This is a genomic window from Streptomyces sp. NRRL S-1022, from assembly GCF_000720135.1.
Classification (GTDB): domain Bacteria; phylum Actinomycetota; class Actinomycetes; order Streptomycetales; family Streptomycetaceae; genus Streptomyces.
This window is the reverse complement of record NZ_JOIU01000007.1, coordinates 1-56,988: the sequence shown is the minus strand read 5'-3', so window position 1 is coordinate 56,988 and position 56,988 is coordinate 1. Positions and strand designations below refer to the sequence as shown.

Annotated in this window: 49 protein-coding genes and 3 pseudogenes (1 of these 52 only partly in view); 22 read left to right on the top strand and 30 right to left on the bottom strand. The window is 72.8% G+C overall.

The genetic code is table 11. From position 1 onward, the window contains the following. Window positions 1–1,317: the 5' portion of a type I glutamate--ammonia ligase gene (glnA, locus tag IG05_RS0109415; RefSeq protein ID WP_030340978.1), read on the bottom strand. Its footprint begins 93 nt before the window's first position; the window shows 1,317 of its 1,410 coding nt (coding positions 1–1,317); its start codon is at window positions 1,315–1,317; its stop codon lies beyond the left edge, outside the window. Between the two features lie 210 nt (window positions 1,318–1,527). Here glnA and IG05_RS0109410 point away from each other — a divergent pair, with 210 nt between their 5' ends. Beyond that, complete coding sequence (locus IG05_RS0109410; protein WP_030340977.1) at window positions 1,528–1,995, top strand: RDD family protein; 468 nt, start codon at window positions 1,528–1,530, stop codon at window positions 1,993–1,995. A gap of 58 nt (window positions 1,996–2,053) precedes the next feature. Here IG05_RS0109410 and IG05_RS0109405 read toward each other — a convergent pair whose 3' ends face one another. After that, on the bottom strand, window positions 2,054–3,712 hold the full coding sequence (locus IG05_RS0109405) for an FAD-dependent oxidoreductase (protein WP_030340975.1): 1,659 nt from the start codon (window positions 3,710–3,712) through the stop codon (window positions 2,054–2,056). Window positions 3,713–3,911: 199 nt separating this feature from the next. Between IG05_RS0109405 and IG05_RS0109400 the strand changes: the two genes are divergently transcribed. Genes IG05_RS0109400 through IG05_RS0109370 form a run of 7 tightly spaced genes read left to right on the top strand, consistent with a single transcriptional unit; the run spans window position 3,912 to window position 9,077 of the window. Then, on the top strand, window positions 3,912–4,994 hold the full coding sequence (locus IG05_RS0109400) for a SchA/CurD-like domain-containing protein (RefSeq protein ID WP_030340974.1): 1,083 nt from the start codon (window positions 3,912–3,914) through the stop codon (window positions 4,992–4,994). A 58-nt stretch (window positions 4,995–5,052) separates the two neighbouring features. Further along, window positions 5,053–5,460 carry a cupin domain-containing protein gene (locus IG05_RS0109395; RefSeq protein ID WP_107051326.1) on the top strand — a complete coding sequence of 136 codons (408 nt, stop codon included), beginning with the start codon at window positions 5,053–5,055 and terminating at the stop codon, window positions 5,458–5,460. After that, window positions 5,457–6,716: a beta-ketoacyl-[acyl-carrier-protein] synthase family protein gene (locus IG05_RS0109390; RefSeq protein ID WP_030340971.1), complete on the top strand. Its 1,260-nt coding sequence runs from the start codon at window positions 5,457–5,459 to the stop codon at window positions 6,714–6,716. Before IG05_RS0109395 ends, IG05_RS0109390 begins: the two co-directional genes overlap by 4 nt. A gap of 7 nt (window positions 6,717–6,723) precedes the next feature. Further along, the gene (locus IG05_RS0109385; RefSeq protein WP_030340969.1) at window positions 6,724–7,968 is read left to right on the top strand and encodes a ketosynthase chain-length factor; all 1,245 of its coding nucleotides are present in this window, start codon (window positions 6,724–6,726) and stop codon (window positions 7,966–7,968) included. A gap of 19 nt (window positions 7,969–7,987) precedes the next feature. Then, a complete protein-coding gene (locus IG05_RS0109380; protein WP_030340967.1) occupies window positions 7,988–8,242 on the top strand; it encodes an acyl carrier protein in 255 nt (84 codons plus the stop codon). Window position 8,243: 1 nt separating this feature from the next. Continuing rightward, complete coding sequence (locus IG05_RS0109375) at window positions 8,244–8,723, top strand: SRPBCC family protein (RefSeq protein ID WP_030340965.1); 480 nt, start codon at window positions 8,244–8,246, stop codon at window positions 8,721–8,723. A 21-nt stretch (window positions 8,724–8,744) separates the two neighbouring features. Then, window positions 8,745–9,077 carry a TcmI family type II polyketide cyclase gene (locus tag IG05_RS0109370; RefSeq protein WP_030340963.1) on the top strand — a complete coding sequence of 111 codons (333 nt, stop codon included), beginning with the start codon at window positions 8,745–8,747 and terminating at the stop codon, window positions 9,075–9,077. 73 nt (window positions 9,078–9,150) lie between these two features. On the opposite strand, the gene IG05_RS0109365 is transcribed toward IG05_RS0109370, so the two are convergent. The 6 genes from IG05_RS0109365 to lipB form a co-directional block, all read right to left on the bottom strand. Then, on the bottom strand, window positions 9,151–10,215 hold the full coding sequence (locus tag IG05_RS0109365; RefSeq protein WP_234335813.1) for a methyltransferase: 1,065 nt from the start codon (window positions 10,213–10,215) through the stop codon (window positions 9,151–9,153). Between the two features lie 43 nt (window positions 10,216–10,258). Continuing rightward, the gene (locus IG05_RS0109360) at window positions 10,259–11,347 is read right to left on the bottom strand and encodes a right-handed parallel beta-helix repeat-containing protein (RefSeq protein ID WP_030340959.1); all 1,089 of its coding nucleotides are present in this window, start codon (window positions 11,345–11,347) and stop codon (window positions 10,259–10,261) included. Between the two features lie 66 nt (window positions 11,348–11,413). Then, a complete protein-coding gene (locus IG05_RS0109355) occupies window positions 11,414–12,115 on the bottom strand; it encodes a DUF4191 domain-containing protein (RefSeq protein ID WP_030340958.1) in 702 nt (233 codons plus the stop codon). Between the two features lie 58 nt (window positions 12,116–12,173). Beyond that, entirely contained in the window at window positions 12,174–12,374 is a 201-nt protein-coding gene (locus IG05_RS0109350; RefSeq protein ID WP_030340956.1) for a hypothetical protein, read from the bottom strand. A gap of 230 nt (window positions 12,375–12,604) precedes the next feature. Continuing rightward, window positions 12,605–13,588, bottom strand: coding sequence for a lipoyl synthase (gene lipA, locus IG05_RS0109345; RefSeq protein WP_030340954.1), 984 nt, complete (start codon window positions 13,586–13,588; stop codon window positions 12,605–12,607). Window positions 13,589–13,733: 145 nt separating this feature from the next. After that, window positions 13,734–14,555, bottom strand: a complete 822-nt coding sequence (lipB, locus tag IG05_RS0109340; protein ID WP_030340952.1) for a lipoyl(octanoyl) transferase LipB — start codon at window positions 14,553–14,555, stop codon at window positions 13,734–13,736. A gap of 239 nt (window positions 14,556–14,794) precedes the next feature. Between lipB and IG05_RS0109335 the strand changes: the two genes are divergently transcribed. Then, on the top strand, window positions 14,795–16,252 hold the full coding sequence (locus tag IG05_RS0109335) for a hypothetical protein (RefSeq protein WP_030340949.1): 1,458 nt from the start codon (window positions 14,795–14,797) through the stop codon (window positions 16,250–16,252). A gap of 7 nt (window positions 16,253–16,259) precedes the next feature. Here the strand turns inward: IG05_RS0109335 and IG05_RS0109330 are convergent, their stop codons facing one another. Then, window positions 16,260–17,624, bottom strand: a complete 1,365-nt coding sequence (locus IG05_RS0109330; RefSeq protein ID WP_030340946.1) for an NAD(P)/FAD-dependent oxidoreductase — start codon at window positions 17,622–17,624, stop codon at window positions 16,260–16,262. A 180-nt stretch (window positions 17,625–17,804) separates the two neighbouring features. Beyond that, entirely contained in the window at window positions 17,805–18,701 is an 897-nt protein-coding gene (locus IG05_RS0109325; RefSeq protein WP_030340943.1) for a TIGR01777 family oxidoreductase, read from the bottom strand. A 74-nt stretch (window positions 18,702–18,775) separates the two neighbouring features. Here IG05_RS0109325 and IG05_RS0109320 point away from each other — a divergent pair, with 74 nt between their 5' ends. After that, on the top strand, window positions 18,776–19,264 hold the full coding sequence (locus IG05_RS0109320; RefSeq protein WP_030340940.1) for a GNAT family N-acetyltransferase: 489 nt from the start codon (window positions 18,776–18,778) through the stop codon (window positions 19,262–19,264). 33 nt (window positions 19,265–19,297) lie between these two features. On the opposite strand, the gene IG05_RS0109315 is transcribed toward IG05_RS0109320, so the two are convergent. The 9 genes and pseudogenes from IG05_RS0109315 to IG05_RS0109275 all read right to left on the bottom strand — a co-directional run bounded on the left by IG05_RS0109315 (window position 19,298) and on the right by IG05_RS0109275 (window position 32,017). After that, window positions 19,298–20,482, bottom strand: a complete 1,185-nt coding sequence (locus IG05_RS0109315; protein WP_030340938.1) for a MarP family serine protease — start codon at window positions 20,480–20,482, stop codon at window positions 19,298–19,300. Window positions 20,483–20,850: 368 nt separating this feature from the next. Next, entirely contained in the window at window positions 20,851–21,369 is a 519-nt protein-coding gene (locus tag IG05_RS0109310) for a DUF4240 domain-containing protein (protein WP_030340935.1), read from the bottom strand. 66 nt (window positions 21,370–21,435) lie between these two features. Continuing rightward, window positions 21,436–22,422: a helix-turn-helix transcriptional regulator gene (locus IG05_RS0109305; RefSeq protein WP_030340927.1), complete on the bottom strand. Its 987-nt coding sequence runs from the start codon at window positions 22,420–22,422 to the stop codon at window positions 21,436–21,438. Between the two features lie 59 nt (window positions 22,423–22,481). Further along, complete coding sequence (aceE, locus tag IG05_RS0109300; protein ID WP_030340924.1) at window positions 22,482–25,184, bottom strand: pyruvate dehydrogenase (acetyl-transferring), homodimeric type; 2,703 nt, start codon at window positions 25,182–25,184, stop codon at window positions 22,482–22,484. Between the two features lie 280 nt (window positions 25,185–25,464). After that, window positions 25,465–26,088, bottom strand: coding sequence for a GntR family transcriptional regulator (locus IG05_RS0109295; protein WP_030340923.1), 624 nt, complete (start codon window positions 26,086–26,088; stop codon window positions 25,465–25,467). A gap of 183 nt (window positions 26,089–26,271) precedes the next feature. Next, window positions 26,272–27,760: pseudogene (locus tag IG05_RS42045) on the bottom strand (2-oxo acid dehydrogenase subunit E2). 61 nt (window positions 27,761–27,821) lie between these two features. Then, a complete protein-coding gene (gene lpdA, locus IG05_RS0109285) occupies window positions 27,822–29,210 on the bottom strand; it encodes a dihydrolipoyl dehydrogenase (RefSeq protein WP_030340921.1) in 1,389 nt (462 codons plus the stop codon). 282 nt (window positions 29,211–29,492) lie between these two features. Next, window positions 29,493–31,031: a leucyl aminopeptidase gene (locus IG05_RS0109280; RefSeq protein ID WP_030340919.1), complete on the bottom strand. Its 1,539-nt coding sequence runs from the start codon at window positions 31,029–31,031 to the stop codon at window positions 29,493–29,495. 224 nt (window positions 31,032–31,255) lie between these two features. Next, window positions 31,256–32,017, bottom strand: coding sequence for an adenosylcobinamide-GDP ribazoletransferase (locus tag IG05_RS0109275; RefSeq protein WP_030340917.1), 762 nt, complete (start codon window positions 32,015–32,017; stop codon window positions 31,256–31,258). Window positions 32,018–32,077: 60 nt separating this feature from the next. Here IG05_RS0109275 and IG05_RS0109270 point away from each other — a divergent pair, with 60 nt between their 5' ends. Then, window positions 32,078–32,842, top strand: a complete 765-nt coding sequence (locus IG05_RS0109270) for a hypothetical protein (RefSeq protein ID WP_030340915.1) — start codon at window positions 32,078–32,080, stop codon at window positions 32,840–32,842. On the opposite strand, the gene IG05_RS47740 is transcribed toward IG05_RS0109270, so the two are convergent. The 3 genes from IG05_RS47740 to cobT form a co-directional block, all read right to left on the bottom strand. After that, on the bottom strand, window positions 32,782–33,561 hold the full coding sequence (locus tag IG05_RS47740; protein WP_051789678.1) for a hypothetical protein: 780 nt from the start codon (window positions 33,559–33,561) through the stop codon (window positions 32,782–32,784). The two genes, IG05_RS0109270 and IG05_RS47740, sit on opposite strands and share 61 nt — an antisense overlap. Window positions 33,562–33,586: 25 nt before the next feature. Beyond that, window positions 33,587–35,392, bottom strand: coding sequence for a phosphatidylglycerol lysyltransferase domain-containing protein (locus tag IG05_RS0109260; RefSeq protein WP_234335812.1), 1,806 nt, complete (start codon window positions 35,390–35,392; stop codon window positions 33,587–33,589). A gap of 499 nt (window positions 35,393–35,891) precedes the next feature. Further along, complete coding sequence (gene cobT, locus IG05_RS0109255) at window positions 35,892–37,001, bottom strand: nicotinate-nucleotide--dimethylbenzimidazole phosphoribosyltransferase (RefSeq protein ID WP_030340908.1); 1,110 nt, start codon at window positions 36,999–37,001, stop codon at window positions 35,892–35,894. 133 nt (window positions 37,002–37,134) lie between these two features. On the opposite strand from cobT, the gene IG05_RS0109250 reads away from it, so the two are divergent. Beyond that, entirely contained in the window at window positions 37,135–38,121 is a 987-nt protein-coding gene (locus IG05_RS0109250; protein WP_030340906.1) for a class I SAM-dependent methyltransferase, read from the top strand. Here IG05_RS0109250 and IG05_RS0109245 read toward each other — a convergent pair. Next, window positions 38,111–39,313 carry a bifunctional adenosylcobinamide kinase/adenosylcobinamide-phosphate guanylyltransferase gene (locus IG05_RS0109245; RefSeq protein WP_030340904.1) on the bottom strand — a complete coding sequence of 401 codons (1,203 nt, stop codon included), beginning with the start codon at window positions 39,311–39,313 and terminating at the stop codon, window positions 38,111–38,113. The two genes, IG05_RS0109250 and IG05_RS0109245, sit on opposite strands and share 11 nt — an antisense overlap. 79 nt (window positions 39,314–39,392) lie before the next feature. Between IG05_RS0109245 and IG05_RS0109240 the strand changes: the two genes are divergently transcribed. After that, window positions 39,393–39,602 carry a hypothetical protein gene (locus IG05_RS0109240; RefSeq protein ID WP_030340902.1) on the top strand — a complete coding sequence of 70 codons (210 nt, stop codon included), beginning with the start codon at window positions 39,393–39,395 and terminating at the stop codon, window positions 39,600–39,602. Window positions 39,603–39,666: 64 nt separating this feature from the next. On the opposite strand, the gene IG05_RS0109235 is transcribed toward IG05_RS0109240, so the two are convergent. The 3 genes from IG05_RS0109235 to IG05_RS0109225 form a co-directional block, all read right to left on the bottom strand. Beyond that, window positions 39,667–40,761 (bottom strand): S1C family serine protease, encoded by a 1,095-nt coding sequence (locus IG05_RS0109235; RefSeq protein ID WP_030340900.1) that lies wholly within the window; start codon window positions 40,759–40,761, stop codon window positions 39,667–39,669. Window positions 40,762–40,817: 56 nt separating this feature from the next. Beyond that, window positions 40,818–41,519 (bottom strand): class I SAM-dependent methyltransferase, encoded by a 702-nt coding sequence (locus IG05_RS0109230; protein WP_030340898.1) that lies wholly within the window; start codon window positions 41,517–41,519, stop codon window positions 40,818–40,820. An 83-nt stretch (window positions 41,520–41,602) separates the two neighbouring features. Beyond that, window positions 41,603–42,229: a DUF3043 domain-containing protein gene (locus IG05_RS0109225; RefSeq protein WP_199808277.1), complete on the bottom strand. Its 627-nt coding sequence runs from the start codon at window positions 42,227–42,229 to the stop codon at window positions 41,603–41,605. A 225-nt stretch (window positions 42,230–42,454) separates the two neighbouring features. Here IG05_RS0109225 and IG05_RS0109220 point away from each other — a divergent pair, with 225 nt between their 5' ends. The 5 genes and pseudogenes from IG05_RS0109220 (at window position 42,455) to IG05_RS0109200 (ending at window position 48,739) form a co-directional block, all read left to right on the top strand. Continuing rightward, window positions 42,455–43,234, top strand: coding sequence for a PspA/IM30 family protein (locus tag IG05_RS0109220; RefSeq protein ID WP_078894006.1), 780 nt, complete (start codon window positions 42,455–42,457; stop codon window positions 43,232–43,234). Between the two features lie 33 nt (window positions 43,235–43,267). Further along, window positions 43,268–43,486, top strand: a pseudogene (pspAA, locus tag IG05_RS42040) (PspA-associated protein PspAA). Between the two features lie 88 nt (window positions 43,487–43,574). Further along, a complete protein-coding gene (locus tag IG05_RS0109210) occupies window positions 43,575–44,792 on the top strand; it encodes a sensor histidine kinase (protein WP_030340892.1) in 1,218 nt (405 codons plus the stop codon). Continuing rightward, window positions 44,789–45,466: a response regulator gene (locus tag IG05_RS0109205; protein ID WP_030340890.1), complete on the top strand. Its 678-nt coding sequence runs from the start codon at window positions 44,789–44,791 to the stop codon at window positions 45,464–45,466. Before IG05_RS0109210 ends, IG05_RS0109205 begins: the two co-directional genes overlap by 4 nt. 156 nt (window positions 45,467–45,622) lie before the next feature. Then, entirely contained in the window at window positions 45,623–48,739 is a 3,117-nt protein-coding gene (locus tag IG05_RS0109200; RefSeq protein WP_030340889.1) for an efflux RND transporter permease subunit, read from the top strand. Window positions 48,740–49,049: 310 nt separating this feature from the next. Here the strand turns inward: IG05_RS0109200 and nadA are convergent, their stop codons facing one another. Continuing rightward, window positions 49,050–50,234, bottom strand: coding sequence for a quinolinate synthase NadA (gene nadA / locus IG05_RS0109195; RefSeq protein WP_030340887.1), 1,185 nt, complete (start codon window positions 50,232–50,234; stop codon window positions 49,050–49,052). A 262-nt stretch (window positions 50,235–50,496) separates the two neighbouring features. Here nadA and IG05_RS0109190 point away from each other — a divergent pair, with 262 nt between their 5' ends. Beyond that, window positions 50,497–50,853: an iron-sulfur cluster assembly accessory protein gene (locus tag IG05_RS0109190; RefSeq protein ID WP_030340884.1), complete on the top strand. Its 357-nt coding sequence runs from the start codon at window positions 50,497–50,499 to the stop codon at window positions 50,851–50,853. Window positions 50,854–50,957: 104 nt separating this feature from the next. Here IG05_RS0109190 and IG05_RS0109185 read toward each other — a convergent pair whose 3' ends face one another. Together IG05_RS0109185 and IG05_RS0109180 are read right to left on the bottom strand one after the other, a co-directional pair. After that, window positions 50,958–52,481 carry a hypothetical protein gene (locus IG05_RS0109185; RefSeq protein ID WP_030340882.1) on the bottom strand — a complete coding sequence of 508 codons (1,524 nt, stop codon included), beginning with the start codon at window positions 52,479–52,481 and terminating at the stop codon, window positions 50,958–50,960. 100 nt (window positions 52,482–52,581) lie between these two features. Next, the gene (locus IG05_RS0109180) at window positions 52,582–52,791 is read right to left on the bottom strand and encodes a hypothetical protein (RefSeq protein WP_030340880.1); all 210 of its coding nucleotides are present in this window, start codon (window positions 52,789–52,791) and stop codon (window positions 52,582–52,584) included. Between the two features lie 129 nt (window positions 52,792–52,920). On the opposite strand from IG05_RS0109180, the gene IG05_RS0109175 reads away from it, so the two are divergent. Beyond that, window positions 52,921–53,895 carry a carbohydrate kinase family protein gene (locus IG05_RS0109175; protein ID WP_030340875.1) on the top strand — a complete coding sequence of 325 codons (975 nt, stop codon included), beginning with the start codon at window positions 52,921–52,923 and terminating at the stop codon, window positions 53,893–53,895. A 45-nt stretch (window positions 53,896–53,940) separates the two neighbouring features. Here IG05_RS0109175 and IG05_RS0109170 read toward each other — a convergent pair whose 3' ends face one another. Next, complete coding sequence (locus IG05_RS0109170) at window positions 53,941–55,317, bottom strand: cysteine desulfurase/sulfurtransferase TusA family protein (protein ID WP_030340873.1); 1,377 nt, start codon at window positions 55,315–55,317, stop codon at window positions 53,941–53,943. 281 nt (window positions 55,318–55,598) lie between these two features. Between IG05_RS0109170 and coxB the strand changes: the two genes are divergently transcribed. After that, entirely contained in the window at window positions 55,599–56,561 is a 963-nt protein-coding gene (coxB, locus tag IG05_RS0109165) for a cytochrome c oxidase subunit II (RefSeq protein ID WP_030340870.1), read from the top strand. After that, window positions 56,558–56,988, top strand: a pseudogene (locus IG05_RS0109160) (cbb3-type cytochrome c oxidase subunit I); the annotation flags it as partial. The gene coxB and the pseudogene IG05_RS0109160, both read left to right, overlap by 4 nt.

The window sequence follows — 56,988 nt, the reverse complement described above, 5'->3', positions numbered from 1 at the left end:
GATCAGGTCGGACGTGAACACGTCGCCCTGGAGGAGGAACTCGTGGTCGGCCTCAAGGGCGTCGAGGACGGCGCCGAGGGAGGTCGGGACCTGGGCGACGTTCGCGTGCTCCTCGGGAGCCAGCTCGTACAGGTCCTTGTCGATCGGCTCGGCCGGCTCGATCTTGTTCTTGACGCCGTCCAGGCCCGCGAGCAGCAGGGCCGAGAAGGCCAGGTACGGGTTGCCGGAGGAGTCGGGCGCGCGGAACTCGACGCGCTTGGCCTTCGGGTTGGAGCCCGTGATCGGGATACGCATCGCGGCGGAGCGGTTGCGCTGCGAGTACACCAGGTTGATCGGCGCCTCGAAGCCCGGCACCAGACGGTGGTACGAGTTCACCGTCGGGTTGGTGAAGGCAAGCAGGGCCGGGGCGTGCTTGAGGATGCCGCCGATGTAGTAGCGGGCGGTGTCCGACAGGCCCGCGTAACCGGCCTCGTCGTAGAACAGCGGGTCGCCGTTGCTCCACAGCGACTGGTGCACGTGCATGCCCGAGCCGTTGTCGCCGAAGATCGGCTTCGGCATGAAGGTCGCGGTCTTGCCGTTGCGCCAGGCGACGTTCTTCACGATGTACTTGAAGAGCTGGAGGTCGTCGGCGGCGGCGAGCAGGGTGTTGAACTTGTAGTTGATCTCCGCCTGGCCGGCCGTGCCCACCTCGTGGTGCTGGCGCTCGACCTTCAGGCCGGACCGCTCCAGCTCCAGGGAGATCTCGGCGCGCAGGTCGGCGAAGTGGTCGACCGGGGCGACCGGGAAGTAGCCGCCCTTGTAGCGGACCTTGTACCCACGGTTGTTCTCCAGGGCGCCGGTGTTCCAGGCACCCGCCTCGGAGTCGATGTGGTAGAAGGACTCGTTCGCCGAGGTGGCGAAGCGCACGCTGTCGAAGACGTAGAACTCGGCCTCGGGGCCGAAGTACGCGGTGTCGGCGATACCCGTCGACGCCAGGTACGCCTCCGCCTTCTTGGCCACGTTCCGCGGGTCACGGGAGTACTGCTCGCCCGTGATCGGGTCGTGGATGAAGAAGTTGATGTTGAGGGTCTTGTCCCGGCGGAACGGGTCCACCCGCGCGGTGGACAGGTCGGCACGCAGAGCCATGTCGGACTCGTGGATGGCCTGGAAACCACGGATCGACGACCCGTCGAAGGCCAGCTCCTCGTCCGGGTCGAACGCCTCAACGGGCACCGTGAAGTGCTGCATGACGCCCGGCAGGTCGCAGAAGCGGACGTCGACGAACTTGACGTCCTCGTCCGCGATGAACTTCTTGGCCTCGTCGGCGTTCTGGAACATCCAGCTCCTCCTACTCCCGACCGTCCTCGCCGGGGTGGTAGATCGTTCGTGCGGCCAGTGCGGTGGCACACGCTGGTCTCGACCCTAGGGACGGGTGATTTCTCGGGCGTGACCCGTTTGTTTCGCAGAAGTTAACCAGCCACTCGTCCACGGTAGCGCCGGCCCACCCCTGTGCGTAGTGCCCGAAACCGGGCGCAGTACCGTGGACGGGTGGACAACAGGCAGGCAATCGGATCGTGGCTCTCCGGGCCGCGCGCGGCCATGGAAGAGGCGGGCGCCGACTTCGGTTACCGGGGCGAGCAGCTCGGTCTCCCGGAGCACGGACCGAACTCGATCGCACGGCCCGGCAGGCGGCTCGGCGCCCTCGCCGTGGACTGGGCGCTGTGCGTCCTGATCGCATACGGCCTGATCACCCACGGCTACGGCCCGGCCACGAGCAACTGGGCACTCGGCGTCTTCTTCGTCCTGAGCGCCCTGACCGTCGGCACGGTCGGCTTCACCCCGGGCAAGCGCCTCTTCGGCATCCGGGTCGTGGCCCTGGAGACCGGCACGGTCAGCCCGGGGCGCTCCCTGGTGCGCACGGTCCTGCTCTGCCTCGCGATCCCCGCCCTGGTCTGGGACCGCGACGGCCGCGGCCTGCACGACCGGCTGGCGAAGACGGTCGAGGTACGGATCTGACCGGGGCCTGAATCCCGGATCCCGGTGAGCCCGGCGGCCGCCGGGCTCACCGGTGTGCTCAGCCCCTGCGCAGGACCGCCGCCAGCACCCCCCGCAGCTCCGCCTCCGGGTCCGCCGCCGCGCCGGCCGCGCGCCAGGCGACGAACCCGTCCGGCCGTACCAGCACCGCCCCGTCGGCCGTCGTGCCGTGCGCCGCGGCCCAGTCCGTGCCGCCGCCGGGTCCCTCTCCGTCGTACGTCAGGTCGGCGTCCGCACCCGCGCCGATCCGGTACGCCTCCAGCCGTACGCCGTCCGTGCCGGCGATGCGGCGGGCGGCCGCGTGCCAGGCGGCGCCCGCCGCCGACCCGGCGTCGCAGAGCAGCACCATGGACCGCTCGTACAGGTCGACCGTGGAGAGCCGGGCGCCCGCCCGGCGCAGCCACAGGTGCGGGGACCGGCTGCCCGGGTCCGCGGTCAGCCGCACCGCGTCGGGTACGACCGGATGGGTGGGGTCGGCGTCCAGGACGGCGCCCTCCAGGTAGCGGTAGCACAGGACCACCGGGAGGATGCCGCTGCGCGGGCCGCCGCCGACGCCGGGCGTGGGCGCGAAACCGGGGTGGCTGTGCTCCACCGACCGGGCCGAGGCGCGGGCGCTGGTGGCCAGGGCGACGGGCCGGCGTTCGGTGTCGTAGGTCTCCAGCAGACCCGGTCCGGCCCAGCCGTCGAGGACGGCGGACAGCTTCCAGGCCAGGTTGTGGGCGTCCTGGATGCCGGTGTTGGAGCCGAAGGCGCCGGTCGGGGACATCTCGTGGGCGGAGTCGCCGGCGAGCAGGACCCGGCCGGCCGAGTACCGCTCGGCGACGCGTTCCGCGGCGCGCCAGGACGCCTTGCCGGTGATCTCGACGTCGAGGTCGGGGACGCCGACGGCCAGCCGGATGTGCCGCTGGAGCCGCTCCTCGGTGAACTCCTCCAGGGTCTCGCCGTGCTCCGGGTGCCAGGGGGCGTGGAAGACCCAGTGCTCCGTGTTGTCGACGGGCAGCAGGGCGCCGTCGGCCTCGGGGTTCGTGAGATAGCAGCAGATGAAGTGCCGGTCGCCGACCGTCTCGGCGAGCAGCTTGGAGCGGAAGGTGACACTCACGTTGGCGAAGAGGTCGCCCGGCCCGCTCTGTCCGATGCCGAGCCGGTTGCGGACCGGGCTGCGCGGGCCGTCGCACGCGACCAGATAGTCCGCCCGGACGGTGTACAGCGCGTCGCTGTCACGGTCCCGGACGAACGCCGTCACCCCTTCGGGGTCCTGCTCGACCGCCTCCAGTTCGTGGAAGTAGCGCAGGTCGCCGCCGAGGGCGCGGGCCCCCTTCAGCAGCACCGGTTCGAGGTCGTTCTGGCTGCACAGGCACCACGTCGTGGGGCTGAACTTCGCCAGTCCGCCGCCCGGGTCGATCTCTCTGAACAGCCATTCGCCGGCGTCGCCGACCAGCGTCGGAGTCTGGAGGATGCCGTGGTTGGCCGCGAGGAGCGAGGCCGCCGCCTTGATGTCCGGCTCGATGCCGGCCACCCGGAACAGCTCCATCGTGCGCAGGTTGTTGCCGCGGCCACGCGGGTGGATCGACGTTCCGGAGTGCCGCTCGACGAGCATGTGCGGTACGCCGAGACGGCCCAGGAACAGGGAGAGGGACAGGCCCACCAGAGAGCCGCCCACGACGAGGACGGGCACCTGGTGATCGGCTTTGTGCTGCATCGAGTCTCCAGAGGCAGGGTCGGGATGTGAGGCGCGTCGCTGTTTCTGTGCCCGCTGAGACGGCTTTCGCGTACTTCATCACCCACGTGGTTCACGCGAGTCGCGCGCACCGCGGGAAGCGGCACAGGATCAAGGAGCGCTGACGTCGCGTCATCGGCGGCCGGCGTTCGCCTCTGCCCCCGTGAAGGAGATGCGCAGCATGACCACCCTGTCGGAAAAGATCTCGGACCAGTCGACGCGCGAGGTGTCGAAGAGGGTCTCCCAGTCCGTGTTCGACGGCTCCCGTCTCCGGGTCGTCCTGCTCGTGGACGTCCACGACGGTGCCCAGCAGCAGTTCCTGGAGGCCTACGAACAACTGTGCAACCAGGTGGCGCAGGTGCCCGGCCACGTCAGCGACCAGCTGTGCCAGTCGATCGAGAACCCCTCCCAATGGCTCATCACCAGCGAGTGGGAGAGCGCCCCGCCGTTCCTCACCTGGGTGAACAGCGAGGAGCACGTGCGGATGGTGGAACCGCTGCACAGCTGCGTCCGGGACACCCGGTCGCTGCGGTTCCACATCGTCCGCGAGACCGGCGGCGAGCCGGCCGGGGCCGCGTCGCGGCGCCGGCTCCAGGCCTCCCCGCGGATCGGCGACGGCGTGATCCGGCACGCGCTGACCTTCACGGTCAAGCCGGGCAGCGAGCGGGAGGTCAAGCGGATCCTCTCCGACTACGCCTCGCCCGAGGCGCAGGTCGACGAGACGACCCGGCTGTGCCGTACCTCCCTGTTCATGCACGGCAACCGGGTCGTGCGGGCCATCGAGGTGCGCGGCGACCTGCTCGCGGCGCTGCGCCACGTCGCCCGGCAGCCCGAGGTGCGGGCCGTCGAGGAGGCCATCAACCCCTACCTGGAGCAGGAGCGCGACCTCGACGACCAGGAGTCCGCGCGGGTGTTCTTCACCCGGGCGGCGCTGCCCGCCGTGCACCACGTCACCGCGGACGAACTCACCGAGGGCGAGCGGCAGGCGCTGTACTACCCGGCCCGGCCGGACCGCGGCATGCGGCTGGCGGAGCTGCTCGCCCAGCAGGACGAGGCGGCGGCGGAGGACCCGGACGACCCGATCCTGCGCAGCACGATCTTCCAGCGCGACGACGTCGTCGTCCGGCTGGTCGACGTACGCCCCGGCCCGGGCGCCCGGGTCCTGCTACCGGAGCCCGGACGGCAGGACGCGCTCGGCAGCCTGCTGGACGGGGAGCCCGTCGGCATGGACCTCGTCACCGACCGCCGCTCGCCCGACGCCTGACCCGGCAGGCCCAGCACACCAACGGAGGAATGCCGTGATCAAACCCCTTCCGAAGATCGTGGACCTCAGCGAGGTCGACCCCAACACCCGGCGCGGCGGCGATCTGCGCGCCATGCTCACCCCGGCGACGGTGGGCTCCACCAGCGGTTTCATGGGCGTGGCCATCGTGCAGCCCGGCGACCGCATCGGGGAGCACTACCACCCCTACTCCGAGGAGTTCGTCTACGTCGTCTGCGGCCGGCTGGAGGTGGACCTGGACGGGGAACCGCACCCGCTGCGGCCCGAGCAGGGGCTGATGATCCCCATGAACATGCGCCACCGCTTCCGCAACGTCGGCGACGTGGAGGCGCGGATCGTCTTCCACCTGGGCCCGCTGGCCCCCCGGCCGGCCCTCGGTCACGTCGACACCGAGGGGACGGAAACCGTCGCCGCCGCGCCGGCCGACCGGGCGCAGGTCCGCTCATGAGCCGGCGCGTGGCGGTCACCGGCATAGGCGTCGTGGCACCGGGCGGGATCGGCGTACCGGCGTTCTGGGGGCTGCTCGCCGAAGGCCGTACCGCGACGCGGGGCATCACGTTCTTCGACCCGACCGGGCTGAGGTCCCGGATCGCCGCCGAGTGCGACTTCGATCCCGCCGCACACGGCCTGGACGCCGACCAGGTCCAGCGGGCGGACCGGTACATACAGTTCGCCCTGGTCGCCGGCGAGGAGGCGGTACGGGACTCCGGTCTCGACCTCGCCCGGGAGGACCCCTGGCGGGTCGGTGTCTCCCTGGGCACCGCCGTCGGCGGCACCACCCGGCTGGAGCACGACTACGTCCTGGTCAGCCACCGTGGCCGGCGCTGGGACGTCGACCACACCGAGGCGGAGCCGCAGCTGCACCGGGCGTTCTCCCCGAGCACCGTGGCCTCCGCGGTGGCGGAACGCTTCGGCGCACAGGGCCCGGTACAGACCGTCTCCACCGGCTGCACCTCCGGCCTGGACGCCGTCGGGTACGCCTTCCACACCGTCCAGGAGGGCCGGGCCGACATATGCATCGCCGGGGCGTCGGACTCGCCGATCTCCCCGATCACCATGGCCTGCTTCGACGCGATCAAGGCCACGTCCCCGAACAACGACGACCCCGCGCACGCCTCCCGGCCCTTCGACAACAACCGTGACGGCTTCGTCATGGGCGAGGGCGGCGCGGTGCTCGTCCTGGAGGAACTGGAGCACGCCCGGGCCCGCGGTGCCCACGTGTACTGCGAGTTCGGCGGCTACGCCACCTTCGGCAACGCCTACCACATGACCGGCCTGACCAAGGAGGGACTGGAGATGGCGCGTGCCATCGACACCGCCCTCGACCAGGCGCGGCTCGACCCCACGGCGATCGACTACGTCAACGCGCACGGCTCCGGCACCCGGCAGAACGACCGCCACGAGACGGCGGCCGTGAAGCGGGCGCTCGGCCACCACGCGTACGACACCCCGATGAGCTCCATCAAATCCATGGTGGGGCACTCCCTCGGGGCGATCGGTGCCATCGAGCTGGTCGCCTGCGTACTGGCCCTCGTCAAGCAGGTCGTACCGCCGACCGCGAACTACGAGATCCCCGACCCCGAGTGCGACCTGGACTACGTCCCGCGTGTCGCCCGCGAACGGAAGCTGACCAGCGTGCTGTCCGTGGGCAGCGGGTTCGGCGGCTTCCAGTCCGCGGTGATCCTGACCCGGCCGAGGGAGTGAGGACACGATGAGCGAACCGCAGGACCGGCACGCGGCCATCACCGGCATCGGTGTGGTCGCGCCCAACGGCACCACCACCGGCACCTTCTGGAAGTCCACCCAGGAGGGCCTGAGCGTCCTCGACCGGATCACCCGCGAGGGCTGCGAGCACCTTCCCCTCAGGGTGGCCGGTGAGGTCCGCGCCTTCGACCCGGCGGCGACGATCGAGGAGCGCTTCCTCGTCCAGACCGACCGGTTCACGCACTACGCCATGGCCGCGGCCGACTTCGCGCTGGACGACGCCCGGCTCGGGCCGGGCAGCGTGCCCGACGCGCCCTACTCCATCGGCGTGGTCACCGCGGCCGGATCCGGCGGCGGCGAGTTCGGCCAGCGCGAACTGCAGCAGCTGTGGGGCAAGGGCAGCCGGTTCGTCGGGCCGTACCAGTCCATCGCCTGGTTCTACGCCGCGAGCACCGGCCAGGTGTCCATCCGCCGCGGCTTCAAGGGACCCTGCTCGGTCGTCGCCTCCGACGAGGCCGGCGGCCTGGACGCCCTCGCCCACGCGGCACGGGCGGTACGGCGCGGCACCGACGTGATCGTGGCCGGCTCCACCGAGGCACCCCTCGCGCCGTACTCGATGGTCTGCCAGCTCGGCTACGACGAACTGAGCCGCGAGCCGGACCCGTCCCGGGCCTACCGCCCGTTTACGGACGGGGCCTGCGGGTTCGTGCCCGCCGAGGGCGGCGCCATGCTCGTGGTGGAGGCGTCGGGCACCGCCCGCGCCCGCGGCGCCCGGATCCAGGCCTTCGTGGCGGGCCACGGGGCGACCTTCACCGGCGCCTCCCGCTGGGAGGCGTCCCGGGAGGGCCTCGCGCAGGCCGCCCGGCAGGCCCTGCGGGAGGCCTGCTGCGCCCCCGAGGAGGTCGACGTCGTCTTCGCCGACGCCCTCGGGGTCCCGGCGGCGGACCGGGCCGAGGCGCTGGCCATCGCCGACGTCCTCGGTGAGCGCGGCACCCGGGTACCGGTCACCGCGCCGAAGGCCGGGATCGGCCGGGGGTACTGCGCGGCCCCCGTGCTGGACACCGCGGCGGCCGTGCTCGCGATGGAACACGGCCTGATCCCGCCGACGCCGAACGTCTTCGACGTCTGCCACGACCTCGACCTCGTGACGGGCCGCGCCCGTGTCGCAGAACTGCGGACGGCGCTGGTCCTCAGCCGCGGACTCATGGGGTCGAACTCGGCGCTGGTGCTGCGACGCGGCACCGCGCAGTGAGGAAGCAAAGGAGGAGAACATGCCCCAGATCACCGTGGAAGAACTCGCCGCGCTGATGAAGAAGGCCGCCGGGGTCACCGTCAGCCCGGAGCAGCTGAAGGAGCAGCCGGAGACCGGTTTCGACGTCCTCGGCGTCGACTCGCTCGGCCTGCTCGGCATCGTCGGCGAACTGGAGAACACGCACGGCACCCCGATGCCGGTCGACGCGGAGCGCTGCAAGACGCCGCAGCAGTTCCTCAACCTCGTCAACAGCACCCTGATGGCAGGAGCCTGACATGGCAGGACACACCCGGAACGAGATCACCATCGCCGCCCCGCTGGACCTGGTCTGGGACATGACCAACGACCTGGAGCGCTGGCCGCAGCTGTTCAGCGAGTACGCGTCGGTGGAGGTCCTCAAGCGGGAGGGCGAGAAGACCACCTTCCGGCTCACCATGCACCCGGACGAGAACGGCACCGTCTGGAGCTGGGTCTCCGAGCGCGAGCCGGACCGCGCCTCCCGGACCGTCAAGGCGCGCCGGGTGGAGACCGGCCCCTTCGCCCACATGAACATCCACTGGCGGTACGAGGAGGTCCCCGCCGGCACCCGGATGGTCTGGACGCAGGACTTCGCGATGAAGCCGGACGCGCCGGTCGACGACGACTGGATGACCGACAACATCAACCGGAACTCCAAGATCCAGCTGGAGCTGATCCGGGAGAAGATCGAGAAGGCGGCCGCCGGCGAGCGGCCCGCCCCGGCCCTGGCCGACTGAGCCGGACGACAGGAGACGACCGTGCACCAGGCCCTGATCGTCGCCCGTATGGCCCCGGGCTCCGCCCCCGGCATCGCCAAGGTGTTCGAGGAGTCCGACCGCGGAGAGCTGCCGCACCTCGTCGGTGTCGTCCGGCGCAGCCTCTTCCAGTTCGGTGATGTGTACATGCACCTCATCGAATCCGACCGCGAGCCCGGGCCGGCCATCGCCAAGATCACCTCGCACCCCGAGTTCAAGGAGGTCAGCGAGCGGCTCACGGCGTACGTCAGCGCGTACGACCCGGAGACCTGGCGCTCCCCGAAGGACGCCATGGCCCAGCGCTTCTACCTCTGGGAGCGCGACGCCGGCGCCTGACCCTCCGGCCGGACCACCGGTGCCGGGCCCGCGTCCGACGCGGACCCGGCACCGGTGTGCTGGGGTGAGTCGCTCACGCGGGGACCATGCAGTCGAACGCGTGCAGGAACGGGTTGACCGGGCGGATGTCCCCGACGGCCAGGCCCGCCGCCTCAAGCCGGCCGACCATGCTGTCCGTGGTGTGCTTGGCCCCGCCCACGTTCAGCAGGAGCAGCAGGTCCATGGCGGTGCTGAAGCGCATCGAGGGGGTGTCGTCCACCAGGTTCTCGATGACGACGACGCGGGTGCCGGGCCCGCCCGCCTCGACGACGTTGCGCAGCAGCCGGGTCGTGCTCTCGTCGTCCCACTCCAGGATGTTCTTGATGATGTAGACGTCGGCCTCGACCGGGACGGCGTCCCGGACGTCGCCCGGCACGATCCGCACGCGGTCGGCGAGGTCACCGCCCTCGCGCAGCCGCGGCAGGGCCTTCTCGACCACCCGGGGCAGGTCGAGCAGGCTGCCGTGCATCGCCGGGTACTTGTCCAGCAGGCAGGCCACCACGTGCCCCTGGCCGCCGCCGATGTCCGCCACCGAGCGGCTGCCGGACAGGTCCAGCAGGGCCGCCACCTCGCGCGCCGACTGCTCGCTGGAGCGGGTCATCGCGCGGTTGAAGACGTCCGCCGACTCGGGGGCGTCCTCGTTGAGGTAGGTGAAGAACTCCTTGCCGTACAGGTCCTCCACGACGTTGCGGCCGGTGCGCACCGCCTGGTCCAGGAGCGGCCAGGCGTCCCAGGTCCACGGCTCGGTGCACCACATCGCGATGGCCCGCAGGCTGTTCGGGTCGTCCTCGCGCAGCAGCCGGGACATCTCGGTGTGGGCGAACGTCCCGTCCGGCCGCTCGGCGAAGACGCCGTAGCAGGACAGGGCGCGCAGCAGCCGGCGCAGCGGCCCCGGCTCGGTGTGCAGCGCCGCCGCCAGGGTGTCCACGGTCATGGGGGCGTCGCCGAGCGCGTCGGCGACGCCCAGCCGGGCGGCGGCGCGGACCGCGGCGGCGCAGGCCGCCCCGAACGCGAGCTCGCGCAGCCGCATCGACGGGGGAGGGGAGGGGGGTGCCCCGGGCTCCGGGGGAGCCGAGGGCGCGCGGGATGGTGCGGTCATGTGCCGCCTTCCTTCCTTGCGTGGATCGGGTACGGCCGTCCGGTCAGCACAGGCCCGCGGGCCGGGAGGCCCGGCAGGAGTTGCCGGTGAAGGCGTTGCCGCTCTTGACGGTCTCCTGGTTGACGAGGTCCGCCGGGGAGTTGTCCGCCAGCCGGTTGCCGGTGATCCGGTTCTTCTCGCTGGGGGCGCCCACGAAGCTCTTGAACAGGACGATGCCGCCGGACAGCGGGGACTTGCCCTGGTGGCCGGTGACCCGGTTCCGCGTCACCAGGGCCTTCTCGGTGCCGGTCAGCACGATGCCGGAGCCCTTCAGGTAGGGCAGCCGGGCGGTCTTCGGGCAGTACTTGTTGTTCTGCACGACCAGGTTGTCGCTGACGGTGAGGGCGCCGGCCCGCGGCTTGTTCTCGTCGCCGACGACGAACACGCCCGCGCAGTTGCCGGTGACGTAGTTGTTCGTGACGGCGAGGTTGCGCAGCCGGCGGACGGTGATGCCGATCCGGTTGCCCTGCAGCCGGTTGTGGTCGGCCACCGCGCCCTTGCTGTCCGTGGCGCCCTGCTCGGCCTTGACGTTGTTGGCGAGGAACAGCCCCGCGTCCCCGTTGGCCAGGGCGGTGTTGTTGCGGAACAGCCCGCGGGTGGAGTGCTCCTGGGCGATGCCCCACTGGCCGTTGTGCTCGGCGATCACACGCTTCACGGTCAGCCGGTCGGTGCCCATGGAGAACAGGCCGCTCCGGGCGAAGCCCGTCACCTTCAGATCGGAGACGGTGACGCCGGTGAGGGGCTTGGTCTTGCCCCCCACCACACAGATGCCGTTGCCGTCCGAGAGGCAGGTGACGGCGGCCTTCTTGCCGTGCGGGGCGGGCTTGGTCTTCTTGGCGGGGGGCTGGATCACGGTGCCGGGGCCCGCACCGCGCAGGGTCAGGCCGGCCGTCTTGACCGTGACGCTCTCACGGTAGGTGCCGGCGAGCACGAACACGGTGTCGCCGGCCTTGGCGGCGTTGACCGCCTTCTGGATCGACTCACCCGCATGCACCACGAGGACTCGGTGGGCGGCCGACGCCGGGGTGGCGCCGACGACTGCCCCGACGAGGGTCGTGGCGCATGCCAGGTACGCAATGTGTCGTTTTGTCACACCCCGAAGGCTAGGAGCGGACGACCCGATTACCGGCCGGATGCTCCGTTCGGCGGCGTGTCAGCGCTAGCGGCCCCGCGGGCCGCCCTTCGGGAGCTTCATGCCCTTGGGCATCGGGCCCTTCGGCAGGGGCATGTTGCTCATCAGGTCGCCCAGGGCGCGCAGCCGGTCGTTGGTGGCCGTGACCTGGGGGCCGGTGAGCACGCGCGGGAGCTTCAGCATGGTGGTGCGGAGCTTCTTCAGCTCGACCTGGCCCTCGCCGTCGCCGACGATCAGGTCGTGCACCGGGACGTCCGCGACGATGCGGTTCATCTTCTTCTTCTCGGCGGCCAGCAGGGTCTTCACCCGGTTCGGGTTGCCCTCGGCGACCAGCACGATGCCGGCCTTGCCGACGGCCCGGTGCACCACGTCCTGGCTGCGGTTCATCGCCACCGCCGGAGTCGTCGTCCAGCCCCGGCCGATGTTGTCCAGCACGGCCGCGGCGGCGCCCGGCTGGCCCTCCATCTGGCCGAAGGCGGCCCGCTCGGCCCGGCGGCCGAACACGATCGCCGTCGCCAGCAGAGCGATCAGCAGGCCGAAGATGCCCAGATAGACCGGGTGGCCGATCAGAAAGCCGATCGCGAGGAAGACACCGAGGGTGCCGATGCCGACGGCCGCGAGTACAAGGCCGATCGTCTTGTCGGCCTTGCGGGTCATCTTGTACGTGAGGGCGATCTGCTTCAGTCGCCCTGCGTTCGCGGCGTCCGCCGCGGTTTCCTTCCTCGCCATGCCACGAAGTCTACGTGCCCCCAGGAGCGCGGACGACGGCAGTGCCCGGCGGGGAGGATCAGGGGCGGCCGGCGGCGGCCTGGTCCAGGACCCGCTGGGCCTCGACCCGGTCCTTGGCCCGGCGGCGGTCCTCCAGGACGGACGTCCACGCGTTGCGGCGGGCGGTGCGCTGACCGCCGCTCATGAGCAGGGACTCGACGGCCCGCAGGGCGTCGGTGAAGGTCGGGATGGCGGTGGCGCGTACGGGTGCGGCCTGCATGATCGAGGTCCCCCCTCGGAGCGGTGGAGATACGGGGCGTGATACCAGAGTCACTGATTGGTGTTACCAGGGCGTGTCCGGCCGGTCAAACGCCCATGAAGGTCTGATAGGGGGCTCGGAAACGCCGACGCGGCCCTGACGGACGTCCTCATCAGCGAGGACGGTCAGGACCGCGTCGTCCTGGCCATTACTGGCCGGTAATACCTTGTGCGCGAATTCACACGCTCGGCTCACACCGCCTGGCCGGCGACGAACGCGCCGCCCCGCTGCGGAGCAGCTGAATGACGCTGTTCGACGGCCATCTGGTACAGGCGCCCGGCACGGTACGACGACCGCACCAGCGGGCCGGACATCACACCGGAGAAGCCGATCTGCTCGGCCTCCTCCTTCAGCTCCACGAACTCCTGCGGCTTCACCCAGCGCTCCACCGGGTGGTGCCGGACGGAGGGGCGCAGGTACTGGGTGATGGTGATCAGCTCGCAGCCCGCGTCGTGCAGCTGACGCAGCGCCTCGCCGACCTCCTCGCGGGTCTCGCCCATGCCGAGGATCAGGTTCGACTTGGTGACCAGGCCGAAGTCGCGGGCCTCGGTGATGACCTTCAGGGAGCGCTCGTAGCGGAAGCCGGGGCGGATCCGCTTGAAGATCCGCGGGACCGTCTCGACGTTGTGCGCGAAGACCTCGGGCCGGGAGGAGAAGACCTCGGCCAGCTGCTCGGGCACCGCGTTGAAGTCGGGGGCCAGCAGCTCCACCTTGGTGCGGCCGCCCTCGCGGTCCGCGGTCTGCTGGTGGATCTGGCGCACGGTCTCGGCGTACAGCCAGGCGCCGCCGTCCGCCAGGTCGTCGCGGGCGACGCCGGTGATGGTCGCGTAGTTCAGGTCCATGGTGACCACGGACTCGCCCACGCGGCGCGGCTCGTCGCGGTCGAGCGCCTCGGGCTTGCCGGTGTCGATCTGGCAGAAGTCACAGCGCCGGGTGCACTGGTCGCCGCCGATGAGGAAGGTCGCCTCGCGGTCCTCCCAGCACTCGTAGATGTTCGGGCAGCCGGCTTCCTGGCAGACCGTGTGCAGGCCCTCGCTCTTCACGAGCTTCTGCATCGCGGTGTACTCGGGGCCCATTTTCGCCCGGGTCTTGATCCACTCGGGCTTGCGCTCGATGGGGGTCTGGCTGTTGCGGACCTCAAGGCGCAGCAATCGCCGCCCGTCAGGGCTTGGCACTTGCTTCCCGTCGGGTGCGACTGCGGACACGACCGGCTCCCTGTGACTTCGATTCTTCGGCGTACACCAGGGTACGCCCGTGCTCTGTGCGCCCTGCCGTCGAGGCCAACCCCGCTGTCGCAGGGCGCATTCCCCGGACGGACGATCAGGCGGAGGCCTTCTCGACGACCCGGGGCTTCAGGTCCGCTTGCTCCAGGACGTCCTTCAGGTGCTTCTCCACCATCGGCAGGACCTCCTCGATGGTGACGTCCCGGCCCAGCTCGCCCGCGAGGGAGGCCACCCCCGCGTCCCGGATCCCGCACGGGATGATCCGGTCGAACGCCTTCATGTCGGGGTTCACGTTGAACGAGAAGCCGTGCATGGTGACGCCCTTGGCCACCCGGATGCCGATCTGCGCGATCTTGCGGTCCTCGCGCCGCTGGCCCGCGTTGGACGGGGCGTACTCGGGGCCGTTGAGGCGCGGGTCGAACTCCTCGTCGTGCAGCCGGGGGTCGAAGTCCAGGGACAGGCCTCCCCCAGCCTCCGGCCGGGGGGACCCCCAGGCCGGCCGCTGCTCGACCGGGTCGCCGAGCACCCAGACGCCGCTGCGGCCCTCCACCCGCGTGGTCTCCAGGCCGAACTCGGCGCAGGCGCGGATGATCGCCTCCTCCAGCCGCCGTACGTGCGCGACCACGTCCACCGGACGGGGCAGCTTCTGGATCGGGTAGCCGACCAGCTGGCCCGGGCCGTGCCAGGTGATCTTGCCGCCGCGGTCCACGTCGACGACCGGGGTGCCGTCCAGCGGACGCTCGCTGTCCTCGGTGCGCCGGCCCGCCGTGTAGACCGGGGGGTGCTCCAGCAGGATCACGGTGTCCGGGACCTCGTCGGCGAACCGGGCCGCGTGCACCCGGCGCTGCTCGTCCCAGGCCTCCTGGTAGTCGACGGCATCGGCACCGAACCCCATGCGGACGAACCGCAACTCACTCACGGCAAGCGCCTCCCTCGGCGAAGGATGTGTCAGGCACGTATCGCGCCCACGCCACTGTACGTCCGACCGGAGTACGTCAGCCCTGGGGGCGTTCCTCACACGATCGGATGAATGCCCCGCGAAGTATGCGACCGTCTGCTCACTCTCCGCTACATTCGCGCCGTTCGTGAGGCCATAAGGGCTGCTCAACGGCAATCCGGGCACATCGAGGGCCCGGAAGGCAGGAGACCGCACCGCAGATGACGGACCGACCCGCGCAGCGCACCCCCAACCGCCAGCTCGCCGCGCTCATCGCAGAGGCGGGGTTCTCCAACGCGGGTCTGGCTCGTCGCGTCGACCAGCTCGGCCTTGAGCACGGGCTGGACCTGAGATACGACAAGACCTCCGTCACCCGCTGGCTGCGCGGACAGCAGCCGCGGGGGACCACCCCCGCCCTCATCGCCGAGGTGTTCACCCGCCGCCTCGGGCGCCGGCTCACCGCCCAGGACCTCGGCCTGGACGCCTGCGCCCCGGTCTACGCCGGGCTGGAGTTCGCGGCCACCCCGGAGGAGGCCGTCGACATCGTCAGCGGGCTGTGGCGCAAGGACTCCGGCAGCCACGCCGAGCTGCGCAAGATCGCCTTCACCCCGGCGGGGCTCGTGGTGCCCAGCCGGGACTGGCTGATCGGCAAGGCCGACGACCGGGTGGCCCGGGAACCGGGGCCCCGGGTGCCGCCGCAGGGCCGGCCCGGTGCGGCCAGACTCCAGCTGCCGGCCCCGCCGCGGTCGCGCGGCCAGGCCGAGCGCGGCTCCGGACACCGCGTCGGCAGCGGTGACATCGCCGCCCTGCACTCGGTCGGCGAGCTGTTCCGCACCCTCGACGACCGGTTCGGCGGCGGCCACGCCCGGCAGGCCCTGGTGCGCTACCTGGAGCACGAGTGCGAGCCGATGCTCCGCGGCAGCTACGACGAGCAGACCGGTCGCCGGCTGTTCGGCGCCGCCGCCGACCTGACCCGGCTCGCGGGCTGGACCTCGTACGACATCGCCGCGCACGGGCTCGCCCAGCGGTACTTCGTGCAGGCCCTGCGGCTCGCCCAGGCGGCCGGCGACCGGGCCTACGGCTCGTACGTCCTGGTCACCATGAGCCGCCAGGCCGTCTACCTCGGCCACGGCCGGGAGGCGGTGCAGCTGGCGCGGGTCGCCCAGCAGGGCGTCGGCACGGGCGCGCCGCCGGTCGTCCAGGCGCTGCTGCACGCCTCCGAGGCGCGGGCGCACGGGGTCCTCGGCGAGGTGCGGGCGTGCACCGCGGCGCTGGTGCGGGCCGAGCGCGCCCTGGAGGCGGCCCGGCCCGGGGACGACGTGCCGTACTGGGCGGCGTTCTTCGACGAGGCGCAGCTCGCCGACGAGTTCGGGCACTGCCACCGCGACCTGCAGCAGTTCCGGGCGGCCGCGCAGCACGCCGAGCGGTCCCTGCAGCTGCGGGCGCCCACCTACGCCCGCAGCCGCCTGTTCTGCCGGGTCGTGCTCGCCACCGCGCGCCTCGGCCTCGGCGAGCTGGACCAGGCGTGCGCGATCGCCGCGGAGGCGGCGGGGCAGGCCGCGGAGATGCGCTCGGCCCGCGCCGTGGAGTACGTGAGGGAGTTCGAGCGCCGGCTGGAGCCCTATCGGGACGCGGCGCCGGTGCGGGTGTACCGGGAGAAGGTGGCGGCACTGGGGTGAGGGCCGCCTACGCCGCCCTCGGCAGCGTCGGGGCCGGGTCCGCGCTGTGCATCGAACCCGCGGCGCCCAGATCGGCCAGGATGGCCGACGCGGCGCGGTGGGCCGAATGCAGGGCGCCCTGGACGGTGCTGGTGTCGCGGTGGTCGCCGCAGACGTAGAGGCCCGCCAGCAGGCGTACCGGGCGGCGCAGGTCGTGCGGGGGGCGCATGGCGGGGACCGCCTCGGGGGTGTGGTGCACGGCCAGCGTCTCCCAGCGGCGGGTCGAGGTGCCGTACAGGCGGGAGAGGTGGATGCGGACCGCAGTGTCCACCCCTTCCGGCGGGGTGCCCAGCACCGTCGACGAGATGAGCACGCGGCCGGCCGGTGCCCGGCTCGGGTCCACGTTGCTGAGCACCGCCGTGTGCGCCACCGGCCCGCCCCGGTCGGCGTCCAGCAGCAGCGAGCTGCCCGTCGGGAAGGCCGCCGCCGGGTCGTCCGCCGTGTGGTGGACGACCGTCACCGGGTGGAAGTCCGGCACCCTGAGCCCCGGCAGCAGTTCGGCCGCGGCCCGCGCGTCCGTCGCCAGCAGCACCGCCCGGCAGCGGACCTCCCCGTGCTCGGCGGTGGCCACCGAGGTCGTCGCCACCGAGGTGACCCGCACGCCGGTGTGCACGGTGCCCGGCGGCAGCGCCCTGGCCAGCAGCTCGGGCAGCATCTCGGCGCCGCCCTCCGGCACGCACAGCCGCCCGCTCGCGAAGGCGTGCAGCGCCAGGTCGGCGCACCGGCTGGAGGTGGTCAGCCCCGGGTCGCACAGCAGCGCGGCGAGCAGCGGGCGCAGGAAGCCGTCGACGGTGCGCGCCGGCACCCCGCGCTGGGCGAGCGCCTGCGCGGCCGGCATCTCGGGGCGGGCCAGGAGGCGTTCGACGGGGGTCGCCGCGATCCGGCCGAGCGCGGCGCCCAGCCGGGCCTGGTCCACCGCGCCGCCCACCGGCGCGCCGGGCGTGGCCGCCGTACCCCGGGGTGCGCTGGCGAGGGCGCGCACCACATGGAGTGCGCCCCGTGCGCCCCGTGCGCTCCCGGCGGCCGCCGGCTCGCCCGCGCGCTGGGTGCGGCCGTCGTGGTGCAGCAGGACGCCCGGCGCGAAGCGGCGCAGGGTCAGGGCGTCCAGGCCCGGGGTCAGGCCGAGTTCGGGATGGGACGTGGACAGCAGCTGTCCGATGCGGTCGAGCCGGAAGCCGTCGACCTTCTCGGTCGACATGCGGCCCCCGACGCAGGGGGCCGCCTCCAGGACCGCGGTGGTGATTCCTGCACTGGTCAGCCGATGAGCCGCCGAGAGGCCGGCGATTCCGGCTCCCACGATGACGACGTCCACCTGGTACGCGGGCTCAAGCACGAGGCCCCTCCTGTGGTTGCGCGACCGGTGGAGACGTGATGCCCCCAACAGGCGCAAGGGATACCCGGGTTCGGGTCGAGGGTAGGGGCGCGATCGGTCATAAGGAGTCGCGCATCAACAGGGCACGGTCGCATGGAGGTCGCATACGGTCACTTTCGTTCGCCGGTGTTGTCAGCCGGCTCAGAGGGCCGCACGGATCGCTTCGTCGATGCCCGGAAACGCGAACCGGAACCCCGACTCCAGCAACCGTCTCGGCACCACGCGCTGGCTGCCCAGCACATCCCCGGCCATCTCCCCGAGCGCCGTCCGCAGCACCGGGGCGGGCACCGCGAACAGCGCCGGCCGGTGCAGCGCGCGGGCCATCGCCGCGGTGATCTCACCGTTCGTCAGCGGCTGCGGAGCCGTCAGGTTGACCGGACCCGACAGGTCGTCGTGGTCGATGAGGTGCCGGATCGCCGCGACCTCGTCGTGCAGCGCGATGTACGACCAGTACTGCCGCCCGTCGCCCAGCCGCCCCCCGAGCCCCGCCCGGAACAGCGGGAACAAGCGCCCCCAGGCCCCGCCCTCCCGGGCCACCACCAGCCCCGTCCGCGCGCACACCGTCCGCACCCCCGCCTCCCGCGCGGGCGCCGCCGCCTCCTCCCACTCCACGCACAGCGAGGCCAGGAAGCCGTCGCCGGGCGGCGCGTCCTCGTCCACCACCCGGTCGCCCGTGTCGCCGTAGAAGCCGATCGCGCTGCCGTTCACGAACACCCGCGGCGGGCGGGGCAGCGCGGCCACCGCCTCGGCCAGCGCCGTCGTGCCCAGCACCCGGCTGTCCCGGAGCAGCCGCTTGTACTCCGGGCTCCAGCGCCGGTCGCCCACCCCGGCCGCCGCCAGGTTGACCACCGCGTCGCACCCGGCCAGCCCGGCCGCGTCGACGTGACCCCGCCCGGGGTCCCAGCGGATCTCGTCCGCCCCCCGGGGGGCCCGCCGCACCAGCCGGACCACCTCGTGCCCGTCCGCGGTCAGGGACCGCACCAGAGCGCTGCCGATGAGACCGGACGCGCCGGCCACCGCGATACGTGAACGTTCCATGACCCCAGCATGACCGCCCAGCCCCCCCGGTAACCCGGTGGGACGCCCGGGCCGCCCGCCGTAGGGTGACCGTCATGCCCGAGCCGCACATACGCACCGCCCGGCCCGCCGACGAGGAGGAACTCGCCGTCCTCGACCGGGCGACCTGGTCCACCCTGCACGCGGTGGCCCCCCGGCCGCAGCCGCCCTACCCGCCGTTCTTCGACGAGCGGCACCGCCCCGACGACTACCTCGTCGCCGAGGCCGGCCGACGCCTCCTCGGCTACATCCGCCTCGTCCCCGCCACCCCGCTGCCCTCCAACGCGCACGTCCTGGCCGTCCAGGGCTTCGCCGTCGCCGTGGAGGCGCGCGGACGCGGCGTCGGGCGCGCCCTGGTCCGGGCCGCCGTCGCGGAGGCCCGCCGGCGCGGCGCGCGCCGCCTCACCCTGCGCGTCCTCGGGCACAACACCCCCGCCCGGGCGCTGTACGCGTCCGAGGGGTTCGCCGTCGAGGGCGTGCTGCCGCAGGAGTTCCTCATCGACGGCCGGTACGTCGACGACGTGTGCATGGGCCGCGCCCTGTAGGCCCCGCGCACCCGCCGGCCCCCGCGCCGGGGCCTACGAGTCGGCCAGCCGGCCCGTGTCCACCCGCGCCGTCGCCGTGGCCGCACGCCGGGCGTCGCCCGCCACCTCGGCCGCCGTCAGCGCGTACCCCGTCTCGGCGTCCGAGGTGGACCGGGCGAAGACCACCCCGAACACCCTGCCGTCCGTGGTCAGCAGCGGGCCGCCGGAGTTGCCCGGCCGGACCGTGGAGCGGACCGAGTAGATCTCCCGGGTGACCGTGCGGTCGTTGTAGATGTTCTGGCCGGTCGCCCGCACCCGGTTCGCCACCGTCGCCGCCTGCAGGTCCAGCGCCCCGTCCTGCGGATAGCCCGCCACCACCGCCGCGTCCCCGCGCGCGGCACCCGGGTCGAACCGCAGCACCGGCGCGCGCAGCCCCGGCACGTACAGCACCGCCACGTCCCGGTCCGGGTCGAACAGCACCACCCGCGCCCGGTACGACGGCCCCACCCCGCCGACCCGCACGCCCGGGTCGTCGATGCCCGCCACCACGTGCGCGTTGGTCATCACCCGCTGCGGTGCGTACACGAACCCGCTGCCCTCACGGCCCTCCACGCCCGCGGCGCCCTCGATCTTCACCGAGCTCCGCTTGGCGGCGCTCGCCGCGGCCGGCGTGACGCTGTCCCCGGTCGGCCGGGCCACCCGGGCCGTCGACTCGTTCTCGAACGGGTTGAAGACCTGCGGGAAGCCCGCCTCGGTCAGCGCGGACGTGGCCCGCGCGAACCAGGCCGGCGTGGTCTGCGGCATCGCCTCCTGCACCGCGCCCAGCAGCGCCGAGTTCCGTATCGCCGTCGTCAGGGGCTGCGCCGGGGCCGCGCTCAGCACGCTCGCCGCCACCCAGGCCACGATCAGCACCGCGACCGAGTTCGCCGCGGCACCCCCCAGTCCGTCCGCCACCCGCAGCGGACCCCGGTCCAGCTCCCCGCGCAGCCGCAGCGCCAGCCGGCCCGCCAGCTCGTGCCCCACCACCGCCGGTACCAGCACCGTCAGCACCGCGAGCACCGTCGCCGCCGACGTGCCCCGCTCCACCTGACCCGTCACCCAGGGCAGCAGCCACACGCCGACGACCGCACCGCCCACGAACCCGGCCAGCGAGACGCAGCCGGCCACCAGGCCGCGCCGGTACCCGGACACCGCGTAGACGGCGATCACCAGCACAAGCACCAGGTCGAGCAGATCCACGGAGCCGCCTTTCTCTCGGACCCCTCAGTACGGACCGGGCCGGTCCGCTGATCAGCACACGCACCGGAGACGGTCACCGGGCGGCGGAACCGGTCAGGTACGCGTGCACCCCCAGGAACGACCCGGACCAGGACGATGGTTCCATCCGGTGGCACAGCGCACATCACGGGCACCCCGCGGCGCCCGCGGTACCGAGCCCCCCGGCCCCCGGTCCGCAGGGACGCCAAAGACGGCACGCAGCCCGCCGCGAGCCCCGCGCCCCACGGCCGGACGCGGCCGTAAGCCGCCCGGGTGCGGGACAGGTGAGGACCAGGCCGACGCGGCCCCGACGCGCCACGCCGTCACGGCCGGCCGCGCCGGAGCCGGCGTCACTCCCTGAACCGCTCCCACAGGCGGGGGTACCGCTCGGCGAGCACCCGGTCGCTCTCCAGGTCCAGCGGCGTGCCCTGCGGCTCCGCGGGCGCCGGGGCGATACCCAGATCGGGCGCGACCGCGCCGGTGAGCTGCTCGTACGCCTCGTCCGCCGCGTACCCCAGCTCCTCGCCGTCGCCGTCGATCTCCTCGTCGAACTCGCCCAGCAGCTCGGCCAGCGCGTCCGGATCGTGCAGCGCGCCCTCGAACACCTCCCGGCCCTGGCCGATCAGCCAGCACCGGAAGAAGTCGAACGCGTCGTCGCTGCACCCGTCCAGCAGCAGCCAGGCCGCGCCCCACAGATCCCAGCGGTAGGCGCGGTTGTAGCGGGCCTCGAAGTGACGGGCGAAGTCCAAAACCAGCTCGGGATCCAGCCGGAGCAGCCGGTCCACGAGCAGGTCGGCCTGGTCCTCGGGGTCGCCCTCGGCGGCCTCCCGGGTGGAGTCGATCAGCTCCCAGAACTCCGTCTCGTCCATCACGGTCACCAGCATCGGGCCTCGGCCGGTGAGCCGCACGCGGAGTACCGCGCCGCGCGCGGGCCGTCAGCCGGCGTCCCCGCGGGCGTACCGCGCCGCCAGCCGGGCCGCGTCCGCCGCGCACCGCTCCCGCAGGCTCGCCGGAGCCAGCACCTCCGCCTCCGCCCCGAGCGCGGTCAGCTGGCCGTGCGCGACCTCCTCCGACTCCACGGCCAGCGTCAGCGTCACCCAGCCCTCGGCGTCCGGCGCGCCCGCACCGGCCAGCGCCTCCCGAGCGGCGAGCGGATCGACCGCGTACGGCAGCCGGCGCACACCGTCCGCGGAGAGCCGTACGACCACCTCGGCGCGCAGGATCGACCGGGCGAACCGCTCGGCGTGCCCCGCCCAGTGCGCGGGCAGGTCGAAGTCGGCGGCCCGCTGGAAACGCCCGTCCAGGGCGTCGACGGCCTCGAACCGGTCGATCCGGTACGTCCGGAAGGAACCGCCGCCGGCCACCCGCGCGCACAGGTACCAGACACCCGCCTTCAGCACGAGCCCGTACGGCTCCAGCGTCCGCTCGACCTCGGCATCCCCCCGCCGGTAGCGGGCCCGGAGGCAGCGGTCGTCCCACACCGCCTCCGCGATCACCGGCAGCAGCGCGGGCGTCCCGGGCTCCCGGAACCAGGCCGGGGCGTCCAGGTGGAAGCGCTGCGCGGCGGTGTCCGGGGCGTCCCGCAGCGAGGGCAGCAGCGCGGCCGACACCTTCAGCCGGGCCGCCGAGGCGACGTCCTGCAGACCCATCTCCCGCAGCGCGCCCGGCACCCCGCTCAGGAACAGCGCCTCGGCCTCGCTCCGGGCCAGCCCGGTCAGCCGCGTCCGGTACCCGCCGACCAGCCGGTACCCGCCGGCCCGCCCCCGGTCGGCGTACACCGGCACCCCCGCCTCCGACAGCGCCTGCGCGTCCCGTGTCACGGTCCGCTCCGACACCTCCAGCTCCCGCGCCAGCTCGGCGGCGGTCATGACGGGCCGGGACTGGAGCAGGAGGACCATCTTGATGAGGCGGGCCGCACGCATGCACACATCATGCAGGCGGCCCCCGCCTGAGCGGGGGCCGCCTGCCGGTAAGCGGTGCTCTACAGCCCGTACTTCTCCCGGGCCTCCTTGACCGCCGTGGCCTTCACCTCGCCGCGCCGGGCGAGCTGGGCCAGGGCCGCGACGACGATCGACTCGGCGTCGACGCCGAAGTGGCGGCGGGCGGCCTCACGGGTGTCCGACAGGCCGAAGCCGTCGGCGCCCAGCGAGGACCAGTCCTGCTCCACCCACTGCGCGATCTGGTCCGGGACCTGGCGCATGTAGTCCGACACGGCCAGCACCGGGCCCTCGGCGCCCTGCAGCGCCTGGCGGACGTACGGCACCCGCTCCTCGCCGCGCAGCAGCGCCGCGTCGGCCTCCATCGCGTCCCGGCGCAGCTCCGACCAGGAGGTCGCGGACCACACGTCGGCGGCCACACCCCACTCCTCGGCGAGCAGCCGCTGCGCCTGAAGCGCCCAGTGGATCGCCGTGCCCGAGCCGAGCAGCTGGATGCGCGGGGCGTCGGCGACGACGGTGATGCCCGCCGACTCGGCCGTGTTGAAGCGGTACAGGCCCTTGACGATGCCCTCGTCGATGCCGAGGCCCTGCGGCTTCGCCGGCTGCGGCAGCGGCTCGTTGTAGACCGTCAGGTAGTAGAAGACGTTCTGGTCCTCGCCCGGCTTGGCCTCGCCGTACATCCGGCGCAGACCCTCACGGACGATCACCGCGATCTCGTAGGCGAACGCGGGGTCGTACGTCAGCGCGGCCGGGTTGGTCGCGGCGATCACCGGGGAGTGGCCGTCGGCGTGCTGCAGGCCCTCGCCGGTGAGGGTCGTACGGCCGGCCGTCGCGCCGACGAGGAAGCCGCGGCCGAGCTGGTCGCCGAGCTGCCACATCTGGTCGGCGGTGCGCTGCCAGCCGAACATCGAGTAGAAGATGTAGAACGGGATCATCGCCTCGCCGTGCGTCGCGTACGCGGTGGACGCGGCGATGAAGTCGGCCATCGAACCGGCCTCGGTGATCCCCTCGTTGAGGATCTGGCCGTTCTCGGCCTCCTTGTAGTACATCAGCTGGTCGCGGTCGACCGGCTCGTACGTCTGGCCCTTGGGGGAGTAGATGCCCAGGGACGGGAAGAGGCTCTCCATGCCGAAGGTGCGCGCCTCGTCCGGGACGATCGGCACCCAGCGCCTGCCCGTCTCCTTGTCGCGGACCAGGTCCTTGACCAGGCGGACGAAGGCCATGGTGGTGGCCACGTTCTGCGAGCCGGAGCCCTTGTCGAAGGAGGCGAACGCCTTCTCCGCCGGGGCGGGCAGCGCGGGCAGCGCGTGGGTACGGCGGGCCGGGGCCGGGCCGCCGAGGGCCGCGCGGCGCTCCTGGAGGTAGCGGACCTCGGGGGAGTCGGCGCCCGGGTGGCCGTAGGGCACCACGCCGTCGGTGAAGTCGCTGTCCTTGATCGGCAGCTCCAGCAGGTCGCGCATCGCCTTGAACTCGTCCACCGTCAGCTTCTTCATCTGGTGGTTGGCGTTCTTCGACGCGAAGCCCTCGCCGAGGGTGTGGCCCTTGACCGTCTGGGCCAGGATCACGGTCGGCGCGCCCTTGTGCTCGACGGCCGCCTTGTACGCCGCGTAGACCTTGCGGGACTCGTGACCGCCGCGGGAGAGGTGGAAGCACTCCAGGATCTTGTCGTCGCTCAGCAGCTTCGCCATCTCGGCGAGCGCCGGGTCCTTGCCGAAGAAGTCCTGGCGGATGTAGGCGGCGTCGCGGGTCTGGTACGTCTGGACCTGGGCATCCGGTACCTCGCGCAGGCGGCGGACCAGCGCGCCGGTGGTGTCGAGCTGGAACAGCTCGTCCCAGGCGGTGCCCCACAGCGTCTTGATCACGTTCCAGCCGGCGCCGCGGAACTGGGCCTCCAGCTCCTGCACGATCTTGAAGTTGGCGCGGACCGGGCCGTCGAGACGCTGCAGGTTGCAGTTGATGACGAAGGTGAGGTTGTCCAGCTCCTCACGCGCGGCGAGCGCGAGGGCCGCCGTCGACTCCGGCTCGTCCATCTCGCCGTCGCCCAGGAAGGCCCAGACGTGGGAGGCGGAGACGTCCTTGATGGCGCGGTTGGTCAGGTAGCGGTTGAAACGCGCCTGGTAGATCGCGGAGAGCGGGCCGAGGCCCATCGACACCGTCGGGAACTCCCACAGCCAGGGCAGGCGGCGCGGGTGCGGGTAGGAGGGCAGGCCGTTGCCGCCCGACTCCTGGCGGAAGTTGTCGAGGTGGTGCTCGGTCAGCCGGCCGTCGAGGAAGGCGCGGGCGTAGATGCCGGGGGAGGCGTGGCCCTGGATGTAGAGCTGGTCACCCGAGCCGTCGCCCTCCTTGCCCTTGAAGAAGTGGTTGAAGCCGGTCTCGTAGAGCCAGGCCGCGGAGGCGAAGGTGGCGATGTGGCCGCCGACGCCGTACTTCGAGCCGCGGGTCACCATGGCGGCCGCGTTCCAGCGGTTCCAGGCGGTGATCCGGGCTTCCATCTCCGGGTCGCCGGGCACGGCCGGCTCGGCGGCGGTCGGGATGGTGTTGACGTAGTCGGTTTCGAGGAGCTTCGGCAGCGCGATGCCGCCCGCCTCGGCGCGCTCCAGCGTGCGGCGCATCAGGTACGCGGCGCGGTGCGGCCCGGCCTCCCTGGCGACGGCGTCCAGGGAGGCCTGCCACTCGGCGGTCTCCTCCGGGTCGCGGTCCGGGAGCTGGTCGAGCGCGCTCGGCTGGATGGCGTTGGGGTCGGTCATGTCGCCGCCTTCCTCAGTCGAAGGGGGTTCCCTCATCGGTAAGGGTTCGGGGGTGCCCTTGGTCTTTGGCAGGACAGGGCAGTGGACCTCGGTGGAAGTCCGTCGGCGACTGTAACTCGCTGATCGATGATCGATCAAAGGGTTGAGGGCGAAAAAGTCTTGATTCCGAGAAAGTAGGCACCCGGTGCCTTCAGTGATGGCACCGGGTGACGCGAAAACGCCTTGTTTTCGCAGGTGAGGCGGCGTTTGAGCGCGGGCTCGCTCGGCTGAACCGGGGCCGTCAGGCCCGCGGCGCGCAGCCGAGGACGTGCGCCTTCACCAGCTCGGCGATACGCGGATCCCGCCGCTTGAACGCCTGCACCAGCTCCTCGTGCTCCTCCGCGTACGACTGCTGGACCGTGCCCAGCCAGCGGATCGACAGCGCCGTGAACACCTCGATGCCCAGGCCCTCCCAGGTGTGCAGCAGCACCGAGTTGCGCGCCGCGCGGACCAGCTCGCGGTGGAAGCCGACCGTGTGGCGCACCTGACCGGTGCCGTCCGCCTGCCGGTCGGCCTCGTACAGGGCCAGGACGTGCGGCTCCAGCGCCGAGCAGTCCTCCGCCAGGCGCTCCGCCGCCAGCTCCGCCGCGATGGCCTCCAGGCCGGCCCGCACCGGGTAGCTCTCCTCCAGGTCGGCCGCGGTCAGGTTGCGCACGCGGACGCCCTTGTTGGGGGCCGACTCGATCAGGCGCAGCGACTCCAGCTCGCGCAGGGCCTCCCGGACCGGGGTCTGGCTGACCTCCAGCTCGGTGGCGATCCGGCGCTCAACGATGCGCTCGCCCGGCTGCCAGCGCCCGCTGACGATCCCCTCCACGATGTGCTCGCGGATCTGCTCGCGCAGCGAGTGGACGACGGGCGCGGTCATGAGGGCTCCTTAGGGAGGGCTGACGTTTAGACAATAAGGCCGGTCCGCTCCGCGGGTAGGGCGCGTGGGGGTGCTTTTGCGCAGGTGAGACAAGGCTTACACGCCCGGCATGCGAACAAACGCGAACACCCCGCCCGGAAGGTTCCGGGCGGGGTGCCGTACGGCCTGATCGGGGACCGGGGGTCAGAGACCGAGCTCGACCTCGAACTCGCCCGCCTCCAGGATCGCCTTGACCGCCGTCAGGTAACGGGCCGCGTCGGCGCCGTCGACCAGGCGGTGGTCGTAGGAGAGGGTCAGGTAGGTCATGTCGCGGACGCCGATGACCGTGCCCTCCTCCGTCTCGATGACGGCCGGACGCTTGACCGTGGCACCGATGCCGAGGATCGCGACCTGGCCCGGCGGCACGATGATCGTGTCGAAGAGCGCGCCGCGCGAACCGGTGTTGGAGATGGTGAAGGTCGCGCCGGACAGCTCGTCCGGGGTGATCTTGTTGGCGCGGACCTTGCCGGCCAGCTCCGCCGTGGCCTTGGCGATGCCCGCGATGTTGAGGTCGCCGGCGTGCTTGATGACCGGGGTCATCAGGCCCTTCTCGGAGTCCACCGCGATACCGATGTTCTCGGAGTCGAAGTAGGTGATCGTGCCCTCGGCCTCGTTGATCTTGGCGTTGATGACCGGGTGGGCCTTCAGCGCCTGCGCGGCGGCCTTGACGAAGAACGGCATCGGGGAGAGCTTGACGCCCTCGCGTGCCGCGAAGGAGTCCTTCGCCCGGGCGCGCAGCTTCATCAGGCGGGTGACGTCGACCTCGACGACCGACGACAGCTGGGCCTGCTCGTGCAGCGCCTTGACCATGGGCCGGGGCAGCGGCGACGGGCGCCGGAGCCGGGGCCGGAGCGGCGGGGGCCGGAGCCGGCGCGGGAGCCGGAGCCGGAGCCGGGGCCGGGGCGGGAGCCGGGGCCGGGGCGGGAGCCGGAGCGGCGGCGGGGGCCGGGGCGGCCGGAGCCGGAGCGGCGGCCGGGGCGGCACCCGGGGCGCCGATGACGGCGAGCTTGGCGCCGACCTCGGCGGTCTCGTCCTCGCCGACCGTGATCTCCAGCAGCACACCCGAGGTGGGCGCCGGGATCTCGGTGTCGACCTTGTCCGTGGAGACTTCGAGCAGCGGCTCGTCGGCCTCGACGGAGTCGCCCACCGACTTCAGCCAGCGGGTGACGGTGCCCTCGGTGACGGACTCGCCGAGCGCGGGCAGGACCACGTCCGTGCCCTCGGCGGAGCCGCCGCCGGAAGCCGCCTCGGCGGTCGGGGCGGGGGCGGGGGCGGCCTGCTCGGTGGACGGAGCGGCCTGCGGGGCCGGCTCGGGCTCGGCGGCCGGAGCCGGGGCGGGCTCGGCGGCCGGAGCGGCCTCGGCGGCGGGGGCCGGGGCGGCGGCGGGCGCGCCCGTGCCGTCGTCGATCAGGGCCAGCTCGGCGCCGACCTCGACCGTCTCGTCCTCGGCGACCTTGATGGAGGCCAGCACACCGGAGGCGGGGGCCGGGATCTCGGTGTCGACCTTGTCGGTCGAGACTTCGAGCAGCGGCTCGTCGGCCTCGACGCGTTCGCCCTCGGCCTTCAGCCAGCGGGTGACAGTGCCCTCGGTGACGCTCTCACCGAGCGCCGGAAGGGTTACGGAAACCGCCATGGTTTCGGTTGCTCCTAACGAATTGCGGAAGTCTGTGTCGTCGCGCCCGTGGACCGAAGGCTCAGTCGTGGGAGTGCAGCGGCTTGCCGGCCAGGGCCAGGTGGGCCTCGCCGAGCGCCTCGCTCTGCGTCGGGTGGGCGTGGATGAGCTGGGCGACCTCGGCCGGCAGCGCCTCCCAGTTGTAGATCAGCTGGGCCTCGCCGACCTGCTCACCCATGCGGTCGCCGACCATGTGGACGCCGACCACGGCACCGTCCTTGACCTGGACGAGCTTGATCTCGCCCGCGGTCTTGAGGATCTTGCTCTTCCCGTTGCCCGCCAGGTTGTACTTCAGAGCGACGACCTTGTCCGCGCCGTAGATCTCCTTGGCCTTGGCCTCGGTGATGCCGACGGAGGCGACCTCCGGGTGGCAGTACGTCACCCGCGGGACACCGTCGTAGTCGATCGGAACGACCTTCAGACCGGCCAGACGCTCCGCCACCAGGATGCCCTCGGCGAAGCCGACGTGCGCGAGCTGGAGCGTCGGGACGAGGTCGCCGACGGCGGAGATGGTCGGAACGTTGGTGCGCATGTACTCGTCCACGAGGACGTAACCGCGGTCCATGGCGACCCCGGCCTCCTCGTAGCCCAGGCCCTGCGAGACCGGGCCGCGGCCGACGGCGACGAGGAGGACCTCGGCCTCGAACTCCTTGCCGTCGGCGAGGGTGACCTTCACGCCGTCCTGGGTGTACTCGGCCTTCTGGAAGAAGGTGCCGAGGTTGAACTTGATGCCGCGCTTGCGGAACGCACGCTCAAGAAGCTTCGAGGAGTTCTCGTCCTCGACCGGGACGAGGTGCTTCAGGCCCTCGATGACCGTGACGTCCGAGCCGAAGGACTTCCACGCCGAGGCGAACTCGACACCGATGACACCGCCGCCGAGGATGATCGCGGACTTGGGCACGCGGTCCAGGACGAGGGCGTGGTCGGAGGAGATGATGCGGTTGCCGTCGATCTCCAGGCCCGGCAGCGACTTCGGCACGGAGCCGGTCGCCAGCAGCACGTGGCGGCCCTGGACGCGCTGGCCGTTCACGTCCACGGAGGTGGGGGAGGACAGCCGGCCCTCACCCTCGATGTACGTCACCTTCCGGGACGCGATGAGCCCCTGCAGACCCTTGTACAGGCCCGAGATCACGTCGTCCTTGTACTTGTGGACGGCCGGGACGTCGATGCCCTCGAAGGTGGCCTTCACACCGAACTGCTCGCTCTCGCGGGCCTGGTCGGCGATCTCGCCCGCGTGCAGCAGGGCCTTGGTGGGGATGCAACCCCGGTGCAGGCAGGTGCCGCCGACCTTGTCCTTCTCGATCAGGGCGACGTCCAGGCCCAGCTGCGCCCCGCGCAGGGCCGCGGCGTAACCACCGCTACCACCGCCGAGGATCACTAGGTCGAAAACGGTGCTGGCGTCGTTCGCCACGTCACGTCCTCCATGCATGTGCGCCGTAGGCCGGTCTTCGCTGACCGGCAGGCGGCTGGTGTCCGGCCGCTTGATGCTTCGGCCCTTCGGTGGGGGCCCTGTCCTGCCGGGCTCCATCTTTGCACTTGTCGGACGGGATCGAGACGCCGGGCCGGTGTGTGAGACGTCCCACGTTCCCTGGAAAACGAAGGCGCGCGGGGGCAGGGGCGCGGGGAACTGCGCGAACAGCCCCCACGCCCCTGCGGACGCCGTAGTGCCGGCCGGACCGGGCCGGCAGGCGACTCAGCCCAGGTCACCCGCGGCGGTGAGCTCCGCGAGCCGCACCAGCGTGCGCACGGCCGACCCGGTGCCGCCCTTGGGCGTGTAGCCGAACGGGCCGCCCTCGTTGAACGCCGGCCCGGCGATGTCGAGGTGCGCCCACGTGATGCCCTCGCCCACGAACTCGCGGAGGAAGAGGCCGGCGACCAGCCCGCCGCCCATCCGCTCGCCCATGTTCGCGATGTCGGCCACGGTCGAGTCCATGCCCTTGCGCAGGTGCTCCGGCAGCGGCATCGGCCAGGCCGGCTCGCCGACCTCCTCCGCCGCCTCGTACACCGTGGAGCGGAACGCGTCGTCGTTGGCCATGACACCGAACGTCCGGCTGCCCAGCGCCAGCATCATCGCGCCGGTCAGCGTGGCCACGTCCACGATCGCGTCCGGGCTCTCCTGCGAGGCCGCCCACAGCGCGTCGGCGAGCACCAGCCGGCCCTCGGCGTCGGTGTTGAGCACCTCCACCGTCTTGCCGCTGTACATGCGCAGCACGTCACCCGGGCGCACCGCGGAGCCGGACGGCATGTTCTCGGCCAGCGCCAGCCAGCCGGTGACGTTGACCTCGAGCCCGAGGCGCGCGGCGGCGACGACCGCGGCGAACACGGCGGCGGCACCGCTCATGTCGCACTTCATCGTCTCGTTGTGCCCGGCCGGCTTCAGCGAGATGCCGCCCGAGTCGTAGGTGATGCCCTTGCCGACGAAGGCCAGGTGCTTCTCCGCCTTCGGGTGCCGGTACGACAGCTTCACCAGGCGCGGGGTGGCCGCCGAGCCGCCGCCGACGCCGAGGATGCCGCCGTAGCCGCCCTTGACCAGGGCCTTGTCGTCGAGCACCTGCACCTTGAGGCCGTGCTCCTTGGCCGCGGTCTGCGTGATGCCGGCGAAGGCGGCGGGGGTGAGGTCGTTCGGCGGCATGTTGATCAGGTCGCGGGCGCGGTTCAGCTCCTCGCAGACCGCGACCGCGCGGGCGAGCGCACCCTTGTGGGCGGCGTCGCGCGGCTTGCCGCCGAGCAGCGCGGCCTCGGCCAGCGGCGCCTTGCCGTTCCTGGCCTTGGCGGTGCCGGCGTCCTGGCCGCTCCGGTAGGCGTCGAAGGAGTAGGCGCCGAGCAGGATGCCCTCGCCGATCGCGCCGATGGCGCCGGGGCCGTCGATCGGCAGCGCGAACGCGGCCTTGCGGGTCCCGGTGAGCGCGCGGGCGGCCACACCGGCGGCCCGGCGCAGGGCCTCGGCGTCGTAGCCGGCGTCCTCGTCGTCGCCGGGCTCCGCGCCGAGGCCCACCGCCACCACGAGCGGGGCCTTGAAGCCGGCCGGTGCGGGCAGCTTCGTCAGCTCGCCCTCGGCACCCGAGGCACCGAGGGTCTCCAGAACGCCGGCCAGCTTGCCGTCGTACGCCTTGTCCACGGCCTCGGCGCCCGGCGCGACGACGGGCCCCTGGGCGCCCTTGGCGACACCGATCACGATCGCGTCGGCCCGCAGGCCGGGCGCCGCGGCGGTGCTGAGAGTCAGAGCAGTCACGGTGGTGAAATCTCGCTTCCGATGTGAAGTTGCAGTGGCCGAAATGGGGTGGGTCGACCGGGCCCGAGAGCCGACCCTAGGTCCAGGCCTGGGGACAGGTGGCAACCGGGGCCTTCACCCTGTCGGCGAACACCCGGGACGAGACTACGCGCGTGGGTGCGTCCGCTCATTCCCTCGGGTGGCGGAACGGGCGGCGGAACACGGACGTGCCGGGCCGGGAACGGCTAGCGGCCGAGGGCCAGCACCACGAGAGCGACGGTCGCGGCCGTCTCGGCGACCGCGCCGAACACGTCCCCGGTCACCCCGCCGAACCTGCGGACGCACAGCCGCAGCAGCACCTCGGCCCCGCCGGCCCCCGCCGACACCGCCGCGGCGGCCCGCGGGCCCGCCACCGCGGCCAGCGCCACCACCGCCGCGGCGGCCCCCAGGGCGACGGCCCCCGGCACCACCCCGGCCACCGCCGCCCCGAGCCCCTCCGGGCGGGCGGCCGGCACCCCCGCGCGGGCGGCCAGGGTGAGGGCCAGCCGGGCGGTGACCGCCGAGGCCACGGCCGCCACGGCCCCCCGGGTCCACGAGTCGCCGTAGAGCTGCGCCAGTACGGCGACCTGGGCCAGCAGCACCAGGACGAGGGTGAGCACCCCGAACGGCCCGATGTCCGACTGCTTCATGATCCGCAGCGCGTCCTCGGCGGGCTTGCCGCTGCCCAGCCCGTCGGCGGTGTCGGCGAGCCCGTCCAGGTGCAGGCCCCGGGTCAGCACGGCCGGTACGGCGACCGAGGCGACGGCGGCGAGCAGCGGGCCCGCGCCGAGCAGGAGCAGCAGCACCCCGAGCCCGGCCGCGCAGCCGCCGACGACCAGCCCGGCCACCGGGGCCGACAGCATGCCCCCGCGCGCGGCCACCCGGTCCCAGCGGTGCACCCGGACGGGCAGCACGGTGAGGGTGCCGAAGGCGAACCGGAGACCGTCCAGGGGGGAGGATTTCTGCACCGGCGCAGGGTACCCGGCGGCCGGAGGGCCCCCGAGGGGTGCCGGGGATACAGTGCGCACATGGGGCACTGGTGGGTGCGCAACATCGTCGAGCCGGGCAAACTCCCGCTGCTGCTCGCCCTCACCGCCTTCGTGCTGACGTTCGTCCTCACCCGGGTCGTCACCCGGCTGATCCGGGCCGGCAAGGGCCCGTTCGGCAACGTCAGGGCGGGCGGGCTGCACATCCACCACGTCGTGCCCGGGGTCGTGCTGACCCTGGTCGGCGGCTTCGGCGCGGTCGCCAGCGACCGGCACGGCGCCGGCGGGATCGTCTCCGCCGTGCTGTTCGGCATGGGCGCGGGCCTGGTCCTGGACGAGTTCGCGCTGATCCTGCACCTGGACGACGTCTACTGGACCGAGGAGGGGCGCAAGAGCGTCGAGGTCGTCGTGCTGACCGCCGCCCTCGTCGGCCTGCTGCTCGGGGGCTTCTCCCCGTTCGGCGTCAACGACCTGTCGCGGGAGGAGCTCCAGGACCGCGGCGGCGTCCTCGCCACCGTCTCCGGCAACTTCCTCCTCTCGCTCATCGCCCTGGGCAAGGGCAAGGCCCGCACCGCGCTCTTCGGGGTGATCGTGCCGCTGGTCGCGCTGGTCGGCGCGGTCCGGCTCGCCCGCCCCGGCTCCCCGTGGGCCCGCCGCTTCTACGGCCGCCGTCCCCGTGCCCGCGCCAGGGCCGCGCTGCGCGCCTACCGGCACGACCGCCGCTGGGTCCGGCCGAGCCGCGCCGTTCAGGACTGGATCGGCGGCAAACCCGATCCGCGTCCGGCGCGCCTGCCCGACCACAGGTGACGGCCGGGGCGGTGCGGCCGCCCCGCCCGCTGGTGCCGCAGCGCCGCCAGCAGGCACAGCAGCCCCACCGCCATCAGCGCGGCCAGGTGCTCCTTGCCCGCCAGGTTCTCCTTCACCAGCACCTCGACGACCATGGCCAGGGTCACCGCACCCGCCGTCGCGTAGGCGCCGTACCGCCAGGCCACGAACACCGCGAGCCCCACCACGGCCGCCGACGGGCCGGTGTCCACCACCTGCGCGTCGGTCCACGGCAGCCCGAACGGGGCGTGCCCGCCGAGGGTGATGCCCAGCCGCGCGTACAGGGTCCCGGCGAGCGTGGCGACGTAGGCGATGGTCAGCGCCCGCCCCCAGCCCAGGCACAGCTCGGCGATCCCGAACACCAGCAGGATCTGGGCCAGCGCCCCCCACACCGGCAGGTCGAGCGCGGGCACGAACATCGACAGGGGGGTGCGCAGCAGGGCCAGCCACAGCGGGTCCTCGGCCCGTACGGCACCCAGGTTCTGCACCGGCTGATAGCCCCACGGCTGGTTCTGCACGTACTGCAGGAACGCCGTCATGCCCACCGCGGCGACCGTCATCGGTACGGCCGCCAGACCCCGTCTCCGCAGGGGTTCGCGCGCGGCGGCGCACAGCGGCCCCCACTCGGCACGGGCCCCGCGGGCCAGGGCCCTCACGGCACGTCCCTCGTCGAACGTTCCCCCGTCAAGCGTTCCTGCCATCGAGCGTTCCCCCGTCGAACGAGTCTCATCGGTGCGTGTCCAGGTGCCTGCGGTGCAGCCACTTCGGCAGTCCCGGCGCCTCCAGGAAGCCTTCCGCGCGGGCCGAGGCGAGGCCGATGCGCGGCAGGTCCGCGCTCTTCTCGAAGAGCAGGAACCGCGGCTCCCAGATGGGCCGGTACTTCGCGTTGGCGCGGTACAGCGACTCGATCTGCCACCAGCGTGAGAAGAAGCTGAGCAGCGACCGCCACAGCCTCAGCACCGGACCGGCACCGAGACGCGCGCCACGTTCGAAGACCGACCGGAACATCGCGAAGTTCAGTGAGACCTGCGTGATCCCGATCTCGCCGGCCCGCCGCAGCAGCTCGATGACCATGAACTCCATCAGCCCGTTGGCGGAATCGTCGGCGTCCCGGCCCCGCCGCATCAGGTCGAGGGACAGCCCGTGCGGCCCCCACGGCACGAAGGACAGCAGCGCCCGCAGCCGGCCCTCGGCGTCCGTGCACTCCAGCATCACGCACCGGCCGTCCCCGGGGTCCCCGAGCCGGCCCAGGGCCATGCTGAAGCCGCGCTCGGTGGCGCCGTCCCGCCAGTCGTCGGCCCGCTCGACGAGGTACGCCATCTCGTCGGCCGGGACGTCCGCGTGCCGCCGGATGCGCACCCGGTACCCGGCCCGCCGTACCCGGTTGTACGCCTGCCGGACGGTGCGCATCGCCCGGCCCTCCAGGGTGAACTCGGCGACCTCCACGATCGCTTCGTCGCCGAGTTCGAGGGCGTCCAGGCCGTGCCGGGAGTAGACCGTCCCGGCCTCCTCGCCCGCCCCCATCACCGCCGGGATCCAGCCGTGCGCCCGCGCCTGGGCGAGCCACGGCGCGATCGCCCCCGGCCACGCCTCGGGGTCCCCGATCGGGTCCCCGGAGGCCAGGCTCACCCCGCCGACCACCCGGTAGGCGACGCCCGCCTTCCCGGTCGGCGACCATACGACGCTCTTCTCCCGGCGCAGCGCGAAGTAGCCGAGCGAGTCGCGCTCGCCGTGCCGCTCCAGCAGCTCGCGCAGCCGCTTCTCGTCGTCCTCGGTGAGCGGGTCGACGGCCCGCCGGGACCGGAAGGCGGCGTAGAGGACGGCGAGGACCAGGGCCGTACTGAGCACGTTGACCGCCACGTTGGCCCAGTTCGGCGGGTCGATGCCCGGGAAGTGGGACTCCTCGGCGGCCACGGACACCAGCCGCAGGGCGCCGTAGTGCCAGCGCTCCGGGAACGTCGAGCGGGCCGCGTCCGGCGCCTGGTTGGTGACCGTCACCAGCAGCCCTGCCAGCAGGCTCGCGACCAGTCCGCCGCCGACGGCCACCGTGGCCGCGAGCCGCGGGTTGGACCGGTCGCCCTTGGCGTAGAACTCCCGCCGGCCGACGAGCAGCGCGCCCACGAAGGCGGCCGTCAGCGCCAGGGAGATCCAGTTCTGCGCGTACCGCCGGATCTCCGGGAACGCCATGGCGAACGCGAACAGGGCCAGGAAGAGCCCGCTCATCACCAGGTTGAGGATCCACGCGGCCCGCTTGCGGCGCCGCATGGTGATCGCCAGGAAGGCGGTGAACACCCCGGAGGCGAAGCCGGCCGTCAGCAGGTACGGCGTGAAGAAGTCGTCCTGGTTGTGCCGGCGCACGTCCTGGCCGAGCGAGACCCACACCGCGCTCAGGAAGTTGATGAAGGCGACGGTCCGCAGGTACCAGACGGCGAAGGCGGCGGCCCGCCGGGACGTCCCGGCGGACCGCCGCGCCTGCTCACCCGTCCGTGCCGCCTCCACGCGCTGCTCCACGGCAATTCCGGCATCTCCCATGGGGCAGGATCATATGGGGACCGGATGTGGCGAACCGTGCTTTTCGCTCCGACGCGGACGTCATCCTTCCGCTTCCCCGGACCCCCTTCCCCGCCGGCTGCTTCCCCCGGGTCACTCGTCTCCGCCGGGACGGCGGACGGCCGGGGTGGAGTGCGGCTGGGGTGGCGTATGGCGGGGATGGAGTACGGCCGGTACGGCGCGGGGCCGGGACGGCGTGGCCCGGCGGTGCCGGCCTGGCCGCAACCGCCTACTTCGCCTCCGGCGCCTCCTCGACCGGCGCCTCCTCGACCCCGGGTCACTCGTCTCCGCCGGGACGGAGTGCGGCCGGGATGGAGTGCGGCCGGGACGGAGTGCGGCCGGGACGGAGTGCGGCCGGGACGGAGTGCGGCCGGGACGGCGTGGCCCGGCGGTGCCGGACCGGCCGCGACCCCCTACTTCGCCTCCGGCGCCTCCTCGGCCCTGCGCCTACTCCGCCTCCGGCGCCTCCTCGGCCCTGCGCCTACTCCGCTTCCGGCGCTTCCCCGGCACCCGGGGTCTCCCCGGTGGCCGGCGGCTCCTCCGTGGCCGGGTTTTCCGGCAGTTCCGCGGCCAGGGCGGCCGCGGCCCGGACCAGCGGCAGGGCCAGCAGCGCGCCGACCCCCTCGCCGACCCGCACCCCCTGCTCCAGCAGCGGTTCGAGGGCCATCCGGTCCAGCGCCTTGGCCTGCCCCGGCTCCCCGCTGTCGTGCCCCGCCAGCCACCAGTCCGGCGCCCGGAACGCGACCCGCTGGGCGACCAGCGCGCACGCGGCGGCCACGACCCCGTCGAGGATCACCGGCAGCTTCCGTACCGCGCACTGGAGCAGGAACCCGGTCATCGCCGCGAGGTCCGCCCCGCCCACCGTCGCCAGCAGCTGGAGCTGGTCCCCGAGCACCGGCCTGGCCCGCCGCAGCGCGTCCCGGATCGCCGCGCACTTGCGCATCCACGCCAGGTCGTCGATCGCGACTCCGCCCCGCCCGGTCACCACGGACGCGTCGGTGCCGCACAGCGCGGCGATCAGCACCGCCGCCGGGGTGGTCCCGCCCACGCTGACATCGCCGAGCACCACCAGGTCGGTCCCCGAGTCGGCCTCCTCGTCGGCGACCGCGACGCCCGCCAGCAGGGCGGCCTCGGCCTCGTCCAGGGTGAGCGCGTCCTCGATGTCGATACGGCCGCTGCCCCGCCGCACCCGGTACCGGGTCACGTCCTTCGGGAAGGCGTCCGGTTCGCAGTCCAGCGCCATGTCCACGACCCGTACCGGCACCTCCAGCCGGCGCGCGAGCACGGACACCGGGCCGGCGCCCTCCAGCACCGCCCGCACCAGCTGCTCCGCACCGCCCGCGGGCCGTGCCGACACGCCCAGCTCGGCGACGCCGTGGTCACCGGCGAACAGCACCACCCGCGGCCGTTCGACCGGTCGTACCGGTACGGTGCCCCGCGCGGCCGCCAGCCATTCGCCCAGCTCGTCCAGGCGGCCCAGCGCTCCCGGCGGCACGATCCGGCGCTCCCGCAGGGCCTCGGCGTCCCGGCGAACGCCCCCGTCCGGGCGCTCGATCAGATCGGTGAAGTCGTCCAGATTAAGGCTGCTCATTCGCCGAACAGTACCGCCAGCGAACGACGGCTCCCGCGCCACATCGCCACCACACCCCCGCGACGTCTTTGCACCTCGGATCGGTATCCCATACGTTCCGGTTTGCCGCGGAATGTCGCACAGGGAGCCGCCCATGCCGACCTCGTCCCTCACCCCGCAGACCATCACCCCCTTCGACCCCTTCCAGGAGCCGCGCCGCGAGGACTGCCCCTGGTGCGGCTCCCGCCGCCTGCGCACCCGGGTGCGCGCGCCCGACCCGCTGCGCCAGCGGCCGGGCACGTTCGCCCTCGACCGGTGCCGGGACTGCGGCCACGTCTTCCAGAACCCCCGGCTCAGCGCGGAGGGAATCGCCTTCTACCACCGGGACTTCTACGACCGGCACCTCGACGAGCTGACCGCCCGCGTCCTCTCCCCGCGCGCGGTGCGCCGCCGGCACCGCACCGCCGCCTGGCGCCTGTCGGCGCTGCGCGAGCCGGAGAGCTGGCTGGACGTCGGCACCGGATACGGCCGCTTTCCCGAGGCGGCGAAGGAGTTCTTCCCCTACACCAGCTTCGACGGGCTCGACCCGACGGAACGGGTGGAGCAGGCGCTGCGCGAAGGGCGGGTGGAGGAGGCGCACCAGGGCTACCTGGCGACGCCGGGCATGGCGGCGCGGCTGCGCGCCCGCTACGACGTGGTCACCCTGTTCCACCACCTGGAGCACGCGCCCGACCCGCGCGCCGAACTCCGCGCCGCGCTCACCGTGCTGCGGCCCGGCGGCCACCTGGTCGTCGAGGTCCCCGACCCCCGCTGCCTCTTCGCCGCGCTCCTCGGCAGCCGCTGGTTCCCCTACGGCCAGCCGCGCCACCTGCACCTGCCGCCCCCGGCCAACCTGCGCGCGGAACTGGAGACCCAGGGCTGCACGATCCTGGTGACGGACCGCAGGGATCCGCACGTGCCCCTCGACCTCGCGGCCGCCGTCGCCCTCTCCCTGGCCCCCGCCCACCCCCTGCTCCAACTCGCGGCGAGCCCCCTCCTGGACGTGGCCGCGGCAGTGGACCACGTCCTGGCCCCCCTCGCGCGCCGCACCCGCTTCTCCAACGCCTACCGCATCGTGGCGCAGAAGCGGCTCACCCCCTGAGCACCAGCGCCTGCCCGGCGACGACCAGCAGCACCTGCTCGCACTCCGCCCCGAACGCCGCGTTCAGCCGCCCCAGTTCGTCCCGGTACCGCCGCCCGGACGCCGTCGCGGGGACGATCCCGGAGCCGACCTCGTTGGACACCGCCACCACCGTCCGCCGCGTCGTACGCACCGCGGCCGCCAGCTCCCGCACCCGCTCCCGCAGCTCCTTCTCGCCACCGCCCGCCCACTCCGCGTCGTCCCACGCCCCGACGGAGTCCATCACATCGGTCAGCCACAGCGACAGACAGTCGATCAGCAGCGGCGGCCCGTCCTCGGCCAGCAGCGGCACCAGGTCCGTCGTCTCCGTCGTGCGCCACGACCCCGGCCGCCGCTCCCGGTGCGCGGCCACCCGCGCCGTCCACTCGGTGTCCCCGCCCCGCGTGCCGCCCGTGGCCACGTACAGCACGTCCGGGAAGGTCTCCAGCCGCCGTTCCGCCTCCACCGACTTGCCCGAGCGCGCCCCGCCCAGCACCAGCGTCCGCCGCGGCACGTCCGGCACCTCCTCGTACGCCCCGACCACCAGCGTCGTCCCGTCCGGCACCGCCCGCGCCCCGGCCGCCGCGAGCCGGCGCCGCAACTCCGCGCCGGGCGGCACGTCGTGGTCCAGGTGGACCGCGAGCACGTCCGTCGTCGGGCCGACCGAGCCCACCGCGCGGAGCCGGGCGAGCGCGTCGGGCCGCCCGACGACGTCCGCCAGGAGCATGTCGTACGACTCCGCCGTCGCCTCCTCCAGACCGGCCGGCGCCCCGCCCGGCGGCAGGTACAGCAGCCGCTGCCCGTCCGGCCCGGTCACCGCGTAGCCGGTGCCGCCGGCGTCCATCGCCACCGCCCGCACCCGATGCCCCGTCAGCAGCGCCAACTCCCGCCCGTCCGGCACCCGGCCGGGCTGCGGCAGCCCGGCCGGCACCTCCACCGCGGGACCGTCGTGCGGGTGCGACAGCAGCACCTGCCGCAGCCCGCCCAGCGAATGCCCGGCGCGCGCCGCCGCGAAGGCCGCACCCGGTGTCAGGTCGAGCAGCAGCGCGCCGTCCACCAGCACCGCGGTCGCGGCCCGCGCGTCCGGCCCGAGCGCGGTCGCACAGGCGGCACAGGAACAGTCGGGGCGAGGCAGTCCCGCGGGGGCGCCGGTACCGAGCAGAGTGATGTCCACGGAACGATTTTCACCTCTCTGAGCAGGTCTTGCGCTTCCGGCTAGGCTCTCGGCAGGTGTCGGATCAAAGGAGGCCCACATGACGGCATGGACGTGGCGGTTCGAGAAGGCCGACGGGACGGAGGTCCAGCCGGCCGTGCAGCCCGAGGAGTTCACCACCCAGGGCGACGCCGAGTCCTGGATCGGCGAACACTGGAAGGCGCTGCTGGAGGGCGGGGCCGACCAGGTGCGGCTGTTCGAGGAGACCACCGAGATCTACGGGCCGATGAGCCTGCAGGCCGACGCCTGAGGCCACCGGCGGGACGAGAAGGCGGGAAGGGGGAGGGGGCCGCGGGGCCGCCCTCACCCCTTCCTCATTGCTCGCCCAGCGTCACCGGGACCGTCTTCTCGGCGCCGTCGCGCAGGTACGTCACCGACGTCCGCCGGCCCGGCTTGCCGGCCGCCAGCGCCTCGGCGAGCGAGGTCATGGTGGTGATGGGCTGGTCACCCACCCCGGTGATGATGTCCCCGGGCCGCAGGCCGGCCCGTTCGGCCGCGCCGCCGGCCCGGACGCTGACCACCGCCACCCCGACCGGCCGGTAGCGGTCGTCCACGAAGGTCCGCCCGGTGATGTCGAGGGCCGCCCGCCCGGAGTCGACGACCTTGCCCTGCCGGACGATCTGGTCGGCGATCGTCCGCACCATCGACGCCGGGATCGCGAACCCGATGCCCGGCGCCGCGCTGCCGCCGAGGCCGGGATCGGCCGCCGCGAGTGTCGGGATGCCGATCACCTGCCCGGCGAGATCGACCAGGGCGCCGCCGCTGTTGCCGGGGTTGATCGCGGCCGACGTCTGCACCATGTTCGCGATCGTCGCGCCCGTACCGCCCTCCGTGCTGCCCTCGCTGACGGTCCGTCCGGTCGCCGAGACGATGCCCTGGGTCACGCTGGACGACAGCCCCAGCGGCGACCCCATCGCCAGCACGATCTGGCCGACCTCCACCTTTTCGGAGTTCCCGAACACCGCCGGCTTCAGCCCGTCCGGCACCCGGTCCAGCCGGATCACGGCCAGGTCCTGCTCGGGGTAGGAGTAGACCAGGCTCGCGGTGAGCGGCTCCTCGTTGCTGGCCGTCGTCACCTGGAAGGTCTTCTCCGACCCGACCACGTGCGCGTTGGTGACGATGTGTCCGTTGCCGTCGTACACCACCCCGGAGCCCAGGTCGCGGCTCGCCTGGATCTGCACGACCGACGGCAGGACCTCCTTGATGACCCTCTGGTACTGGCTCTGCAGGTCGCCCGCGGCCATCGGCAGGGCCGCCAGGGTCCCCGCCGGAGCCGTCGCCGGGGCGTCCCGCCCGGCCGGTGCGGCGGGAACGGTGCAGCCGGCGGCGAGGGCCGCGCAGCACGCCAGCGCGGCGGCGGCGCGGACGGCCGTCCGCGGGGCACGCGCACGGGTACGGGAAGCGTCCATGCCCCGAGTCTCACCGCAGGGTGATCACCCGTCCCGCGCTGTTGCCCCGAACGGGCTCAGCCGCGTACCCCGCACAGATGCAGCAGCGCCGCCACCCCGCGGTAGGGGTCCGTGCGCCCGGCCCGCTCCTCCACCGCGAGCAGCGTCCCGAGGTCCTCGGGTACGTCCGCGTCGTCCGCCACCGTGTCCGTGAAGACCCGGACGCCGTACCAGGCGTGCAGCGGGGCGGCGATGCCGGCGAGCGTGGCGGTCAGGGAGGCCAGACGGTCGGCGCGGACGTCCAGGCCGAGGCGGTTGCGGTACGCGGTGGTGTCGAAGGCGGCCAGGGCCCCGGCCCAGTCGCCGGTCAGGCCCGGGCGCATGGCGAGCGCGTCGCCGTTGCGCACCAGGAGGGAGAGCAGACCGCCGGGGGCCAGCATCCGGGCCAGGCCCGCCACCAGCGGGTCGGGCTCCTCGACGTACATCAGTACGGCGTGGCACAGCACCACGTCGAAGCTGCCCGGCAGGAAGTGCACGCCGGTGTCCCGCCCGTCGCCCTGCACCAGCCGGACCCGCTCCCGGATGCCCTCCGGCTCCCGGGCCACGGCCTCCCGGGCGGCGGCGATCATCGTCGCGTCCTGCTCGACCCCGGTCACCTGGTGGCCGAGCCGGGCCAGCCGCAGCGCCTGCGCGCCGCGGCCCATCCCCACGTCGAGCACCCGCAGCCGCCGCCCGACCGGGAACCGCCCGGCTATCTGCTCGTCCAGCTGCCGCGCCACCAGCTCCTGGCTCACGACGTCCCGCAGGCCGCCCAGCCGGTCCGGCCGGGCCTCGGCCGCGCCCCCGGTGAAAGCGTCAGCGCTCAGGGCCGCGCTCCGCGCTTGACCTGAGGCTTCGGCAGCCGGAGCCGGCGCATCTGCAGGGACCGCATCAGGGCGTAGGCGACCGCGCCGCGGGTGTTCTCGTCCGGGAAGCGCTCCTTGAGCCGCTTCTTCAGCCGGAAGCCGCTGAACGCCGCGTCCACCACGATCAGCACGATCACGACCAGCCACAGCAGCAGCGCGATGCTCTGGATCGCGGGCACCCGCACCACGCTCAGCACCAGGATGACCACGGCGAGCGGCAGGAAGAACTCCGCCACGTTGAACCGCGAGTCCGTCCAGTCCCGGGCGAACCGCCGGACCGGGCCCCTGTCCCGGGCGGGCAGGTACCGCTCGTCGCCGCCGGCCAGCGCCTGGCGCTGCCGCTCCAGCGCCCGCCGCCGCTCCTCGCGCTGGCGCTTGGCTGCCTCCTTGCGGTTGGTCGGCGTCTGGGCGACGCTGCGACGCTGGGACTGGGCCTCACTGCGCTTGGGCGTGGGCCTGCCCTTGGGCGCCTGCGGGTCACGGGGCTGCTTGGAGTCGGTCACCGCCGCCTTGTCGGCGGGGGCCTTCTCTTCCTTGGCACGGCTACGGAACACAAAACCCAAGGGTAAGGGCTGCACCGGCATGGACCCCAGTCCGCTGGGGAACGATCCGGCAACACCGGACGTCTTCAGGGTGGATCACCTACTCCTCACGCCGGAGCCGCGCGGACCGCAGTCGTCCTCGGGGATGAGCGCATCACCCCGCGAACGGTGCGGTAATGGAAGCAGGGCCCGTACTGTGGGTCCTGTCGCAGGTTCGGTGAGCCGGAGTCCGTCAGAAGGGGGCGCGCGAAGCCCATGAGCGGTGTCATGAAGCGTATGGGGATGATCTTCCGCGCGAAGGCGAACAAGGCCCTTGACCGGGCCGAGGACCCGCGCGAGACCCTCGATTACTCGTACCAGAAGCAGCTGGAGCTGCTGCAGAAGGTCCGCCGGGGCGTGGCGGACGTGGCCACCAGCCGCAAGCGCCTGGAGCTCCAGCTCAACCAGCTCCAGCAGCAGTCGTCCAAGCTGGAGGACCAGGGCCGCAAGGCGCTCGCGCTCGGCCGGGAGGACCTGGCCCGCGAGGCGCTGTCCCGCAAGGCCGCGCTCCAGCAGCAGGTCACCGACCTGGAGACGCAGCACGCGACCCTCCAGGGCGAGGAGGAGAAGCTCACCCTGGCGGCCCAGCGCCTCCAGGCCAAGGTGGACGCCTTCCGTACGAAGAAGGAGACCATCAAAGCCACCTACACCGCCGCCCAGGCCCAGACCCGCATCGGCGAGGCCTTCTCCGGCATCTCCGAGGAGATGGGCGACGTCGGCCTGGCCATCCAGCGCGCCGAGGACAAGACCGCCCAGCTCCAGGCCCGGGCCGGCGCCATCGACGAACTGCTCGCCTCCGGCGCCCTGGACGACCAGTCCGGCATGCACAAGGACGACATCCAGGCCGAGCTGGACCGGCTCTCCGGTGGTACGGATGTAGAGCTGGAACTGCAGCGCATGAAGGCCGAGCTGGCCGGGGGCTCCCCGCAGCAGGCCATCGAGGGCGGCACCGGTCAGGGGCAGTCCCAGCAGCAGCCGCAGGACACCCCGCGCTTCGACAAGCAGTAGGCCGGCGCCGGGGCCCGAGCCGAGGAGGCCGACATGATCGTACGGATCATGGGGGAGGGCCAGGTGAGACTGGACGACACCCGTCTCACCGAGCTGAACAAGCTGGACGACGAGCTGACGCGACGCTGGAGGAGGTCCGGGAACTGCTGAGCGACGACGGGCTGATCCCGGGCTGATCCCCGGCCGGGCGACGACGCGACGCTGGAGGAGGTCCGGGAACTGCTGAGCGACGACGGGCTGATCCCGGGCTGATCCCCGGCCGGGCGACGGGGCTGAGCGGCCGGGCGTCCGGTGACCCTTTCCGCCGTCACGCCCTGTGCCGGAACCGTACTGTTCCTCCGTGAGCACTCTCGAACGCGCCCGGTGCAGCCTCAAGGCCCACCCCCTCGCCCTGGACGCGGCCCTCGCGGCGGGCGTGCTGGCCTGCATGATCGCCGGCACCTTCGCCGTGCCCCGGGGCGAACAGGGCGTCACCTGGGAGCTGCGGGTCCCCGACGCCCTCAGCCTGCTGCTGATGCTGGCCGGCGCGGCGGCGCTGGTCTTCCGCCGCCGCACCCCGCGCACGGTCCTGGCCGTCACCGGCACGGCCTCCCTCGTCGAGTTCGTCACCGGCGACCCGCGCGCCCCGGTCGCGATGTCCGCCGTCGTCGCCCTCTACACCGTGGCCGCGACCACCGACCGCCCCACCACCTGGCGCCTCGGCCTGCTCACCATGACCGTGCTGACGGCCGCCGCCATGCTCGCCGGCCCGCTGCCCTGGTACGCGCAGGAGAACCTGGGCGTGCTCGCCTGGACCGGCATCGGCGCCACCGCGGGGGACGCCGTACGCAGCCGCCGGGCGGTCGTGCAGGCCATCCGGGACCGCGCGGAACGCGCCGAACGCACCCGGGAGGAGGAGGCGCGCCGCCGGGTCGCCGAGGAGCGGCTGCGGATCGCCCGCGATCTGCACGACGTCGTCGCCCACCACATCGCCCTGGTCAACGTGCAGGCCGGGGTCGCCGCCCACGTCATGGACAAGCGGCCCGACCAGGCCAAGGAGGCCCTCGCGCACGTCCGGGAGGCCAGCCGCAGTGCGCTGAACGAACTCCGTGCCACCGTCGGCCTGCTCCGCCAGTCCGGTGACCCGGAGGCCCCCACCGAACCCGCTCCCGGCCTGAACCGCCTGGAGGAGCTGGCCGACACCTTCCGCAGCGCGGGCCTGCCGGTGGCCGTGGCCCGCGCCGACCAGGGCACCGAACTCCCGGCCGCCGTCGACCTGGCCGCCTACCGGATCGTCCAGGAGGCCCTCACCAACGTGCAGAAGCACGCCGGCCCCGGCGCCGGGGCCGAGGTGAGCGTCGTACGGGCCGGCCCGGCCCTGGAGGTCACCGTGCTGGACGACGGCTCGGGCACGGCCGGCGAGCCGGAGGCCGGTGGCGGGCACGGACTGCTCGGCATGCGCGAGCGGGTCACCGCCCTCGGCGGCACCCTGACCACCGGCCCCCGCTACGGAAGCGGCTTCCGGGTCCATGCGATCCTGCCGGTCGAGACGACGACGGCCCAGGGGGAGTCCGTATGACCATCCGTGTCCTGCTCGCCGACGACCAGGCACTGCTGCGCAGCGCGTTCCGGGTGCTGGTCGACTCCGAGCCCGACATGGAGGTGGTGGGGGAGGCCGCCGACGGCGCGGAGGCGGTCCGGCTCGCCCGGGAGCACGGCCCCGACGTCGTCCTCATGGACATCCGGATGCCCGGCACCGACGGTCTCGCCGCGACCCGGCTGATCGGCGCCGATCCCTTGCTGGCACAGGCCCGCGTGGTCATCCTGACCACCTTCGAGGTCGACGACTACGTCGTCAGGGCGCTGCGGGCCGGCGCCTCCGGCTTCCTCGGCAAGGGCAGCGAGCCCGAGGAGCTGCTGAGCGCCATCCGGGTCGCGGCCGGCGGCGAGGCGCTGCTGTCCCCGGCCGCCACCAAGGGCCTGATCGCCCGCTTCCTCGCCCAGGGCGACGACGAGGGCCGCGACCCGGCCCGCTCCGAGCGGCTCGGCGCGCTCACCGGCAGGGAGCGGGAGGTCCTCGTCCAGGTCGCCGGCGGCCACTCCAACGACGAGATCGCCGAACGCCTGGCGGTCAGCCCGCTGACGGTGAAGACGCACGTCAACCGGGCCATGGCCAAGCTGGGCGCGCGTGACCGGGCGCAGCTCGTCGTGATCGCGTACGAGTCCGGGCTGGTCCGTCCGAAGACGGAGTGATCTCCACCCGCGTGTACTGCGCGCGGAGTAGGGGGCCGGTGGAGGACGGGACCTGGGGCCTACGGAAGGGGCCCCCGGCATGGCTCAGGGTGGTCGAGTGGGCGCTCACCTGCGTCCTTGCCGCTTCTGCCGCTCACAGAAGAGAGACCCTGCCCCATGTCCTGGCTGTCCCGGTTCAGCCTTGCCCAACGGGCCCTCGTCGGGCTCGTCTCGATCATCGCGCTCGCCTTCGGGCTGATCGCCATACCCCAGATCAAGCAGCAGCTGCTGCCCACCATCGAACTGCCCATGGTGTCGGTCGTCGCGCCGTACCAGGGCGCCTCGCCCGACGTGGTCGAGAAGCAGGTCGTCGAGCCGATCGAGGACAACCTCCAGGGCGTCGACGGCGTCACCGCGGTCACCTCCACCGCGAGCGAGGGCAACGCCGTGATCATGGCGTCCTTCGACTACGGCAACGACACCGACCGGATCGTCTCCGACGTCCAGCAGGCCGTGAACCGGGCCCGCAACCGGCTCCCGGACGACGTCGACCCGCAGGTGGTCTCCGGCTCCACGGACGACATGCCGACCGTGGTCCTCGCCGTCACCTCGGACAAGGACCAGCAGGCCCTCGCCGACCAGCTCGACACGACCGTCGTGCCGGCCCTGAAGGACATCGACGGCGTCGGCCGCGTCCAGGTCATGGGCGTCCGCGACCTCCAGGTCACCGTCACCCCGGACGACGCGAAGCTCGCCCGGGCCGGCCTCACCCCCGCCGCCCTCGGCCAGGCCCTCCAGGCGGGCGGCGCGACCGTCCCGGCCGGCTCCTTCGACGAGGACGGCGCGAACCGCACCGTCCAGGTCGGCGGCGGCTTCACCTCGCTCCGGCAGATCGAGGACCTGAGGATCCCCGGTGAGGGCGCCGGGAAGCCGGTGCGCCTCGGGTCCGTGGCCACCGTGCGGGAGCAGCCGGCCCCGGCCGACTCCATCACCCGCACCGACGGCCGGCCCAGCCTCGCCGTCAACGTCACCATGGACCACGACGGCAGCGCGGTCTCCATCTCCGAGGCGGTCCAGGACAAGCTGCCCGGTCTGCGCGCGGACCTCGGCTCGGGCGCGCGGCTCACCGTCGTCAGCGACCAGGGCCCGGCCGTGTCCAAGTCCATCAAGGGACTGACCACGGAGGGCGCGCTCGGCCTGCTCTTCGCGGTCCTGGTGATCCTGGTCTTCCTGGCCTCGGTCCGCTCCACCCTGGTCACCGCGGTGTCCATCCCGCTGTCCGTGGTCCTCGCACTGCTCGTGCTGTGGATGCGCGACCTGTCGCTGAACATGCTGACGCTGGGCGCGCTGACCATCGCCATCGGCCGGGTCGTCGACGACTCGATCGTGGTCCTGGAGAACATCAAGCGGCACCTCGGCTACGGAGAGGAGCGCAAGGAGGCCATCCTCACCGCGGTCCGTGAGGTGGCCGGCGCGGTCACCTCCTCCACCCTCACCACGGTCGCCGTGTTCCTGCCGATCGGCCTGGTCGGCGGCATGGTGGGCGCCCTGTTCGGCTCGTTCAGCATCACGGTGACGGCGGCCCTGCTGGCCTCCCTGCTCGTGTCGCTCACGGTCGTGCCGGTGCTGTCGTACTGGTTCCTGCGCGCCCCGAAGGGCACCCCCGAGGACGCGGCCGAGGCCCGCCGCAAGGCCGAGGAGAAGGAGGCCGGCAGCCGTCTCCAGCGCGCCTACGTCCCCGTCCTGCGCTTCGCGACCCGCCGCCGGCTGACCAGCGTGGCTCTGGCGATCGTCGTCCTGGTCGTCACCTTCGGCATGTCCGGCCTGCTGAAGACGAACTTCTTCGACCAGGGAGACCAGGAGGTCCTGACCGTCAAGCAGAAGCTGAGGCCCGGCACCAGCCTGGCCGCCACCGACGCGCAGGCGAGGAAGGTCGAGAAGCTGCTCGCCTCCACCGAGGGCGTGAAGGACTACCAGGTCACCGTCGGCTCCTCCGGCTTCATGGCGGCCTTCGGCGGCGGCACCGACACCAACCAGGCGTCGTACCAGGTGATGCTGAAGGACTCCGCGTCCTACGGGGACGTGCAGAAGCACCTGGAGGACGGCCTGAAGAAGCTCAAGGGCATCGGTACGACCACGGTGTCGGCCGGTGACGGCTTCGGCAGCCAGGACCTGAGCGTGGTGGTCAAGGCGTCCGACCCGCAGGCGCTGCGCACGGCGGCCGAGCAGGTCCGCTCCACGGTCGCCGGCCTCGACCACGTCACGGACGTCAGCAGCGACCTCGCGCGGAGCGTGCCGCGGATCTCCGTCAAGGCGAACGCCAGGGCGGCGGCGGCCGGGTTCGACGACCAGAAGCTGGGCGCCGCGGTGGCGCAGGCCGTGCGCGGTACGACGGCGGCCAGGGCGATCCTGGACGACACCGAGCGGGACGTCGTCGTACGGTCGGCGAAGCCCGCGACGACGCTGGCCCAGCTGAAGCACCTGCGCCTCGGCCCGGTCCGGCTCGGCGACATCGCCACCGTGCGGCTGGTGGACGGCCCGGTGTCCATGACCCGGATCGACGGGCAGCGCGCGGCCACCGTCACGGCCAGGCCGACCGGTGACAACACCGGCGCGATCAGCGGCAAGCTCCAGACGAGGATCAAGGCGCTGAAGCTCCCGGCGGGGGCCACGGCAGAGATCGGCGGTGTCAGCTCCGACCAGGACGACGCGTTCAAGAACCTGGGCCTGGCCATGCTGGCGGCCATCGCGATCGTCTTCATGCTGCTGGTCGCGACGTTCCGCTCGCTCGCCCAGCCGCTGATCCTGCTGGTCTCCGTCCCGTTCGCGGCGACGGGCGCGATCGGCCTGCTGGTCGCCACCGGCACTCCGATGGGCGTGCCCGCGATGATCGGCATGCTGATGCTGATCGGCATCGTGGTCACCAACGCGATCGTGCTGATCGACCTGATCAACCAGTACCGGGCGCAGGGACACGGCGTGGTGGAGGCCGTCGTCGAGGGCGGCCGGCACCGGCTCCGCCCGATCCTGATGACGGCGCTGGCGACCGTCTTCGCCCTGCTCCCGATGGCCCTGGGCGTCACCGGTGAGGGCGGTTTCATCGCCCAGCCGCTGGCCGTGGTCGTCATCGGCGGCCTGATCACCTCGACCCTGCTGACCCTGCTCCTCGTCCCGACGCTCTACGCGATGCTGGAGCTGCGCAAGGAGCGGCGCGCGAAGAAGCGGGCGGCGAAGAAGGGTCTTGCGTCCCCGGCCCCGGCCGCCTCGGACGAGCCGGAGCCCGCGGGGGTCTGACCCCCGCCCCGGCGCCCCCTCCCGCGCAGGACTTTCCCATCCTGTGATCCGGACCTGCTCTTGCGGGGGAGGGGAACGGGGCGGTGGCACTGCACGGGTCCGGACCGGTCCGCGAGGTCGCCGCCGAGGTGGTCCACGCCGGTACGCCGTGGACCCCGCCGACTCGCCGGAGCTGCCGGGGAACGAGGGCGCCCTGGCGGTGACGACCCCCGTCGGCACGCTCTTCACGCGGGATCCGGCCCGCCCCGGACGCGAACCGGCGCCGGCGTGCCCGGGCACGCCGGCGCCGGTTTCCGCCGGACGGGTACGGCTACGGAAGCGCCAGCATCCGCTCCAGGGCCAGCTTGGCGAACGCCTCCGTCTCCTTGTCGACCTCGATGCGGTTGACCAGGTTGCCCTCGGCCAGGGACTCCAGGGCCCAGACCAGGTGGGGCAGGTCGATGCGGTTCATGGTCGAGCAGAAGCAGACGGTCTTGTCGAGGAAGACGATCTCCTTGCCCTCGGGGGCGAAACGGTTCGCCAGCCGGCGGACCAGGTTCAGCTCGGTGCCGATGGCCCACTTGGAACCGGCCGGGGCGGCCTCCAGCGCCTTGATGATGTACTCGGTCGAACCGACGTAGTCCGCCGCCGCCACGACCTCGTGCTTGCACTCCGGGTGGACCAGCACGTTCACGCCGGGGATGCGCGCGCGCACGTCGTTCACCGAGTCCAGGCTGAAGCGGCCGTGGACCGAGCAGTGGCCGCGCCACAGGATCATCTTCGCGGCGCGCAGCTCCTCGGCGGTCAGCCCGCCGTTCGGCTTGTGCGGGTTGTAGACCACGCAGTCGTCCAGGGACATCCCCATGTCACGGACGGCGGTGTTGCGGCCCAGGTGCTGGTCCGGCAGGAAGAGGACCTTCTCACCCTGCTCGAAGGCCCAGTCGAGGGCGCGCTTGGCGTTGGAGGAGGTGCAGATCGTGCCGCCGTGCTTGCCGGTGAACGCCTTGATGTCGGCCGAGGAGTTCATGTACGACACCGGGACCACCTGCTCGGCGATGCCCGCCTCGGTCAGCACGTCCCAGCACTCGGCGACCTGTTCGGCCGTCGCCATGTCGGCCATGGAGCAGCCGGCGGCGAGGTCGGGCAGGACGACCTTCTGGTCGTCGGAGGTCAGGATGTCCGCCGACTCGGCCATGAAGTGCACACCGCAGAAGACGATGTACTCGGCCTCCGGGCGCGCCGCCGCGTCCCGGGCCAGCTTGAAGGAGTCGCCCGTGACATCGGCGAACTGGATGACCTCGTCGCGCTGGTAGTGGTGGCCGAGCACGAAGACCTTGTCGCCGAGCTTCTCCTTGGCGGCGCGGGCCCGCTCGACCAGGCCGGGGTCGGACGGCGACGGCAGGTCACCGGGACACTCGACGCCCCGCTCGCTCTTCGGGTCGGCCTCGCGGCCGAGCAGCAGCAGGGCGAGCGGAGTCGGCTGTACGTCGAGCTCCGGGGTCTGGGCGGTGGTCACGACACGCACCCTTTCTACTTTTCGTCTAACTGACGCTATCTATCATATCCGGTTCACGTCACTTTGACGATGGCGATAGCGTCGATGTGACGTGAATCCCGCCGGGTCCCTCTTCGGGCGCCTGTCCGCGTTCCCGGGCATGTGCGAGCATGAGGAGGCAAGGAAAACGCGACCACGCGAATGCCCGGCCCGGAATGAATCCGCGGAAGCGCCGGTTGCACTCGTCGGCAAGCAGTCTCCGTACAACCCGGGAGAGATGTAGATGTCCGTATCGGACGAGACCACCACCGTCACCGACGGCATCATCCTGACCGACGCCGCCGCGGCCAAGGTGAAGGCCCTGCTCGACCAGGAAGGCCGCGACGACCTCGCGCTGCGCGTCGCCGTCCAGCCCGGCGGCTGCTCCGGCCTGCGCTACCAGCTCTTCTTCGACGAGCGCTCGCTCGACGGCGACGTCGTGAAGGACTTCGGCGGCGTCAAGGTCGTCACGGACCGGATGAGCGCTCCGTACCTGGGCGGCGCCACCGTCGACTTCGTGGACACCATCGAGAAGCAGGGCTTCACGATCGACAACCCGAACGCCACCGGTTCCTGCGCCTGCGGCGACTCCTTCAGCTGAGCCGGCACCGGCCCGCACGGGCCGGAGAAGGCAGCAGAGGCGGCGGTCCCTTCCGGGGGCCGCCGCCTTTCGTGTCCGGCGCGTGCCCGCGCCCGGGCTCCCGCCTAGCGCGGCCGCGCCGACGCGTCCGGTCGCAGCGAGCCCGGCTTCGCCTTCGGGACCGGCCTGCCGTCCGTGCCGACCACCGTCCGCCCGTCCAGCGGCGCGTGCAGCGTCACTGTCTTCACGTAACTCTTCGCGATCAGGATGCACACCCGGTCCGGCCAGGGCTTCTCGGTGACCGTCACCGTCACCCGGCCGCCGCTCTCCCGGGCCGACGTCTTGTAGTCGGCGCAGACCCCGCCGGAGAAGCGCAGGTTCAGCGTCCGCCCGTCGGCCGTGTAGGCCTCCACCCGCACGCCACGGCTCTTCCCGGGTGCCGGGGAGGGCGGCGAGGACGCGGACGGGGACGCCGACGCCAGGTACTTCGGGTCGACGGCCGGGTACGTCACCGTGAACGCGTCCTCCGCCGTGGACCCCCGCACCTGGAACAGCCAGGACGGCACCAGCGTCTGCCGGCCGCCGACGGAGTGCGCGGCCAGCCCGAACACCGCCTTCTCGACCGTGACCGTGCCGGCGCCCGTCTCCGTGCCGCCGTCCGTCCCCGTGCCGGCCGACGGCTCGGCCGACCCCGGGGACGCGCCGCACGGCTGCTCCAGCCGGTCCTTCAGCGGCACCGGGCTGGCGCACCCGCCGATCCCCATCCGGTGATCGCCCTTCACCGTCCGGTTCATCAGGTCCACCGTCTTCCGCGCGCTCAGCACGGGGTACGTGTCGCCCTTCACCGGCGCGGCGAGCAGCCCGTGGCCGCCGACCAGCTCGCCCTTGCGGTCCACGGTCAGGCCGGTCGTCCAGCCGTAGGTGGGCAGCCCGCCGACCACCGGATCGGCGTTCACCACCCGCTGCGCGCCCATCACCTGGCTCGCGTCGAGTTCCGCACCGGCCGATCCCACCGCCTCCAGCACCGGCGCCGCCGCCTTCTCGGCCTCCGCCACGCTCACCGGGGCGCCCGCCGGAGCGCCCGGGTCCTGCGTGCAGACGGTCACCTTCCGGCAGTTGTCCGTGCCGGGCGCGTACCGGTCGAAGCTCCAGCTGCCCGGCGCGTCGCGGTTCACCGTCAGGCTGGGTCCGGAGCCGTCCCGGCCGCCGATCCGCCAGCTGCGGCCCTCGGCCACCGGCGTCCCGTCGATCCCGAGCGCCTTCGCCAGCCGGACCACCCGGGCCCGGCCGACCTCGCCCCGCGGCTCGTACACCGGTGCCGCGCCGGGGCCGTCCGGCAGGTCGCCCCGCACCACGTACCGGGTGCCGTACGGGTCCGGCTCACCGGGCGCGATCCCGCCGGTGCCGGAGTGCTCCCAGCCGTCCAGAGTGAGGGGCGGGGGAGTGCCGCCGGCCGCGCCGGGGGCGGCCGAGTCGCCCGTACGGCCGTCCGTGCCGCTGCCCGCGGCGAGGTAGGCGCCACCGCCGCCGATCACCAGGACGGCCGCGGTGGCGACGGTGACGATCACGGCGGTGGGGCGCCGGCCGCTCGCCCGCCCGGGTTCCGCCCCTTCGGGAGCTTCGGAGTTCTCAGGCCGCTCGGTGTTCACCGCATCGCTCCTCACTGCTCGTGTCCCGCATCCCCGGCTGCGGGGGACGGCGATGGGACGCGGGAAGGGAGCGTACGGTTCCCGGGCGTGCGCCCCGGGGTCAGTCGCCGTAGTCGGACATCGCGTCCAGCAGTCGGGCCGAGCGCACCGGCACGTCCACGCCGTGGATGAGGGACGGCGGCACCGGCCGGGACGCGGCGTGCTCCGGGACCTCCCAGTGCGGGGCCATCCGGGCGCAGTCGCCGCGCAGCGCGGCGAGGCCGCCGTCGAGATCGGCCAGGGCGGTGGAGGTGACCTTGAGGTTCGTCATGACCGAACCGTAGGCACGGCGGAGGCTGCGGAGAAAGGGCTACTATCGGGTAGTTTTGTCAGCTTCAGTGGCGGCTCCGGACCGGGTAGCGTGAACTGTCAATCCCGCCTCCCGCAGGAGAATGCCGCCGTGCGCATCGCAGTCACCGGCTCCATCGCCACCGACCACCTCATGACCTTCCCCGGCCGCTTCGCCGACCAGTTCGTCGCGGACCAGCTGCACACGGTTTCGCTCTCCTTCCTGGTCGACAACCTCGACGTGCGCCGCGGCGGCGTCGGCGCCAACATCGCCTTCGGCATGGGCCAGCTCGGCACCGGCCCGATCCTGGTCGGCGCCGCCGGCTTCGATTTCGACGAGTACCGGGCCTGGCTCGACCGGCACGGCGTCGACACCGAATCGGTCCGCATCTCCGAGACCCTGCACACCGCGCGCTTCGTGTGCACGACGGACTCCGACCACAACCAGATCGGCTCCTTCTACACCGGCGCCATGAGCGAGGCCCGCCTGATCGAGCTGAAGACCGTGGCGGACCGCGTGGGCGGCCTCGACCTGGTCCTCATCGGCGCCGACGACCCCGAGGCGATGCTCCGCCACACCGAGGAGTGCCGCTCCCGCTCCATCCCCTTCGCCGCGGACTTCTCCCAGCAGATCGCCCGCATGGAGGGCGAGGAGATCCGGATACTGCTGGACGGGGCGACGTACCTCTTCTCCAACGAGTACGAGAAGGGCCTCATCGAGTCCAAGACCGGCTGGAGCGACGAGGAGATCCTCGCCAAGGTCGGCCACCGGGTCACCACGCTCGGCTCGCGCGGCGTACGCATCGAGCGCACCGGCGAGGACCCGATCGAGGTCGGCTGCCCGGAGGAGGAGCGCAAGGCCGACCCCACGGGTGTCGGCGACGCCTTCCGCGCGGGATTCCTGTCGGCCCTGGCCTGGGGCGTGTCCCTGCAGCGCGCGGCCCAGGTGGGCTGCATGCTCGCCACGCTGGTCATCGAGACCGTCGGGACGCAGGAGTACCAGCTGCGGCGGGGGCACTTCATGGAGCGGTTCGTGAAGGCGTACGGCGACGAGGCCGGGCAGGAAGTCCGGGCCCACCTGAGCTGAGGCCGGCGCGGGGTCGTCCGGGGGCCGGCGCCCCCCGGAACCCCCTCAGCCGGCCCGGCGCACCACGTACGCCGTTCCCCTCTCCGCCGGCTCCTCTCCGACGTACTCCTGGCCCCGCATCTCGCACCAGGCCGGGATGTCCAGACGGGCCGCCTCGTCGTCGGAGAGGACCCGGACGGTGCCGCCCACGGGGACCTGGGCGAAGACCTTGGCCAGCTCGATGACGGGGATCGGGCAGCGCTTGCCGAGGGAGTCGACGAGCAGCTCCTGCGGGCCGCCCTGGGTGACCGGCACGGGCGCGCCCAGCTTCTCGCGCACCCCGGCCACCGCCCCGGGCAGCACCTCCAGGAACCGTTCCACGTCGGCCTCCGCCGTACCGGGCGGCAGCGAGACCCGGACGTTGCCCTCGCTCAGCACCCCCATCGCCTTCAGCACATGGCTGGGCGTCAGCGTGCTGCTGGTGCAGGAGGAGCCGGAGGAGACCGAGAAGCCGGCCCGGTCCAGCTCGTGCAGCAGGGCCTCGCCGTCGACGTACAGGCACGAGAAGGTGACGATCCCGGGCAGCCGCCGCTCGGCGTCGCCGACCACCTCCACGTCCGCCACCAGCTCCGGCACCCGCGCCCGGATCCGCGCCGTCAGCTCCCGCAGCCGTACCGCCTCCTGGGCCGCCTCCGCCCGTACGGCGCGCAGCGAGGCCACGGCCGCGACGATCGCCGGGATGTTCACGAACCCGGGTGCCCGGCCCGACTCCCGCTCGTCCACCGGCCCTTGCGCGGCGAACCGCACCCCCTTGCGGACGACGAGCAGCCCGACCCCCGCGGGCCCGCCCCACTTCTGGGCGCCGGCCGTCAGCAGCGACCAGTCGCCCTCCACCGGGCCCCAGCCCAGCGACTGCGCCGCGTCCACCAGCAGCGGCACCCCGGCCGCCCGGCACGCCCCGGCCACCTCGGCCACCGGCTGCACGGTCCCCACCTCGTGGTTGGCCGACTGGAGGCAGGCCAGCGCGGTGTCCGGGCGGAGCGCGGCCGTGTACCCGGACGGATCGACGGCCCCGGCCCGGCCGACCGTCACCCGGGTGACGGAGCCGCCCTCGGCCTCGAACGCCTCCGCCGAATGGAGTACGGAGGAGTGTTCGACCGCAGACACGATCAGGTGGCGTCCGACCCGCCGCCGCCCGGCCAGCACCCCGGCGACACCCGTGTGCACGGCCCGCGTCCCGGACGACGTGAACACCACCTCGTCCGCCCGGCACCCGACCGCCTCCGCCGCCGCCTCCCGAGCGGCGTCCAGCAGCATCCGCGCCTTGCGTCCCTCCCGGTGGAGCCGGGCCGGATCGGCCCATCCGTCATCCAGAGAGGCCAACAACGCCTGGCGGGCGACGGGATGGAGAGGAGCGGCGGAGGCAGCGTCGAAGTAGGCCATACGGCAACGCTAAACCGCCGGTACGGGCAGCGTCCCGAAGGGGCGCTGGGCGGTGGCATCAGGGGCTCCGGCCAGGGGCGCGACCAGCCACAACGGACCCGCAGCCGCCAATCCAGCGAACCACCCCACCCAGTAGGCACCCCTCCTCGCGAACCCTCGGAGAGGGTGGGCTAGGGTTTGGTCCGCATAAACATCCAAACCCCTGCCCGACGCAGGGCGGCGACCGACCAGCGAGAAGGCCGCAGCCAACCGCGCGGGCGAGACTCTCGGGAAGGCGCTACGTGAGTCCCAACGGCTCCGACCGCTCGCCGCGGCGCCCGATGCGGCGGAAGCTGCTGCAGGCACTGACCGCGGGCCTGGTCCTGGCGACCGCAACCGGTTGCACATACAAGGACTTCCCCCGCCTTGGCATGCCCACCCCGACCACGGAAGAGGCTCCGCGGATCCTCTCCCTGTGGCAGGGCTCCTGGGCTGCCGCGCTCGCCGTCGGCGTGCTGGTGTGGGGCCTGATCCTGTGGAGTGCCCTCTTCCACCGGCGCAGCCGCACCAAGGTCGAGGTTCCTCCGCAGACTCGGTACAACATGCCGATCGAGGCCCTGTACACGGTGGTCCCGATCATCATCATCTCGGTGCTCTTCTACTTCACGGCCCGGGACGAGTCGAAGCTGCTCAGCCTCACCGACAAGAAGCCGGACGTCACGGTCAACGTGGTCGGCTTCCAGTGGAGCTGGGGCTTCAACTACATCGAGAACGTCCCCGGTTCCACCGGCGACGCCAAGACCGACGGGAACCTGGACGCCATTCCGGCCCGGTTCAAGAAGGACTTCCCGGCGAACGCCGGCGGTGTCTACGACGTCGGTACCCCTGGCACGCGGAACCCGCAGACGAACAACCCCGGTCCGACGCTCTGGCTCCCCAAGGGCAAGACGGTCCGCTTCGTCCTCACCTCGCGTGACGTCATCCACTCCTTCTGGGTGGTGCCGTTCCTGATGAAGCAGGACGTCATCCCGGGCCACACCAACGCGTTCCAGGTGACCCCCAACAAGGAGGGGACCTTCCTGGGCAAGTGCGCGGAGCTCTGCGGCGTCGACCACTCCCGGATGCTGTTCAACGTGAAGGTCGTCTCCCCGGCGGCTTACCAGAAGCATCTTCAGGACCTCGCCAAGAAGGGGCAGACCGGTTACATTCCCGCCGGCATCGCGCAGACGAGCCACGAGAAGAACCGGGAGTCGAACGTACTGTGAGCATCCTCAACGAACCCCAGGGTGCCGCCGCAGCTGAGGACTCGTACGAGAACGAGCTGCCGGTCTGGTCACCTCGTTCGCGTTCTTCCTGATCGGCGGCGTGATGGCGCTGCTGATGCGCGCCGAGCTGGCCCGCCCGGGTCTGCAGTTCATGTCGAACGAGCAGTTCAACCAGGCGTTCACGATGCACGGCACCGGCACGATCATGCTGCTGATGTTCGCGACGCCGCTGTTCGCCGGCTTCACGAACTGGATCATGCCGCTGCAGATCGGCGCGCCCGACGTGGCGTTCCCGCGGCTGAACATGTTCGCCTACTGGCTGTACCTGTTCGGCTCGACCATCGCGGTGGGCGGCTTCCTCACCCCCGAGGGCGCGGCCGACTTCGGCTGGTTCGCCTACTCGCCGCTGTCGGACGCGGTCCGCAGC

What these genes read in the sequence shown, in the direction of transcription:
- IG05_RS0109405 (WP_030340975.1), bottom strand. Translation starts at nt 3,712, where the DNA reads ATGCAGCACAAAGCCGATCACCAGGTGCCCGTCCTCGTCGTGGGCGGC.
- IG05_RS0109400 (WP_030340974.1), top strand. Translation starts at nt 3,912, where the DNA reads ATGACCACCCTGTCGGAAAAGATCTCGGACCAGTCGACGCGCGAGGTG.
- IG05_RS0109390 (WP_030340971.1), top strand. Translation starts at nt 5,457, where the DNA reads ATGAGCCGGCGCGTGGCGGTCACCGGCATAGGCGTCGTGGCACCGGGC.
- IG05_RS0109385 (WP_030340969.1), top strand. Translation starts at nt 6,724, where the DNA reads ATGAGCGAACCGCAGGACCGGCACGCGGCCATCACCGGCATCGGTGTG.
- IG05_RS0109380 (WP_030340967.1), top strand. Translation starts at nt 7,988, where the DNA reads ATGCCCCAGATCACCGTGGAAGAACTCGCCGCGCTGATGAAGAAGGCC.
- IG05_RS0109375 (WP_030340965.1), top strand. Translation starts at nt 8,244, where the DNA reads ATGGCAGGACACACCCGGAACGAGATCACCATCGCCGCCCCGCTGGAC.
- IG05_RS0109365 (WP_234335813.1), bottom strand. Translation starts at nt 10,215, where the DNA reads ATGACCGCACCATCCCGCGCGCCCTCGGCTCCCCCGGAGCCCGGGGCA.
- IG05_RS0109355 (WP_030340958.1), bottom strand. Translation starts at nt 12,115, where the DNA reads ATGGCGAGGAAGGAAACCGCGGCGGACGCCGCGAACGCAGGGCGACTG.
- IG05_RS0109350 (WP_030340956.1), bottom strand. Translation starts at nt 12,374, where the DNA reads ATGCAGGCCGCACCCGTACGCGCCACCGCCATCCCGACCTTCACCGAC.
- IG05_RS0109335 (WP_030340949.1), top strand. Translation starts at nt 14,795, where the DNA reads ATGACGGACCGACCCGCGCAGCGCACCCCCAACCGCCAGCTCGCCGCG.
- IG05_RS0109325 (WP_030340943.1), bottom strand. Translation starts at nt 18,701, where the DNA reads ATGGAACGTTCACGTATCGCGGTGGCCGGCGCGTCCGGTCTCATCGGC.
- IG05_RS0109320 (WP_030340940.1), top strand. Translation starts at nt 18,776, where the DNA reads ATGCCCGAGCCGCACATACGCACCGCCCGGCCCGCCGACGAGGAGGAA.
- IG05_RS0109310 (WP_030340935.1), bottom strand. Translation starts at nt 21,369, where the DNA reads ATGGACGAGACGGAGTTCTGGGAGCTGATCGACTCCACCCGGGAGGCC.
- IG05_RS0109305 (WP_030340927.1), bottom strand. Translation starts at nt 22,422, where the DNA reads ATGCGTGCGGCCCGCCTCATCAAGATGGTCCTCCTGCTCCAGTCCCGG.
- aceE (WP_030340924.1), bottom strand. Translation starts at nt 25,184, where the DNA reads ATGACCGACCCCAACGCCATCCAGCCGAGCGCGCTCGACCAGCTCCCG.
- IG05_RS0109295 (WP_030340923.1), bottom strand. Translation starts at nt 26,088, where the DNA reads ATGACCGCGCCCGTCGTCCACTCGCTGCGCGAGCAGATCCGCGAGCAC.
- IG05_RS0109270 (WP_030340915.1), top strand. Translation starts at nt 32,078, where the DNA reads ATGGGGCACTGGTGGGTGCGCAACATCGTCGAGCCGGGCAAACTCCCG.
- IG05_RS47740 (WP_051789678.1), bottom strand. Translation starts at nt 33,561, where the DNA reads ATGGCAGGAACGCTTGACGGGGGAACGTTCGACGAGGGACGTGCCGTG.
- IG05_RS0109260 (WP_234335812.1), bottom strand. Translation starts at nt 35,392, where the DNA reads ATGGGAGATGCCGGAATTGCCGTGGAGCAGCGCGTGGAGGCGGCACGG.
- cobT (WP_030340908.1), bottom strand. Translation starts at nt 37,001, where the DNA reads ATGAGCAGCCTTAATCTGGACGACTTCACCGATCTGATCGAGCGCCCG.
- IG05_RS0109250 (WP_030340906.1), top strand. Translation starts at nt 37,135, where the DNA reads ATGCCGACCTCGTCCCTCACCCCGCAGACCATCACCCCCTTCGACCCC.
- IG05_RS0109240 (WP_030340902.1), top strand. Translation starts at nt 39,393, where the DNA reads ATGACGGCATGGACGTGGCGGTTCGAGAAGGCCGACGGGACGGAGGTC.
- IG05_RS0109235 (WP_030340900.1), bottom strand. Translation starts at nt 40,761, where the DNA reads ATGGACGCTTCCCGTACCCGTGCGCGTGCCCCGCGGACGGCCGTCCGC.
- IG05_RS0109225 (WP_199808277.1), bottom strand. Translation starts at nt 42,229, where the DNA reads ATGCCGGTGCAGCCCTTACCCTTGGGTTTTGTGTTCCGTAGCCGTGCC.
- IG05_RS0109220 (WP_078894006.1), top strand. Translation starts at nt 42,455, where the DNA reads ATGAAGCGTATGGGGATGATCTTCCGCGCGAAGGCGAACAAGGCCCTT.
- IG05_RS0109205 (WP_030340890.1), top strand. Translation starts at nt 44,789, where the DNA reads ATGACCATCCGTGTCCTGCTCGCCGACGACCAGGCACTGCTGCGCAGC.
- IG05_RS0109200 (WP_030340889.1), top strand. Translation starts at nt 45,623, where the DNA reads ATGTCCTGGCTGTCCCGGTTCAGCCTTGCCCAACGGGCCCTCGTCGGG.
- IG05_RS0109190 (WP_030340884.1), top strand. Translation starts at nt 50,497, where the DNA reads ATGTCCGTATCGGACGAGACCACCACCGTCACCGACGGCATCATCCTG.
- IG05_RS0109180 (WP_030340880.1), bottom strand. Translation starts at nt 52,791, where the DNA reads ATGACGAACCTCAAGGTCACCTCCACCGCCCTGGCCGATCTCGACGGC.
- IG05_RS0109170 (WP_030340873.1), bottom strand. Translation starts at nt 55,317, where the DNA reads ATGGCCTACTTCGACGCTGCCTCCGCCGCTCCTCTCCATCCCGTCGCC.